Raw genomic sequence first — 57671 nt, 5'->3', positions numbered from 1 at the left:
GGTGTCCTGTTGCAGGGTTAATGGCACATGTTTGGGCACTAAAAAGAGAGTGACTGGCCCCATCTTTCCCTGGATCACCATGTGCAAGGCCGGTCCCTGATAAAACGAGCAGTGATTGACATAGGTCACCTTGAGTCCATCCATCCCGCTTAAGGTGGCGCCATACTTCTCCATCTTGGCATTGATGCTATGCAGATTGACCTGCTCATCGACACCTTCAATAAAGGGTTCTTCACCATAGACATGAGCCATCGCCACCTGTGCGAGGGAGAGGGCCGCAGGAGCCGTTTCTGGCAGCGTGATCCAGCGGGTGCTCATTCCCAGCAGGAAGGCGACCGATGCAGCCAGGGCGATCTGGCGCCAGGATGTCGATGTCCGGATCTTGACCGGTGCCGTGCCAAGGGGGCGGGATGGCGGCATATCATCTGGCGCGTCACTGTCTTGCAGCATGGCTTGCCTGAGCAGGATCCGCTCGGCCAGCCCGGCGGGAACCTCTACCTGCATGGTGCGCTTGAGGCTTCTGTCGAACTGCTTCATCTCGTCGAGGTAGTTCCGATTGGCCTGGCTTGCTTCAGCAGTTTTGAGAAAGTCCGGTTGTTGATCGTTGGGCTGGATCATGGCGTTGCGGCGAAATTCGAGTTCATCCATGTCCGTGTCCTCTTGCTTGGTTCTTCTGCTCCATCGCCTCCTTGATCTGGTTGCGGGCGCGAAACAGTCGGGTCATAACGGTGTTCTTGTTGAGGCCGAGCATCTCGGCAATCTCCTCACCACTGAATCCTCCCACGACTTGCAGCAGCAGTGGCTCCTGATACTCCTCGGGCAACCGGGCGATGTGACGGTGCAACCACTCGTTCTCCATCTCCTGTTCGCTGTGCAGCGCATCGTGCTGGGGTTGAGGGTGATCGTCGAGATCAATCAGCTCCAGCTGTTTGCGTTCAAAGCGGCGGGCGTTTTCCCGTCTGAGGATGGTGATCAGCCACCCTTTGGCTGCCTTGTCATCCTGCAGGGTGTCGATAGCCTTCCATGCACGCAGAAAGGTCTCTTGCACCAGATCTTCCGCTACGTTGGGATCCCGGGTCAGCCAGTAGGCATACCGGTAGAGATCGCCGTGCAGCGCATGAACCAGTGCTTCAAATTTGGTTTGTTTGTCAGCCATGGGATCAGAGACCGGCGAAATGGCCGGATCATTTCCACCAATATGCTGCTGAGCACGTTTTTTTCTAAAAAACAGCTGTGCCATAGAGCAATCCTTGTCAGGGGGCGTGGCGGCGGGAGCGGGAAATCCCGTGCGCCAGCAGGTAAATCAGGTGCGCAATACCGGCAGCTTCATCTGCCCTGAGGGTACGCGCCAGAGCGCGCCACTCGATGGGGGGGCCAGAAGAGGGTCGTGAAAAACAGGCTCGCTCGAGTGCGGCTAGCGCGTTGCCGAGCCGATTATGCCCAGCGTCAGGCAACTGGCCTAATTGATAATAGGAGACCTGCCAGCGCAAGGTCGCCCACCGGATCAGCGTCTTGCGACTGGCATCCGGCTGGTGTCGGGCAAGGGCTCGTTGCAGTTGATAGAAGGCGCGCCAGCGGGGCCAGTGGCGCCATAGCGCACGCAGCGTTATGGCCAGCACGACCCACCAAAGGCTCTCTCGCAGTGCCATCTGCGATGTCTGCTGATCAGGTTGCCGATTTGTCGTTGCCTGAAACGTCAGCGTGATGGCAGGTAGGCTGGCCTGCTCAATCCGGCCACTTTGGGTATTAAACCAGGGCAGATCAATGGGGGGCAGCTGGTAGTCGCCGCTCTGCTCCGCGACCAGAGTCTGGCGCCACTGTCGCTTAAACAGCAGCTTGCCATCTCGGTAACGCTCCTGCTGTTGCTCGCCATCGGGATGTGCCTGTATGCCGCTTGGCAGTTGATGGGCCATCAGGGGGGCAAGCTGTATCTGGGCACTGTCACCATTTTCCATGGTCAGGGTGAGGATCCGGATCAGCGGTTCACCCACTTCCCCCGTGGTGGCCGGTTCAAGTCGTTGACTCAGGGTCAGCCGGGTGGCCACCGGCGTGGCGGGGGCCTTGTCGACCCTTACCTCGAGCGGTGCCGCGCGGGCCGAGAGTTTTTGGGGCTTGCCCCCTTTCTGCGTGAGCTGCCCCTGCAAGCGGGGCGAGTCGAGGTGCCAGAGCCCAGGCGCTTTTGCCTGAACGAGCCAGCTGCGGGTGAGCCTGCCGGGCAGACCAGCCTGAGCGGGGGCGATCCACTCGTCGCGACCGAGGCGACGGATAGTGAAGTGGGCAGAGCTGAGTTCGCTCAGGGCCGGGTTTTGCATACTGGTGGGCAGCCATAGTGTCAGCCGGTAGATCACAGGCTGGCCGGGATAGAGCGGGCCCTGATGATCAAGGCTGGCCTGCATCTCGAGGGGCGAGGGGGCTGCGGGTTGCGGCAGCGCCGCTGTTTTCACCTCTCTCAATGGCAGGGTGAGCGAGGGAGTGAACTCATTTCCCAGCTTGAGCGGGGCAATCACCACCTTTGTATTAGCGGGTGAGTCGCTCTGGTGCAGCGGGATCTGCCAGCGAGTCAGTTGTTGTACCGGGGTGGTGACCCGGCTCATGGTCACTCTGCCCACTGCAAACTGGCGCAGTAGGGGGGTGATCTCCAGTTCGCTGCTCTGGCGCTCGCCATCCGCTTCGATGATCAGCAGCCAATCGCTGGAGTCGGCCCCCGGCAGCAGCTCTGCCCGTGGGGGCTGGGCCCAGCAAAGTGGACTCGCCAGTGCGAGCAACAGCCCCCATCCTGCCCGCGTCACCAGGGTTCCTCCACCTTGATCAGATCCCGGCGCAGCGCCTCTTTGCGCAGTCGCTGCTCCAGCAGCAACACCGGGGGAGAGGGGGGCAGGGGCATTGCCGTCGCCTGCTGAGTTGCCGATGGTTCGGGTTGCTTGCTGTTGCTGGTATCGGGAGCTGCGGTCGCTCCACCCTGTAACAGAGAGAGGTTATAGAGCGCATCTTCATGGCCGGGTTCAAGCGCCAGAGCGGCCAGATAGGCCTCTTTGGCTGCGGCAAACTCCCCCAGTTGCAGCAGGGCATTGCCGCGGTTGTAGTGGGCAGTGGCGCTCGCCGCTTCCTGATAGGCTGAGATGGCTTGCCGGTAGGCACCAGCTCGATACCAGGCGTTGCCGCGCCAGACTGGATCGTTGAAGGTGCGGGCTGCCCGCTGAAAATCCCCCTCTTGATAAGCCTGCATCGCTTGCAGGTCTCCCCTCTCTGCCGCTTGCAGGTCTTGTGGCGCAAGCAGCTGAGCACCCACCATCAGCGCCATCATCAACCGGGCGCCGACTCTGGCCAGCAAGGCCAGTGGTAACAAGGGGATCAGCAGCCAGGGGCCAAGATCCAGTGGTGCCGGGGTGAGGGCCGAGGTCGTGGTGGGGAGGGAAGCAAAGCGGGGTGTGTTGCTGCCAAGCCACTGCAGCTCACCGCCGAGGCGATTGGCCAGTGCGGCAATGGCCTGACTATCGGGGGCGGGCAACTGCGCGGGCATGCGGGCGGCAAACCCCAACTCATTGGCCGGAATGGCGGGCATGGGGGCCGGTTGACCACTGCTGGCAAGCAGAATATCGAGGCGTGCCGACTGGGTATCGCGGCAAAGAAGGCGTTGCTGGCAGGGCCACAGGGCGGCGATTTGGGTCATCTGATTCCGGGTGAGGTCGTCGGTGATCAGCAGCAGACGCGCTTGTTCTCCAGGGGCCAGCTGCTTCATGGCAAGTTCCACCGCCCGTGCCGGGTTGCTGCCCTGCAGCGGCATGATATCGGGGCGCAAGTCGGGCAGCAGCAGCGAAAGGGCTTGATGATCCCGGGTGGGCGGCATGGCGAGGTAGGCATCGCCTGCGTAGAGGATCAGCGCGATGCGCTCGCCCTGAGCACGGCTCAGCAGTTGCTGCAACAGCCACCTGACCCGGGTCGCCCGATCCGGTTTGAGGTCGGTGGCGGTCATCGAGCGTGACAAGTCGAGCAGCCAGATATCGAGCGGCGCTGCAGGCTGCTGTTGCAGCTCGCCGCGCAGTGCCGGTCCGCTCAGAGCCAAAATGACGGGCAGTGTCGCCAACCAAAGCCAGGGGCGTTGAGGGTGGGATGCTGGCAGCAGATAAGCCTGCATCGCAGGTGCGAGCAGCGTGGGCTTGCGACGACGGCGCCACCCTTGCCAGAGCCAGGGGATGAGTGCGATCAGCCACAGGGGGCGGAGCAAGATCAACTCCATCTGCGTGCGCCTCGTGTCAGCCAGCTACGCACCATGCGAAACTCCAGCCTGCCGTGCCCTGACGGCAGAAGCAACAAGCCACAAAGCAGTGCCAACGGCCAGGGGTAGAGCTCGATCACCGGCTGGTACTGGGCAATCGGCATGGGGGCAGGTTCAAGGGCATTGATGGTCACGTTGATGGCATCGAGATCGCTCTGGGTGCGTGCCCGAAAGTAACGCCCCTGGCCTGTCTGTGCCAGCTCTTTCAGGAGCGGCTCGTCCAGTTCGCTGCTGGGATCGGCCTGACCGCTGCCCGCCTCATCGTAGGGTTGAATAAAGTTATCGGGATCGGCCCCGACCCCCAGCGTGTAGATCCGTATTCCCTGCGCTGCGGCGAGTTTTGCCTCCTGCAGCGGGTCGGCATTGCCTGCGGTATTGCGGCCATCAGTGACCAGCAGCAGGGCGGTGGGGCGACCCGGATCTCCATGCTGACGTGCCAGCTGGATGGCTTCGCCAAGGGCGGTGGTTCGGCCGACAAGATCAAAATCGAGCTCGTCGCTCAAGGTCAACAGCGCCGGGATCTCCTGAGTGAGGGGAGAGAGCAGGTAGGCGTGATCGGCAAAGACAATGAGGCCCACCCTGTCTCCGGCCCGTTTGGCGATCAGCGTCTTGATCTGCTGGCGCACCGCCGTTAGCCGTGCTTGCTGCTCGCTGTTATCGAGCATATCAGGGGTGCGCATGCTGTCTGACAGATCCACCGCCAGCAGCAGATCCCGACTCCCTTCATATTGAATAACCGGTTCTCCCCACCACTGGGGGCGGCAGAGGGCGAGGATAAGGGCGCACCAGAGCAGCATGGCGCGCCAGAGCGGTAATCCGGCCTGAGGACGCAGCAGCGCAAACCCGGGGTGAGCCAGATAGCCGCGGCGCAGGGGCGGCAAGCCGAAGCGCACCAGCAAGGGCAGTACCAGCGCCAGCGCAAACCAGGGCCAGGCCAGGATCATGAATGCCTCCGTGAGGTTTTACGCCCCGAGCGGGGAGAGCGTTGCAAGAAGAGGGTCTGACCCCAGCGGCGATAATGTTGCCGCAGTTGTTCGCTCTGCTCGCGAGTCGGGTTCTGGCTGCCATAGAGCCAACTGCTCCAGTGAGACGAAAACTGGCTAAAATTGCTGCCGCCGTGACGATCGACGAAGACGAGCCACGCCTCTCCCTGCAATTGGCGCGCCTCGGGCCAGCGTTGCAGTGCTTCATGACGCAGGGCCTCCTGTATGCGTGCCACCAGCAGCGCCGGATCTCCCTCCAGCTGATGACACCAGCGGCGGTAACGTATCACTCTCCGGGCAATCAAGACGATCAGCAGCAGCAATAACGCTGTGATCAATAGCCACAGTAGCGCCTGCACTCTGGGATCAAGACTCTGTTCAATCAGATCCGGCCCAGGGTGGATGTCGCGCATCAGGGCGGCCAATGGCGGAGTGATGGCCTCGGAGGCGGGACTGGCGCTGTCGAGCTCGGCGGGGGAGATCATCCCTGATGACATAACCCCTCCTGCCACTGCTGTTGCAGCGTCTGGCCGTTATCGAGCAGGTAGAGGCGCTGTACCAGCGGCAGCAACTGCTGCTTGCCGTGGGTCAGTTGCTGTTCGGCAGCTTGCTGGTAGCGGCGGGAGAAACCGGCATGGCCCCCATCCAGCCAGCCCTGATAGTGTTGTCCTGGCCGATCGATAGCCACTGGCAGCTGGCCGTCAGGGGGAAGGGCTGCCTCGAGGGGGTCACGGATCTGCCAATAGTGAATATCGTGGCGGCGGGAGAGCAGTTGCAATTGCTGACAGAGCGCCGACTCGCAGGATCTGTGATCGGTGATGATCGTCAGCTTGGCACCGTGAGGCAGCTTCACGCCGGACAAGGTGTCGCCCAGCGAGTGAGAAAGCGCCCGGCGGGCCAGCCCTTGCTGATAGTGATGGCAGAGGGATTCGAGCAGGGGCAGCACGCTGCCGCGCTGGCTCTGGTGATTTGGGATAAGCCCGTGGCAAATCAGGGTGTTGTGCAGCTTCTCCCCTTGCCAGATCAGGGCTGCAGCCAGCTCGCACCCCAGTCGCGCCTTGAGCTGCAGTGTGGAGCCGAAATACATGGCGGGAGAGAGATCGAGCAGCAGCCAGTGCGCCTGATCCAGCTCCTCGCTATAGAGGCGGGTATAGGGACGACCGAGGCGTGCGGTCACTCGCCAGTCGATATGGCGTACCTCGTCACCAGCCTGATAGGCGCGCAGCTCCCGAAACGTGAGTCCGGGAGAGCGGCCCGGTTTGCCGCGTTCGCTGCTGCTTCTGCCTGCGTGAGGTGGCTTCCTGGCCTTGGCCCATAGCCGGATATTGAGCAGCCGTGGCAGCGACAGGGCGATATCGGGATGCAGACCGGGTTCTAGGGGCATGGCACCTGATCCAGCAGTTGAGCGATCAGGATATCGTTATCCAGATTGTCGGCCAGTGCCTGATAGCTGGGAATAAGGCGGTGGCGCAGCACCGGATAGGCTTGCAGCTGGATATCTTCCGGTAGCACATAATCTCGTCCGGCAAGCCAGGCTCGGGCGCGGGCGGAGCGAGCCAGCCCCAGCGTAGCCCGAGGGCTGGCCCCCACGGCAATCAATGGCTCAAGGGCAGGGCAAAGGCCGCTGCCCGGGCGAGTGGCGCAGACCAGCTCCACCAGATAGTGCTCCAGTCGGCTTTGCATGGTTACCGCCAGCACTTCGCTGCGGGCACGCTGCAAGCTGGTCTGACTCAGGGTCACTGGTGCCGCGCCAAGCTGTTCGCCGCTGGCGTTGAGCTGCAAGATGGCGAGCTCCATGGTGGGGCTTGGGTAATCCACCATCAACTTGAGCAGAAAGCGGTCGAGCTGCGCCTCCGGCAGGGGATAGGTTCCCTCCTGCTCGATGGGGTTCTGGGTGGCGGCGACCATAAAGAGAGGTGGCAGCCGCCAGCTCTTTTTGCCCACGGTGATCTGGTGTTCGGCCATGGCTTCCAGCAGCGCTGATTGTACCTTGGCTGGCGCCCGGTTGATCTCGTCTGCCAGCACCAGATGGTTGAAGAGGGGGCCTGGCTGGAAAACAAAACTGGCATCCTGCGGGTGAAACACCTCGCTGCCGGTGAGATCGGCAGGAAGCAGGTCGGGGGTAAACTGGATACGGGCAAAGCGCCCTTCGACGGCGCCAGCGAGCGCCTTGACGGCGCGGGTTTTAGCAAGGCCGGGGGCCCCTTCGATTAACACATGTCCTTCACATAACAGGGCAATCAGGAGCCCTTCTATTAGCTCCTCCTGCCCCAGGATCTGACTGCCAAGATAGTCCCTAAGTGCTCTGAACTCGGCCGCTGCCATGCGATAAACCCGTTGTTTTTATGGAAGTTGATCTTTTTATACTCCAGTTGCTCCCCAAGGGCGAGCAAAGGGGCCTTGCCGTGCTTAATTTAGTTTCAATCAGCTGTATGAAACTTGTGATTGGATTGTTAAGATGTGGCGCAATGAGGTCAGACCTCTGCCTTTTAAACCAAGGAGCCAGGATGAAACAGCCATTGAAACTGACGACTCGCCAGGGCGAACGGATTGCCGTCGTGGCGGGGCTGCGTACCCCCTTTGCCAAGCAGGCCACCGCCTTTCATGGCGTGCCTGCAGTCGATCTCGGCAAACTGGTGGTGAGCGAGATGCTCGCCCGTACCAATCTCGATCCCAAGCTTATCGACCAGCTGGTGTTTGGTCAGGTGGTTCAGATGCCGGAAGCCCCCAACATTGCCCGTGAAATCGTGCTTGGCACCGGCATGAGCGTCAATACCGATGCCTATAGCGTCTCCCGCGCCTGCGCCACCAGTTTTCAGGCGGTGGCCAACGTCACCGAATCCATCATGGCGGGCACTGTGGATATCGCCATCGCTGGCGGTGCGGACTCCTCCTCCGTGCTCCCTATCGGAGTGAGCAAGAAGCTGGCCCGTGCCCTGGTGGATCTCAACAAGGCGCGCAATCTGCAGCAGCGCTTCAATATTCTACGTCAGCTGCGGGTCAAGGATCTGCTGCCGGTGCCGCCTGCCGTGGCGGAATACTCTACTGGCCTCTCCATGGGACAGACCGCCGAGCAGATGGCCAAGAGTCACCAGATCAGCCGCGAGGCGCAAGATGCGTTAGCTCATCGCTCCCACACTCTGGCCGCGCAGGCTTGGGCCGATGGCAAGCTCAGTGGCGAGGTGTTTACCGCCCATGTACCGCCCTACAAGTCGCCGCTGGAGCGGGACAACAATATCCGTGAAAGCTCGGATCTCGCGAGCTACGCCAAGCTCAAGCCGGTGTTTGATCGGGTTCATGGCACAGTGACGGCTGCCAACGCCACGCCGCTGACAGATGGCGCTGCCGCCGTGCTGCTGATGCGCGAAGGGCGGGCGAAAGAGCTGGGCCTCAAACCGCTGGGCTATATCCGCAGCTTCGCTTTCTCGGCCATCGATGTGTGGCAAGACATGCTGATGGGGCCCTCCTACGCCACGCCGCTGGCGCTGGACAGAGCCGGCATCACGCTCAGCGATTTGACTCTGATCGACATGCACGAAGCCTTTGCCGCCCAGACTCTGGCCAACCTCAAGATGTTTGCCAGCCACGAGTTTGCCCGTGACAAGCTGGGCCGCGATCAGGCCATCGGCGAGGTGGACATGGAGAAGTTCAACGTCCTCGGCGGTTCGCTGGCCTATGGCCACCCCTTTGCCGCGACCGGTGCGCGGATGATCACCCAGACCCTGCACGAGCTGCGTCGTCGCGGTGGGGGATTGGGGCTCAACACCGCCTGTGCGGCGGGTGGATTGGGCGTGGCTATGGTGTTGGAGGTTGAATGATGAGCGCTAAGACTTTTTCCCTGGATGTTCGCAAAGATGGCATCGGCATCCTCACCATGGATGTGCCGGGCGAGAGCATGAATACCCTGAAAGCCGCCTTTGTCGAGGAGATCCGCTCCGTACTGGACGAGGTAAAACGCAACAAGGATTTGATCGGGCTGGTGATCACCTCCGGCAAGAAGGACTCCTTCATCGCCGGCGCTGACATTACCATGCTGGCCGCCTGCACCAGTGCCAAGGATGCCGAGACCCTGTCACGAGAAGGGCAGGAGATCTTTGCCGAGATCGAGGGGCTGACCATTCCGGTGATCGCCGCCATTCATGGCCCCTGCCTCGGTGGCGGGTTGGAGCTGGCGCTGGCCTGCCATGGTCGGGTGGTGACCGAGCACGGTAAAACCGTGCTGGGATTGCCGGAAGTGCAGCTCGGTCTGCTGCCGGGCTCTGGCGGTACCCAGCGTCTGCCGCGCCTTATCGGGGTGGCCAAGGCGCTGGATCTGATGCTGACCGGCAAGCAGGTGCGGGCCAAACAAGCCAAGAAATTGGGGCTGGTGGACGATGTGGTGCCGCCGTCAATCTTGCTGGATGCTGCCATCAAGCTGGCCAAGAAGGGCAAACCGCGCCATCAGTTGAAACGGGATCTGCAGGGCAAGGTGCTGGAGACCAACAAGCTGGGTCGCAAGGTGCTGTTCGATCAGGCCAGCAAGGGGGTGAAAGCCAAGACCCGCGGCAACTATCCGGCGCCGGAGCGGATCCTGGACGTGGTACGCATCGGCGTGGAGGAGGGGATGAAGGCCGGTCTGGCCGCTGAATCCCGCCACTTTGGCGAGCTGGTGATGACTGCCGAGTCTGCCGCCCTGCGTTCCATCTTCTTTGCCACCACGGAGATGAAGAAAGAGGTCACCTATCAGGGAGCCGAGCCGCGCAAGGTGGGCCATGCCGCCGTGCTGGGCGGTGGTCTGATGGGGGGCGGCATCGCGTTCGTCACCGCTACCAAGGCGGGCGTGCCGGTGCGGATCAAGGATGTGGCAAGCGCCGGGATCGGCAATGCCATGCGCTACAGCTATGACATTCTGGCCAAGAAGCTCAAGCGCCGTCATATCCTGCGCAGCGAGCTGGAAAAGCAGATGAGCCTGTTGACCGGTACCCTCGACTACTCCGGTTTCCACCGGGTGGACATGGTGGTGGAGGCGGTGTTTGAAGATCTCAATCTCAAACACCAGATGGTGAAGGACGTGGAGCGTGAGTGCGGTGAGCACACAGTGTTTGCCTCCAACACCTCTTCCTTGCCCATCAACCAGATTGCGGCAGAGGCGGCGCACCCAGAGCGAGTCGTGGGGCTGCACTACTTCAGCCCGGTGGACAAGATGCCGCTGGCGGAGATCATCCCCCACGCTGGCACCAGTGCCGAGACGGTCGCTACCACCCTGGCTTTTGCCCGCGCCCAGGGCAAAACGCCCATCGTGGTGAAGGACGAAGCCGGTTTCTACGTCAACCGCATCCTGGCGCCCTACATGAATGAGGCGGCAAGACTGGTGCTGGAAGGGGAGCCGGTAGAGGTGCTGGATAGCGCGCTGCTGGACTTTGGCTTCCCGGTTGGCCCCATCACCTTGCTCGATGAGGTGGGGATCGATGTGGGCGCCAAGATCTCCCCCATCCTTGAGAAAGAGCTGGGCGGCGAGCAGTTCCAGGCGCCCAAGGCGTTCGACAAGCTGCTGCAAAATGATCGCAAGGGACGCAAGAACGGCAAGGGCTTCTATCTCTATGGCAAGGCGGCACCGCGCAACAAGCTGACTGGCAAAGAGGGCAAGAAGACGGTGGACGAGAGCGTCTATGGCGTGCTCGGCATCAAGCCGTCTGCCAAGCTGGCCCGTCAGGAGATCGCCGAGCGCTGCGTGCTGCTGATGCTCAACGAAGCGGCCATGGCGCTGGATAGCGGTGTGGTGGCGTCGGCCCGTGATGGTGATATCGGTGCCATCTTCGGCATCGGTTTCCCGCCTTTCCTTGGCGGCCCGTTCCGCTACATGGACACGCTTGGGATTGATCATCTGGTTGGCCGTCTGGAGTATTACCAGAAGCGCCATGGCGACCGGTTTGCCCCTTGTGCCCGCCTCAAGGCAATGGCCGCAGAGCAGCAGACCTTCTACTGATAACTGCTGCAGATTGACCGCAAGACAACGAGGCCCGCACCCATGCGGGCCTCTTTCTATGCTGTGGTTTGTTCGGGTTATTCAGGTGGTGCTGCGATGATGCAGGCAGAGGCGAAGGCCGAAAAAATGGCCCACCGAAGTGGGCCATTTGCGAGGTGGTAAGCTTAGATACCCGGCTTACGCTCCGGGCAGCGGCCGATAATATCGGGTGGCAGTTCACCGTTGTCCTGCTCCAGCACCACGTCGAATCCCCACAGTTGATGGAGGTGCTTGAGCACCTCATGGCGAGAGTCGCCAAGGGGGATGCGGTTGTGGGGCACATAGCGCAGGGTGAGGGAGCGATCCCCCTTCACGGCGACGTTGTACACCTGAATATTGGGTTCCAGATTGCTGAGGTTGTACTGGGCCGACAGAGTATTGCGCACCTGACGGTACCCCTCGTCATTGTGGATAGCGGAGACCTTCAGATAGTTCTTCAGATCGTCGTCATCAATGGCGAACAACTTCATATCCCGCATCACTTTCGGGCTTAAGAACTGGCTGATAAAGCTCTCGTCCTTGAAGTTCTGCATGGCAAAGTGGAGGGTGTCGACCCAGTTGCTGCCGGCATAGTCGGGGAACCAGTATCTATCCTCCTCGGTCGGGTTCTCGCAGATGCGGCGCAGGTCGGTAAACATGGCAAACCCCAGCGCATAAGGGTTGATCCCCGAGTAGTAGCGACTGTTGTAAGCAGGTTGATAGACCACATTGGTGTGGCTGTGCAGCACCTCCATCATGAAGCGATCGCTCAGCTTGCCCTCGTCATAGAGGTGATTGAGGATGGTGTAGTGCCAGAAGGTGGCCCACCCCTCGTTCATCACCTGAGTCTGCTTTTGTGGATAGAAATACTGACTTATCTTGCGCACGATGCGCACCACTTCCCGCTGCCAAGGCTCCAGCAAGGGGGCATTCTTCTCGATGAAGTAGAGGATGTTCTCCTGGGGCTCTGCGGGGTAGCGCCTGTCCTCCACCCCTGCCGCTTTATGCTGCTTGGGCAGGGTACGCCACAGCTCATTGACCTGAGTTTGCAGATAATCTTCCCGCGCCTTCTGGCGCCGCTTCTCCTCGGCCATGGAGATCTTCTGGGGACGCTTGTAGCGATCCACCCCGAAGTTCATCAGGGCATGGCAGGAATCGAGCAGCTGTTCCACCGCCTCGATGCCATGCTTCTCTTCGCACTGGGTGATGTAGTTCTTGGCGAACAGCAGGTAGTCGATGATGGAGGAGGCATCGGTCCAGGCCTTGAACAGGTAGTTGTTCTTGAAGAAGGAGTTATGACCGTAGCAGGCGTGCGCCATCACCAGCGCCTGCATCGGCATGGTGTTCTCCTCCATCAGGTAGGCGATGCAGGGATCGGAATTGATGACGATCTCGTAGGCCAGTCCCATCTGGCCGCGCTTGTAGTTGCGCTCGGTATGGATAAAGCGCTTGCCGAACGACCAGTGCTGATAGCCGATGGGCATGCCGACGCTGGAGTAGGCATCCATCATCTGCTCGGCGGTGATCACCTCGATCTGGTTGGGGTAGGTGTCCAGCTTGTAGAAACGGGCGACCCGGGCGATCTCCTGGTGATAGGTCTCCAGCAGATCGAAGTTCCAGTCTGGTCCGTCATCCAGTGGCGCTACACGTTTTTCTGTTTCGATCATGTGACCTCCTCACGCCGCTTGTTTCTTGAACAGCTCGCGGAACACCGGATAGATATCCTCGACCTTGCGAATGTGCTCCATCGCAAAGTGGGGGAACTGGCTGGCTACCGACTCATATTCGTGCCAAAGGGTCTGGTGGGCACGGGTGGTGATCTCGATGTAGGAGTAGTACCGCACCCTTGGCATGATGTCCCGCGCCAGAATTTCACGGCACTGCGGTGAGTCATCGGCCCAGTTGTCACCATCCGACGCCTGCGCCGCATAGATGTTCCACTGGTTGGCCGGGTAACGCTCGTTGATGATGTCATTCATCATCTTGAGGGCGCTGGAGACGATGGTGCCGCCTGTCTCCTGGGAGTAGAAGAACTCGTGTTCATCCACCTCCTTGGCCTGGGTATGGTGGCGGATATAGACCACTTCTACGTTCTTGTAAGTCCGGCTCAGGAACAGATAGAGCAGGATATAGAAACGTTTGGCCATCTCCTTGGTGGCCTGATCCATGGAGCCCGAGACGTCCATCAGACAGAACATCACCGCTTGGCTGGAGGGGACGGGCCGTTTGACGAAGTTGTTGAACTTGAGATCGAAGGTGTCAATAAACGGTACCGCATCGATCCGTCGTTTCAGCTCCCTGATCTCCTTCTCGAGCAGGGCGATCTCGGCAAAGTGTTCGTTGGGATCGGTGGCCAGCAGGGCCAGCCGATCTTCCAGTTCATGCAGTTGGCGCTTCTTGCCCGCTTGCAGCGCCATGCGCCGCGCCAGTGAATTTTGCAGGGAACGCACCACGTTGATATTGGCGGGCACCCCGTTGGAGGTGTAGCCCGCCCGATAGGTTTTCACCTCCATCAGCTGGTTGAGCTGGGTTTTCTGCAGCCTGGGCAGCTCCAGATCTTCAAACAGCAGATCGAGATACTCATCCTTGGAGATCTGGAACACGAAATCATCGGCCCCTTCTCCCTGATTGGATGCTTGTCCCTCGCCTGAACCCTGTCCGCCGCCCCCTCCTTTGGGACGGTCAATCTTGTCGCCGGAGACGAACTGATCATTGCCGGGATGCACCATCTCCCGTTTACCGCCGTGCCCCTGATGAAAATGGGGCTCGCCAATATCCTTGGTCGGGATGCTTATGCTCTCGCCCTTGTCAACGTCCTGAATGCTGCGCTTGGAGACAGCATCCGAGACCGCTTGTTTTATCTGCTTCTTGTAGCGGCGGATGAAGCGCTGCCGATTGACAGCGCTTTTGTTTTTGCCGTTGAGCCTGCGGTCGATAAAATGCGCCATAACTCCCCCTTGAACAGTCAGGGTCAGGATGACTTGCGTACCCTGAGATACCATTCGGAGAGCAGTCGCACCTGTTTGCGGGTGTAGCCTTTCTCCATCATCCGTTCGACAAAGTTATCGTGCTTCTTCTGCTCCTCGGCCGAGGTTTTGCTGTTGAAGGAGATAACCGGCAGCAGCTCTTCCGTGTTGGAGAACATCTTCTTCTCGATCACGGTGCGCAGCTTTTCGTAACTGGTCCAGTTGGGGTTACGGCCTGCATTGTTGGCCCGGGCACGCAGCACGAAGTTGACGATTTCGTTACGGAAATCTTTCGGGTTGCTGATCCCGGCGGGTTTTTCAATTTTCTCCAGCTCGCTGTTGAGAGACGCTCTGTCAAACAGCTGGCCGGTTTCGGGGTCACGGTACTCCTGATCCTGGATCCAGAAGTCGGCGTAGGTGACGTAGCGATCGAAGATGTTCTGACCGTACTCGGAGTAGGACTCGAGATAGGCGGTCTGGATCTCCTTGCCGATGAACTCCACATAGCGCGGGGTCAGATAGCCCTTGATGAACTCAAGGTAGCGATCGTGCAGCTCTTGCGGGAACTGTTCGCGCTCGATCTGCTGCTCCAGCACATAGAAGAGGTGCACCGGGTTGGCGGCCACTTCCGCGTGGTCGAAGTTGAAGACGCGGGAGAGGATCTTGAACGCAAAGCGGGTAGAGAGACCATTCATCCCTTCGTCTACACCTGCGTAGTCGCGATACTCCTGATAGCTCTTCGCCTTCGGATCTGTGTCCTTCAGACTTTCGCCATCATAGACCCGCATCTTGGAGTAGATGCTGGAGTTTTCGGGTTCTTTCAGCCGTGACAACACCGAGAACTGACCCAGCAGTTCGAGGGTGCCCGGGGCGCATTTGGCCTCGGTCAGTTCACTGTTGACCAGCAGCTTCTCGTAGATCTTCACCTCTTCCGAGACGCGCAGGCAGTAAGGCACCTTGACGATGTAAACGCGGTCGAGGAAAGCTTCGTTGTTCTTGTTGTTGCGGAACTGCTGCCACTCGGATTCGTTGGAGTGAGCCAGCAGAATGCCGTCAAAGGGGAGGGCGGAGAGCCCTTCGGTACCGTTGTAGTTACCCTCCTGGGTTGCTGTCAGCAGCGGGTGCAGCACCTTGATGGGGGCCTTGAACATCTCCACAAATTCCATCACTCCCTGGTTCGCTTTACACAGCGCACCTGAGTAGGAGTAGGCATCGGCGTCATCCTGGGCGAAGTGCTCCAGCATGCGGATGTCGACCTTGCCGACCAGTGAGGAGATATCCTGGTTGTTGTCATCACCGGGTTCCGTTTTGGCTATGGCAATTTGATCGAGAATGGAGGGGTTGACCTTCTCCACCTTGAACTTGGTGATGTCGCCGCCAAACTCGTGCAGGCGTTTGGCCACCCAGGGGGACATGATGGGACGCAGGTAACGGCGCGGGATACCGTACTCTTTTTCCAGGATCTCCCCATCCTCTTCGATGTCGAACAGGCAGAAGGGGTGATCGTTGACCGGTGAGCCCTTGATGCGATAGATGGGCACCTTCTGCATCAGGGATTTGAGTTTCTCTGCCAGCGAGGATTTACCGCCGCCAACGGGGCCCAGCAGATAGAGGATCTGTTTCTTCTCTTCCAACCCCTGGGCGGAGTGTTTGAGGTAGGAGACGATCTGTTCGATGGCCTCTTCCATCCCGTAGAAATCCTTGAAGGCGGGATAGCGTGCCACGACGCGGTTGGAGAAGAGTCGGCTCAGTCTGGGGTTGGCTGAGGTGTCTACCATCTCCGGCTCACCAATGGCGGTCAGCAGACGTTCGGCTGCGGAGGCGTAGCAGGCTTTGTCCTGCTTACACATATCCAGGAACTCCTGGATGGTATATTCCTCTTCTCTCGCTTTTTCATATCGCTGTTGGTAATGCTCGAATATGCCCATAACTTTGCCCTCGTTATAGTCGCTTACCCTGAAAAATGTGGATGACTGCTTTTGTGTTGTGCGCTTTTAAAGCCTAGTCAACAGACTCCAGTAATCCATCACGGTTGATAGGTTAAATTCTGAAGAAACCTGCCCGATCCTTGTGCGGGGAGGGTCAGTCAACAACACCGCTATGTTACTGACTGTTAAATTATTTTTGCCACGATAGCGAGGTAAATGTCAAAGACATAAAAAATAAATGTTTATGGGAAACAGGGAACTTATTGCGAAAAGATTAAGGGGTTTGACGAAAGGCAATGGGGCTGCGGGTTGGCGGGGTTATGGATGAGAATGTCATTACGTGAACGTCAACGTAAATCACTTTGTTTGGAGTTTTGGCTCTAATTTTTACATTGACGCTACATTTTGAGTGCCCTAGATTGGCGATGTGTGAGCAGCAAGATGCTTTAGCAAGAGAGTTGACTGTTGCCTCACCAAGCTCTGTTTAAGCACGTTTCCGTTGGCTTGACCCTCGCAACCGCGAGGGTCTTCTTTTTCTGCGTCTGTAAACGCTTGTTACTGCTGGTGGCTATTGACGCAGCCAGCACTCACCTAGCAAGGGTAGGCTTGTTGCACGGCCGCCAGGACGCGGGCAAACGGGTGGGCGGCCAACTGGCCTGCGCCCGCCAGCGATTTGGCCTTGACCCGGCTGGTCAGCGGTGTGGCGATACCGCACAGGAAACGGGCCAGAACACGCGCATCCACGGAACCGGTCTTGGCAATCAGCGGATCGCACCAGGCGCGGATCCCCGCCTCGTTTGGCATGGTCAGTGAGGGCAGGGGCGGGAGATGCGCCACATCGCCGCGACAAACCGAACAGTGGCCACAATGAACCGGCGCCACCTCATCGGCAAAATAGCGGGCGAGGCGGTGGCTCAGGCACTCATTCGAAGTGAAAAAGTCGAGCATGGCTTGCAGTCTGGCCAACTCACTCTGCTCTTTTTGCAAGAAGAGCGCATGGAGCGCGTTAGCCTCCTGCTCGTTGTCCCACCCCTGACGGGTGATCCGGTAGACCTCGGTCATCTGTTTGCTTTCAAGCTCGATCCAGCCTTGCTGCTGCAGGTAGTCGAGCGCCGCAACCGCCCGCTGTCGCTCCCCCTGATAGCCCTGCCAGAGGGCGTCAAAGTCCATGGTGCACCAGCTGCGGGCTTGCGGGGCGCAGGCGAACAGTTGCTCCAGAAACTGGCGACGATCCGGATTGAAGCGGCTCACTATCTCGCCTTTATCCAGCACAAACTTGAAGCGGTAGTCGGCGTAGTAGCTGTAGGCCGGTGTGATGATGCCTGCCATCTCCAGATAGACCAGCAGGGTTTTAAGGGGCAACTGGCGGATATTGGTGTCGTTGGAGAGACGCAGCAGGGTGAATTCCCACTCGCTCCCGCTCTGCTTGATGATGGCAAGGAGCTGGAGGATGGCACTCAAATCCGGCGTATCGCCGTAGACGAAGTTCTCCAGCACCGGCAGCTGGCTCTGGTTGGCCAGCACGATACAGCGCGATGGTTGGCCATCCCTTCCGGCGCGGCCAATCTCCTGGCTGTAGTTTTCGATGGATTTGGGCAGATCGTAGTGAATGACCCGCCGGATATCCGCTTTGTCGATCCCCATCCCAAAGGCGATGGTGGCGACGATGCAATCCACCTTGCCCGCCATGAAGTCGTGCTGGATCTGACTGCGCAGCACCGAGTCGAGTCCGGCATGATAGGCGCGGGCGTTGATCCCTTCTCTAATGAGTTGCTCGGCACAGGCTTCTGCGGTGTGTTGCAAAGTGACGTAGACGATGGTGGGGGCCGCCGGATCGTTGGCCAACTCCTGCGCGAGCCAGCTATCCCGCGCGTCGGGCGACAGGGGAATGACCGCCAGATCAAGATTGGGGCGGTAGAAACCGGTGACCACGACCCCCTCCGGCGCGATGCCGAATTTGGTCTGCATATCCTGAATCACCGCCGGTGTGGCGGTGGCGGTGAGCAGCAATACCTGCGGGATCTTCAGATCATGGCGATAGCTCGGCAGCTTGAGGTAGTCGGGGCGAAAGTTGTGGCCCCACTCCGAGATACAGTGCGCCTCATCGACGACCAGCAGCGAGAGCGGCACTTGCTGGATAAAGCGGCGAAAGCGCTCGTTCTTGAGTCGCTCCACCGAGATCATCAGGATCTTGAGCTGGCCATCCAGCGCCTGCTGCATCACTCGTCGGCTCTCCTCCGGGCTCTGGCTTGAGTCGAGGGTAGCGGCGCTTATTCCCTTGCTTTTAAGGAAGGCGAGCTGATCGTGCATCAGCGCCAGTAGCGGCGAGATAACCAGGGTCAGGTGAGGCAGGGCGAGGGCCGGCAGTTGATAACAGAGGGACTTGCCGGAGCCGGTGGGAAAGATGGCGGCGGCACTCTGACCTGCCAGCACCCGGCTGATCACCGCTTCCTGACCTGGCCTGAGTGCGGAGAAACCAAAATATTGGTTGAGCAGGGATGGGATCATGGCAAGGCTCCGCGGCAAATGGGGGATGATAGCACAGCGATGCCGGTCACGGGTGACACAGGAATGGTCGTGAGGGTAAGGGCAGAGAGTGTCGATAAAACGTACAAAAATGGGTGGTTGCGCTGTGGTTAAGGTTTTGTTGCGGTTTTTTGTGATGGAAACGGGATATTTTTTGGTGAGTCTCTGGAAAAAAAAGATGGCGAATGGGATATTCCGTCATGCAATCCGGTGACTGGCGGATCGGCCCGGCAGAAGGCTGGCCACAGACACCACATTCGGGCGACAGGGGTCTCCCGATGAGTGGTTGCAGACAGGACTCATGATTCATGCACTACGGTGCTTAGGGACTTTTTTGATGACACAACAACACCCCCTCCTTCGGCTGGTCAATAGCACCAGCCTGGTCAGCCAGATCCTGGTTGGTCTGGTATTCGGTATCTTGCTGGCACTGTTTGCGCCCGAGTGGGCGAAAACGGCAGGTCTGCTTGGCAGTCTGTTCGTTGGTGCACTGAAAGCGGTAGCTCCGCTGCTGGTATTCGTACTGGTGATGGCGGCCATCATTGGTCACAAGCAGGGTCAGAAGACCAATATTCGCCCGCTGCTGGCGCTCTACCTGTTTGGTACCTTCTCTGCGGCCGTGGTCGCGGTGATTGCCAGCTTCCTGTTCCCCTCCAACCTCCATCTGGTGGCCAATACTGCCGAGATCACCCCGCCCGGCGGGATCACCGAGGTACTGCAGACCCTGCTGTTCAACGTGGTGACCAACCCGGTCAAGGCGTTGATGGATGCCAACTATATCGGGATCCTGGCGTGGGCCATCGGTCTGGGTATCGCCATGCGCCATGCCAACGAGAGCACCAAGGCGCTGATCACTGACCTGTCTCACGGTGTATCCGCCATCGTGAAAGCGGTGATCCGCTGTGCTCCGCTCGGGATCCTGGGTCTGGTTGCCTCCACTCTGGCAGAGACCGGCTTTGACGCCCTGTTTGGCTATGCCCAACTGCTGGTGGTGCTGATCGGCTGCATGCTGTTTATCGCCTTTGTGGTCAACCCGTTGATCGTCTTCTGGAAGATCAAGCGCAACCCCTATCCGCTGGTGCTGACTTGCCTCAAAGAGAGCGGCGTGACCGCCTTCTTTACCCGCAGCTCTGCCGCCAACATTCCGGTCAACATGGCGCTGTGTGAAAAACTGCGCCTGCCCAAAGATACCTACGCGGTCTCCATCCCGCTGGGTGCCACCATCAACATGGCGGGTGCGGCCATCACCATCACTGTGCTCGCCATGGCGGCGGTACATACCCTGGGGATGGAAGTGGACATGGCAACGGCCGTGCTGCTCTCTGTGGTTGCCACCGTCAGTGCCTGTGGCGCGTCCGGTGTCGCCGGTGGCTCTTTGCTGCTGATCCCGCTGGCGTGCAGTCTGTTTGGCATCAGTAACGACATCGCCATGCAGGTGGTTGCTGTCGGCTTTATCATCGGTGTGTTGCAGGATTCTGCCGAGACAGCGCTGAACAGCTCCACCGACGTGCTGTTCACCGCCGCAGCGTGCATGGCCGAGGATGAAACCCTGTTGGATGTGGCTCCGGTACCGAGCCGCGAAGCCTGATCTCGCAACGGTCAGTTTCGCAACACACTTGCGCCCTCTTCGGAGGGCGCTTTTTATTGCCGGATTTGCTCTCTTTTCCTCTTTAAGCAGGCTCTTTGGCTGATGTGCCAGACATTCTGTCGCCCTTGTCCAGGGCGCTGCCTTATCTTTATCCCTTGGAGTTGTGCTTCCTCCTTCTGTTGTGCGTTACACATTTTTGTCTGTTCTGCTAACAGCCGATTGCTATGGCTTACCCCAGATCTTCAAGACAATCACATCATCACATCATCACATCATCACAGAAGAATGGAGGTGGCTGGCTGCGGCAGATGAACCCAACCCGTCCTATCAGACACGCCATCATGGTTTGGTGAGGGGGAGTAAACGTGTTGGCGATATTGAGCTGCGGGCAGGGGGGCGTCATGTTGATATCCGAAGTGCTCTGCCATGGCGCTGGTGAGCATGCAGATATCCAACAAGGTGAGGAGAGTAATAAGGAGAGAGCAGGGCAATCGCGGATGCACAGATTGCAGAGATAAAAAAGCCAGCCGAGTGTTCGGCTGGCTTTTTGCTATCAGCGGCAGGTAGGGGATTAACCGACCAGCTGATAGAGGATGGCGGAGATGGCGATCATCCCCATCACAGCGACAAATACGTTGCTGATATGACCCTGATACTTCGCCATGGCCGGTACGCGCTTGATGGCGTACATCGGCATGATGAACAGGATGGTGGCGATGATCGGGCCGCCCAAGGATTCAATCATGCCCAGGATGGAGGGGTTGGCAATGGCAGTGCCCCACAGGGTCAGGATGAAGAAGGCGATGATGAACATCTCGACTTTCTTGGCGTTCGGCTCTTTGCCTGACTTGCGCATGTTCTGCACGATCATCCCTTTCAGACCTTCACGGGCCCCCAGATAGTGGCCGAAGAAGGAGGAGACGATGGCGACGAACGCAACCAGCGGACCGAAGTAGGAGATGATGGGGCTGGCATGCTGGTTGGCCAGATAGGAGAGCACGGCGATGTTCTGAGCCTTGGCTTCTGCCAGCTGGGCCGGTGTCAGGCTCATGACGCAAGAAAAGACGAAGAACATCACGAAGCCCAGCAGCACCATGGCGGTACGCTTGAGGATGGCATCGGCTTTCTCGACCGCCTGATCACCGTGGTCGCGGCGCTGGGCCAGAGAGAAGCTGGAGATAGCCGGGCTGTGGTTGAAGGAGAAGACCAGTACCGGGATGGTCAGCCACAGGGTAGTGGCGAAATCCTTGGCAGAGGGCACTTGCTCCAGCGCGGCACCGGTCCAGTCCGGGATCAGGTACAAAGAGATACCGGCCAGAATGGCGATCAGCGGATAAACCAGCAGCTCGGTCACTTTCAGCATCAGCTTTTCACCGGCCAGCATCACCGACATCATGCCCATGATCAGCACGATGGAGAGGATCCAGCGCGGCGGGGCACTCATCTGCAGCTGGTTGACCATGAAGCTTTCCACGGTGTTGGTGATGCCCACGCCGTAGATCAGCACGATGGGGTAGATGGCGAAGAAGTAGAGCAGGGTGATTAATTTACCGGCACCCACGCCAAAGTGCTCTTCCACCACTTCGGTGATGTCTGCATTTGGCTTTTTGGAGGAGAGCACGAAGCGGGCCAGACCACGGTGGGCCAGATAGGTCATGGGACCTACCAGCAGCGCCATGACGACCAGCGGCCAGAAACCGCCCATACCCGCGTTGATCGGCAGGAACAGGATCCCCGCGCCAACCGCGGTCCCGAACAGACTGATGACCCAGGTAGAGTCGCGTTTTTCCCAACGAGTGGTTTGAGTAGAGCTGATCCCTTGCTCTGTTGACGCCGCAACTCCCTGCGTGCCAGTGACTGTGTTTGACATCTATCTCACCCCGAATGTGTGGTTCTTATTAAGTCGGCGCAAGGATACGGTTTTTCTAATCAAAAATGTTGATCAAATTCATCTTTACGGCACGAAAAACCGCACTTTCTTATGGAAATGTGATCAAAACAAGAAAAATTCAATTATTGTTTATCAATTGGCACGTTATTTTAGTGTTAATGATTAAATCTTGCTCGGCCAAATGTAGGTAAATTGTTATTTTGCGAGATGCTGGGCTAGTTGGTTGATCATGCTGGCGGTAGCCCCCCAGATAAAGTGCTGTTGCCAGGGGATCCAGTAGATGGTGTGCGCTTTCCCCCCTCTGGAAAGGGTCAGGGGGATGTGGTTGCGCCGATCCAGCAGATGGGTCAGCGGCACTTCAAAGGCGTGATCCACCTCATCCGGACTCAGAATGAGGGGATAGTTGCCATCGAGCAGCCCCAGCACAGGCAGCACCTCGAATCGTGACACCGTATTGAGCGGGTTGAGGGTGCCGATCACTTCAATCAGCCGGGCCGGAATGCCGAGCTCCTCTTCGGTCTCCCGCAGCGCTGTGGCAATGAGGTTTTCGTCGCCGGGATCCTGTCGCCCGCCGGGGAAGCTGATCTGCCCCCCATGATGACGCAGCCGTGGACTGCGCCGGGTCAATAACACGCTGAGCCCCTCATCGCGCATCACCACTGGGATCAACACTGCCGCCGGACTGAGCCCGCCGATGGCGAGGCGATGGGCCGGGGCGGGTCGCTGCAACTGGAAGCGGGTCAGCAGTTCGTGGCGATCCATGGCGGGGAGCTCTCCTGTGTGTTGGCCTGACAGTGGGGAGGGTTACAGCGCCGACAGCGGCGGCAGGATGCGGGCGACCTTATCATAGGTCTCCTGATATTCGCTGTCGGCGTCGGAGTCGGCGATGATGCCGCCACCGGCCCAGCAGTGCAGACGACCCGCTTCGGCGATCAAAGTGCGAATGCAGATGCTGGTATCCATCCGGCCATGCTGGCTGAGATAGCCTATGCTGCCGCAATAGGCATTGCGGCGCTGGGGCTCCAGCTCTTCGATGATCTCCATGGCGCGGATCTTGGGGGCGCCGGTGATGGAGCCACCCGGGAAACAGGCCCGCAGCAGATCGACTCCTTGCCAGCGTGCATCCAGCTCACCGTGGATGGTGGAGACCAGATGATGTACCGCCGGAAACGACTCCACCGCAAAGAGATGAGGCACGCTGACCGAGCCCGGCCAGCTGACCCGACCGATGTCGTTGCGCAGCAGATCAACGATCATCAGATTCTCTGATCTGTCCTTGTCCGCCTGTGCCAGCTCCAGCGCGACTTGCCGATCGGTGGCCGGATCAGGGTGGCGAGGGCGAGTGCCTTTGATGGGTTTGGTTTCGATATGGCGACCATCAAGCAGCAGGAACCGCTCGGGAGAGAGGCTCAGCAGCGCACTATCCGGCAGGCGGATAAAAGCTGAGAAGGGGGCCTTGTTGGCGGTTGCCAGCAGGCAATAGGCCTGCCACTCATCCCCCTGATAGGGGGCGCTGAAACGTTGGGTCAGGTTGATCTGGTAGCAATCCCCCGCGGCGAGATATTCCTGAATGCGGGCAAACTTCTCGCCATACTCGGCGCGGCTCATATTGCTCTGCCACGCCCCCTGCAAGGCAAAAGCGGGGGCCGGTTTGGCCTGCTGCTGTTCAAGCCAGGCCAGCCGGTTGGCAAGGCCCGCTTTATCCCCCCAGTGCACCAGCTGCCAGTCGCCAGTTGCCACATTGCGCAGCAGCGCCCAGTCGTAGATGCCTACAGCCATGTCCGGCACCGCGATATCGGCGGCGGCCTGCACTGGCAGTCGCTCGAAGCGGCGGCCGAGATCATAGCCAAACAGGCCGAGGGCACCGCCGATAAAGGGTAGGTGAGTGGCACACAGATCCAGCTCCCCCAGCAGCTGTCGCTGGGTATGGGCCAGCAGGGCGAGGGGATCTTCGCTGTGTTCGCTGCTCTTACCATGCCAGGTGAGAGTGGTCACCTCGCAACGGGTTTCGAGGGTCGCCAGCGGATCGGCAGTGATGATATCAAAGCCGTTATCGGCACCGAGTGGTCCCGCCGATTCCAGCAACATGGCCCACGGCTGATGTTGCAGGCGGGCAAAAAGCTGATGGAGTTCAGCACTATGGTCTAGATGATGGATATGAAGTGTTGGCGTCATTTTATGTTACACAGGCAACAGTTTGGTTCCCGAACCCTAGTCGGTGCTGGTGGGCAAGCGTATCATAGGTGTCGGTGACTTAAGAAAAAACTGCCGTGTCGTTCGTTTTTTGCTGGTTGATAGTTTTTAGCCAGCACGTCAGCACGGCCCATCATATGGAAGCCCTTGCCCTGCTCCGTGGCAGAGACAAGGACCAGTGAGGATGATATGAGCATTATAAAAAAACAGGATTTCATCGATTCTATCGCAGATGCCCTCCAGTACATCTCCTATTACCACCCGTTGGATTTTGTTCAGGCTGCCAAAGCGGCGTATGACCGTGAAGCCAACCCGGCCGCCAAGGATGCGCTGGCCCAGATCCTGATCAACTCCCGCATGTCCGCCGAAGGTCATCGTCCGCTCTGCCAGGACACCGGCATCGTGACCTGTTTCGTCAAAATTGGCATGCAAGTCCAGTGGGACAGCGACATGACAGTGCAGGAGATGGTGGACGAAGGGACACGTCGTGCCTACACCAATCCTGACAACCCGCTGCGCGCCTCCGTGCTGGCCGATCCGGCCGGCAGTCGCAAAAACACCAAAGACAACGCCCCTGCCGTGGTGCATATCGACATGATCCCCGGCAACAAGGTGGAAGTGAGCATCGCGGCCAAAGGCGGCGGCTCCGAGAACAAATCCAAGATGGTGATGCTCAACCCCTCTGACGATATCGTCGAGTGGGTGCTGAAAACCGTGCCGACCATGGGCGCAGGCTGGTGCCCGCCCGGCATGCTGGGCATCGGCATCGGCGGTACCGCCGAGAAAGCGGCGGTACTGGCCAAAGAGGCCTTGATGGAGCATATCGACATTCAGGAGCTGATTGCCCGTGGCCCGCAAACCACAGAAGAGAAGCTGCGGGTCGAGCTCTACGACAAGGTCAACAAGCTGGGGATCGGTGCCCAGGGTCTGGGCGGTCTCACTACCGTGCTGGATGTGAAGGTGAAATCTGCGCCGACTCATGCTGCCTCCAAGCCGGTGGTGATGATCCCCAACTGCGCCGCGACCCGTCACGTTCACTTCGAGCTGGATGGTTCAGGCCCCGCCGAACTGACTCCGCCGAAACTGAGCGACTGGCCGGAGATCACCCGTGAAGCGGGTGGCAACGTGCGCCGCGTCAACGTCGATGGCATCACCAAGGCCGAACTGGCCAGCTGGAAGAGCGGTGATACCGTGCTGCTATCGGGCAAAATCCTTACCGGTCGCGATGCAGCCCACAAGCGTATCGCCGACATGCTGGCCCGTGGTGAAGGGCTGCCGGAAGGGGTCGATTTCACCAACCGCTTTATCTATTACGTTGGCCCGGTTGATGCGGTGCGTGACGAAGTAGTTGGCCCGGCTGGCCCCACCACCTCCACCCGGATGGACAAGTTCACCGACATGATGCTGGGTGAAACTGGCCTTATCGGCATGATCGGCAAATCCGAGCGTGGCCCGAAAACCGTCGAGAGCATCAAGCAGCACAAGGCTGTCTATCTGATGGCGGTCGGCGGCGCCGCCTATCTGGTGGCCAAGGCCATCAAGAAGGCCCGCGTGGTGGCCTTTGCCGATCTCGGCATGGAAGCGATCTACGAGTTTGAAGTGGAAGATATGCCGGTGACCGTTGCGGTCGATTCCGAAGGCAACAACATCCACGAAACCGGCCCTGCCTACTGGTCGGCCAAGATTGCCGAGCTGGATGGCAAACTCTCCTCCTGAGTGACCGTTTCCGCTGCCGGTTAATGGCATCGGCTTGTAAAGAAGGCGCGTCCATCCGGATGCGCCTTTTTGCTTTGGCTGGCCTGTTATGGGCTCAAGTTGGCTGTTTGCGGCAAGCGGGCATAAAAAAGGATGGCGTGACGCCATCCTTATCGTTGTGCTTGTGCTCTGGCAGCAGACAGTAGAGCAATCGCCCTTGGCTTTAGGCCTTTTTCAGGTAGGCGGCCACCAGTACGATCTGCACGCCGTTGACCTTGCCTTCGATATGGAGCGGGTTGTTGGTCAGACGGATGCCCTTGACCAGGGTGCCGCGCTTGGCGGTGAAACCGGCGCCTTTCACGTCCAGATCCTTGATCAGGGTGACGGAGTCGCCCTCTTGCAGCACGGCGCCGTTGGAGTCAACAGTCGGTACGCTGTCGTCATCTTCGTCAGCAATACCAGCTTCAGCCCAGGCCTTGGCTTCGTCTTCCATGTACATCATGTCCAGCAGATCCTGAGCCCATACTTCACCCTTGCCGGAGAGAGCTTTGAGCTGGCGCCATGCCATCACCTGCACCGCAGGCACCTGGCTCCACATGCTGTCGCTCAGGCAACGCCAGTGGTTGACCACCAGGGTATCCGGTTGTTCCAGCTGACCACGGCAGGTGTCACAGATAGCAACGCTGTGATCATCGTCGCTGGCGGGGGAGTGAGGCACCACGAAGGCGGTCAGCGCCTGCTCGGCGCTGCACAGTTCACACTTGGCGCCCGCGCGCGCTTGCAGAATGGCGTTGATGGTCATGTTGTTGGTCCCATAGCTAGTGTAAAGCGTCCCGCGTTGGGCGGGGCGCGTGAAAGAGGGGGCGGAATATAGCATAAAACCCCGTACTTTGTCAGGTCTGCCCTGGGTCGCAGGGTCGGCTGTGGTGTTGCGCGGTGCTGATCGTCAGGTATTGAGAGTGCAATTTGAAGCGGGATCGCTAGAATGAGCCTCCTTTTTGACTGCAAGGCAGGGGCATTCGTGCTGGCTCAACGTTTTCAACAACTGGATCGACTGCTCACCCGCTACCGACGCTGGTGGCAATATCAGCCATATCATCATTTGACCATAGCCTTTGCCGATGAGGCGCCCGAACTGGCGGCGTTGCTCAATGGGCTGACGCTCGTCCAGTTGGCAGAGCTCGATGCGGATATGGATGCCCTCAGCAGTCTGCTTGCCCCCTGGATTGCCGAGGGAGCCGAGCTGCAGCAACTCAGTCAGCTTGCCCCGTTTACCCCTGAGCCAATCATTTGCAGCAAGGAGATGGCGCTGCATATGCCGGGGCGCAAGCAGGCCCAGATCGAGTCGTTCACCGCCTGTCTGCCTGCCCATCAGGGCCCCTATCTGGAGTGGTGTGCTGGCAAGGGACATCTTGGGCGGCTGGTGTCACTTCATCGACAGGCTCCTATCCTCAGTCTGGAGTTGCAAGGACAGCTTTGTGACGAAGGTCGGCTGCTGGCCGAGCGGGATGGCGCCAATATGACCTTTACCTGCGCCGATGCCTTTGCCCCTGAATCGGCGGCGCTGATCGCCCCCGAACATCACGCCATGGCACTCCATGCCTGCGGCGAGCTCCACACCCATCTGCTGGAGCGGGTGGCCGAGCGCGGTGCCCGCGGAGTGACCATCTCTCCCTGTTGTTACCACCTGATCCGTACCAGCCACTATCGCCCGCTGTCGGCCGCGGCCAGCGCCAGCGAGCTGGTGTTGAGCAAAGCGGATCTCAAGTTGCCGCTACAGGAGACGGTCACCGGCGGTGCGCGGATCGCCCGCCTGCGCGAGCAGGAAGTGGTGTGGCGGCTCGGGTTTGACTGCCTGCAGCGTCAGGTGCGCGGGGTGGATGAGTATCTGCCGGTGCCCAATATGCAAAAGAGCCTGCTGACCGGCACCTTCGAGGCATTCTGCGTTTGGGCTGCTGAACGCAAAGGGATTGTGCTGCCCGCCGGGCTCGACTATCCCGCCTGGTTGGAGCACGGGGAGCGTCGCTTTGGTGATGTCGCCCGCATGGAGCTGGTGCGTCATCTGTTTCGCCGTCCTCTCGAGATCTGGCTGGCGCTGGATCGCGCGCTCTTTTTGCAAGAGCAGGGTTATCGGGTCGAAGTGGGGGAGTTCTGTGCCAAACCCATGACCCCGCGCAATATCCTGATCCGTGCCGTGCGCGCCTGACAGCGAGCTCTTTGTGAGCGTTATTTGAACATTGTTGATGGCTGACTGGTGAAGCGGGTCAGCCATTTTTTTTTGCCACGAATAATTAATTGGTGACAGATCATCTGATCGTCTTTCGCCTCCCCATACGGGTGGCAAAACAGGCCAAAATGGTCATCGTTTGAGTTCTTTTATGTCGTTTTAGCTGCGTTGAGTAGCACAAGGTGAAATGGTTCACAAATTACGCGCATTTCTTAATTTTCATCGTGAATTTAGTTGTTGGAACACCTACTCTTGGAGCGCATTAATTCAAACAAGGACGATAAACATGTTCAAACCCAAGCGTTGTGCCTGGCTGATCGCTGCCGCTTGCGTATTGCCCAGCTATGCCGTAATAAGTGCAACCATGAATATTCAACCCGATCCACAAAATGCGGGAGGATATGTGATTGCGGCCCCGGATCTGGCCGCGGTGGAAAAGGCCAAGACGGCCAACCCCATGTATACAATATGGGCCAAGGCACTGGCCACCCGGTCAAATAAAATAGTCGATGCCATTGAACCGGGTCTGGCAAGCAATCCTGACAACGTAAAACGGGTTGAACGGGTATTTCCCCAATCTGAATGGGAATATTTAACCCAGATGGCCGCGCCGGAATATACCTATGTCCGCTTCTTGCGGGCCATCGGTAAATTTCCTGCGTTCTGCGGCGAATATAACGACGGGCGCGATTCTGATGCGATCTGTAAAAAATCCATTGTGACGGCCTTTGCCCACTTCTCTCAGGAGACCGGCGGCCATATTGCCAAGGAGAACGTCTCCGATAACCCGCTGGGGCTGGAGGAGTGGCAACAGGCGCTGGTGCATGTGCGGGAGATGGGCTGGTCAGAGGGACAGACCGGTTATACCACCGGCTGTGGCCAGAACGACTGGCAGAACAAGAAGTGGCCCTGCAGTACCGGACAAGGTTACTTTGGCCGCGGCGCCAAGCAGCTTTCTTACCACTTCAACTACGGGGCCTTCTCCGAGGCGATGTTTGATGGCGATGCCTCAGTGCTGCTCAACAACCCGGGGCTGGTGGCGGACTCCTGGCTCAACCTCGCTTCTGCCATCTGGTTCTTCCTCACCCCGCAGGCCCCGAAACCGGCCATGCTGCACGTGATTGATCGCACCTGGGTACCCTCCAAACGGGAAGCTGACGCCGGTATCGGCTATGGCTTCGGTACCACCATCAACGTCATCAACGGCGGTATCGAGTGTGGTGAACAGAACAAGGACAAAGGGCAGCCGGTCAATCGCATCCGCTACTGGGAAGGGCTGGCCAACCACTACCAGATCCCGGTCAAGGCGGATGAGAAGAACACCTGCTGGCAGCAGACTCCCTATGGCAGCCTCAATCTCAACGGCGCTACCGACGTGCTCTACACCAACTGGGATGGCAACTGGAAGTACTATCCTGATCGCCCGGGCGGTTACTCCTTCGAGTGTGAGCTGGTGGGCTTCCAGACCGCTTATTCTGCGCTGGTGCCGGGTGATTACGAGAAGTGCGTGACCAACTTCTACGGTTCCCACGCCAACTGGCCGAAAGTGCGGATCGTCGCCAAGCTCGATCCTGCCCCGGTCGATCCGGTTGACCCGCCCATTGATGGCCAGCCTGCCTGGGAGGCCAGCAAGGTCTATACCGCGGGCAACAAGGTGAGCTACAAGGGCGCCGTCTATCAGGCCAAATGGTGGACGCAAGGGGATGATCCCGCCAAAGGTGGCCCCTGGGCTGTGGTGGTGACCAAATAAGGTTGCCGTTGGGATCATGGTCAATCACCATGATCTATCGGTAGTGGAAACAAGCAGGCAGCAGGGAGGAGATATCTCCCTGCTTTTTACCCGTTATCGGCCTGTTGTCGCCCCATCAGGCGGGATCAGAAACGGTAGTTGAGACCGACACTGACCCCTTTGACATCGAGTCGAGGCATGGGGATATATTGGTACTCCGCATTGAGTCCGATACCCGAATCAAAGCGATATTGCCAACCCGCAGCGCCATAAAAACCGACCCCGGAGTTGCTCTGATCTTCCTTGTTGATCGTGTATTCGACTCTGTGGGCGTTGGCACCCAGTTTGGCATAAAAGCTGTTGCCGGAAGAGACCGGGAATTGTGCATACAAGGCAGAGCGGATCCCTTTGTAATGGATATCTTTTACGTCATTGAGGGTTGCATCGAAGAGGGCGCTGACTACGCCACCGGTACCAAACAATATTCCTGAATCGATACCGATATAATCGTTGAACATATAACGGTAATAGAGATCGGCAGTCATATTGTCACCGCCATCGGCCTGATCCCCATTTTGTGCTTTGAATGACTGGGTGCCATAGCCAAGGGTGGCGCCGACGATATGGGGAGAGGGGGTTGCTATCGCCACGGAAGAGAAGATCGCCGTGGCAACCACCAGGGGAGTGAATAACTTCATCATGCAGGTTCCAATTAAATAGCGTGGAATATGGCTGCGACGAACAGATTTATATGGGCTCGGGTGAGCTTGTCTTATATTCGCAGGCCAGTAGTGAGTGGCAATATCTCATATTGTCAGCGGGATGAATAATCAGAGCCCCCATAACCGTTATGATGGGAGGTGAGAGTGGTTATCTTCTGTCTGAACAATGGTGAACTGTGTCAATACTATCTGAAACGGGCGCTGATAAATCGCAAATTTCATTGGTTTTCTGCACTAATCAACTTAGTGTAACGGGATGTTAGGCTGGCAATATATGCCTTCAAACGTGGACTGGATGGTAAACAAGATGGTGATTTCTCGTAACGGGATATTAGAGGGGGGTTGCCATTGTGGTGCAATCCGCTACAAGGTGCTAGCTGCTCCCTTTGCTACCGATTTTTGCCACTGCCGGGATTGTCAGCGCACGACCGGCGCTCCGGTCGGCGCCTGGATGGATTTTCGGGTGAAACAGGTGCAATGGCTATGCGGCGTATTGACTGAGTACGCCTCGTCGGAGGCGATTCGACGCGGCTTTTGTGCAACCTGTGGCGCCACCCTCAGCTATCGCAGCATTCAATACCCCGAGTACCTGACGCTGGCTATTGTCCCACTTGATAACCCCGAAACGGTCGCACCAACCTATCACATCCATACCGTCAGCCAGCTCTCCTGGTTGCCGATCCAGGACGATCATCCCCGTTATCCGAAAGGGAAGTAGTTTTGTGATATTCCACGTAGAAAGAGGAGTACACCATGGAGCTGATAGTGATCCGCCATGGAGAGACCCAAGCCAACGCCGAGGGGCGCTATCAAGGGGCGTTGGATATCGGGCTCAACCAAGATGGCGCGCGGCATATATGCTGGCTGGCCAATGAGATAGCGACCACACTGGCCCCGTTCGATCGGTTGCTGGCGTCGCCCCTGCTGCGAACAAGAGAGAGCGCCGCGATCTTCTCACGCCAGTTGGGGTTGCCTGTGGAGCTTGCTCCGGCCTTTCGTGAGCGGCATGTCGGTCTGTTTGAGGAGAGGCCAAGGCGCGTTATCCCGAGTTGTGGGTGCGCAACATCACCCGGCGCTGGGCGGAGGCTCCGCTTGGCGGTGAGACGCTGGATGAGGTGATTGCCCGAGTCTCGCAGGGACTAACGGCACTGGCCTCGACCATGCAGGGGGAGCGGGTATTGCTGGTGGCGCACGGTGTGGTCGCCAAGGTGATCCGCGCCCTAACGACCGCCGGATTTGATGACTTATTCGCGTGGCAGTTGCCCAACGGCGGCATGCTGGTGGTCAATCTTGACTCCTCTATATCACCATTGCGATTCAATCGACCGGTTGGGCAGAGTTAGTTTGTGCGCTGCTTTTTCTACTCTTCGATATCCAGCAACACCAGAATGGCGCTGTCGCCACCCCATTCGCGGGGAGCCTGATGGAAGGCGCGCACATTGGGGTGCTGGGCCAGCCAGCAGGGAATGCGCTGTTTGAGAATATGTTTGCCGATGCCGTGCATCACCGAGGCGACGTGAATGTTCTCTTTCTGGCAGAGGGTGAGCAGGGCGGCCAGCTCCTGTTTTGCCTGCTGCTGGTTCATGCCGTGCAGATCCAGGTAGATCTCCGGCGGATAAATGCCCCGCTTGAGCTTTTTCAGCTCAAATTTTGACACATCTTCCCGCACGTAACGGGTCGGCCCATCATCGTCGAGATGGGGCTGATACTCATCGCTGAAATAGTGGTCAACCCCAAGCTTTTCGCGGGTTTCGCGCAATTCGCGTTTCTGCTTGACCGGGCGTAACTCGGCCCTTATGGTATCTTGCTTGATTTTCCGGGTACCTTTTATCGCATCGCGGAACAGCAGGGTTTCCTCGTCTGTCGGTGAGGGCGTTTTTTTCATCAGATGCTCATGTATTAGGTATGCGTCTTGCCCGCAACGTAAACGGGGCTCGGGCCGGATATTACTCGACTTGGAGGTGGATTTGGACAAGATATTTATCGATGAGGTGGTTGCCGAGATGCACACCATCCAGGACATGTTGCGTTGGGCCATGAGTCGTTTCAACGACGCCGGGATTTTTTACGGTCATGGAACCGACAACGCCTGGGATGAAGCTGTGCAGCTGGTACTGCCCGCGTTACATCTGCCACCGGATGTAGACCCGGCCATGCGCCACTCCCGTCTCACCAGCAGCGAGCGTCACCGTATCGCCGAACTGATTATCCGCCGCGTACAGGAGCGGGTACCCGCCGCCTACCTGACCAACAAGGCCTGGTATGCCGGTTGGGAGTTCTACGTGGACGAGCGGGTGCTCATTCCCCGTTCCCCCATTGCCGAGATGGTCGCCAACCGTTTCGCGCCCTTCCTCAAACATGAACCGACCCGGATCATGGACTTGTGCACCGGCTCCGGCTGTATCGCCATCATCATGGCCCACGAGTTCCCGGAAGCGGAAGTGGATGCCATCGACATCAGCATCGATGCACTGAACGTGGCCGAGCGCAACATCAACGATCACGGGCTGGAGCAGCAGGTCATACCGATCCGCTCCGATCTGTTCCGCGATCTGCCGGCGGGCGACAAATACGATCTCATCGTCTCCAACCCGCCCTATGTGGACTCCGAAGACATGTCGGATCTGCCGGAAGAGTTCCGTCACGAGCCCGAGCTGGCGCTGGCGTCCGGCTCCGATGGTCTCAAGCTGACCAAGCGTCTGCTGGCCCATGCCGCCGATTTCCTCAAGGATAACGGTGTGCTGGTGGTTGAAGTAGGCAACAGCATGATCCATCTGGAAGCCCAGTTCCCCGAGATCCCCTTTACCTGGGTTGAATTCGAAAACGGCGGTCACGGCGTCTTTGTGATGACCCGTGAAGAGCTGGTGCAGTATCAGGATCATTTCGCCATCTACAAGAACTAAGCAGGAGCGCGCATGGCAGGGAACAGTTTTGGTCAACTCTTTCGGGTCACCACCTTTGGCGAGAGCCACGGCCTGGCGCTGGGCGCCGTGGTCGATGGTTGCCCGCCTGGGCTGGAGATCAGCGAAGCGGATCTGCAGGGGGATCTGGATCGGCGCAAGCCCGGCACTTCCCGCTACACCACGCCGCGCCGCGAGCCGGACGAGGTGAAGATCCTCTCCGGGGTGTTCGAGGGCAAGACCACCGGCACCTCCATCGGGCTGCTCATCGAGAATACCGATCAGCGCTCCAAGGATTACTCCGATATCAAGGATCTGTTCCGGCCGGGTCATGCTGACTACACCTACCACCAGAAGTATGGTCAGCGGGACTATCGTGGCGGTGGTCGCTCATCTGCCCGCGAGACCGCGATGCGAGTGGCGGCGGGGGCGATTGCCAAGAAGTACCTGAAACAGGTACATGGCATCGAGATCACCGGTTTTCTCTCCCAGCTCGGCCCCATCAAGGCTGAGGCGTTTGACGCGGCGCAGATTGAGCAGAATCCCTTCTTCTTCCCCGATGCGGGCAAGCTGGAAGCGCTCGATCAATATATGCGCGACCTGAAAAAAGAGGGCAACAGTATCGGTGCCAAGGTGCAGGTCATTGCGCGCAATGTGCCGGTGGGCCTGGGTGAGCCGGTGTTTGATCGTCTCGACGCCGACATTGCCCATGCCATGATGGGCATCAATGCGGTGAAAGGGGTGGAGATCGGTGATGGCTTTGCGGTGGTGGAGCAAAAAGGCTCCGAGCATCGCGACGAGATGACCCCGGCGGGCTTTGCCAGCAACCATGCGGGTGGCATTCTGGGCGGCATCTCGTCGGGTCAGGATATTGTGGTGAGCATGGCGCTCAAACCGACTTCCAGCATCACTGTGCCGGGCAAGACCATCAATACCGAAGGTGAGGCCATCGAGATGATCACCAAGGGGCGTCACGATCCCTGTGTCGGCATTCGCGCCGTGCCCATCGCCGAAGCCATGCTGGCGCTGGTGTTGATGGATCACCTGCTGCGCCATCGTGCCCAGAATCAGGGGGTGTTGACCCATACCCCACAGCTGCGTTGATCGCTATTGCTGCACATCGACTGATCGCACCCTGTTCAGGGTGCTGGTTCGTCAACCAAATCAAAGGCGACCTTCGGGTCGCCTTTGTTCTTATGCTCTGCGGTACTTCTATCACTCGTCGGTTATCAAGAGTGATCAGCGTCCTGCGGATCGGCATCGAGACGGCAGTTGGGGGGAGAGAACTTCCCATGGTGTTTGGGCATAGCGTGAATGGCCTCGTTGACCTTGAGGAGCTGCTCTTCGCTCATGCTGTTTTTGGCAAACATCAGGCTGACCGGCTGATGGTGCAGCAACAGCTGACAACTGATAAACCCCTCGGCGCCCAATTGGGAGAGCCGATAGCGTGCATATTGCCACTCCATAATGATGCCATCGAGACGGCGGGCCAGCAGCAGTTCGATTAGTCGATCATCGGCATTGTACTCGGTCGCCCCCTTGAGGGCAGGACACTCGTCCATTTGATGAATGGGGCGAGTACCGCGCAGTTTGCCAATTTTGAGATCCTTGTTGTGGCACAGTTTGGACAAGGTATCGAGCTTTCCCCAGCGATCCTGATGGCCTGGAATCGGGTTATTACTCAACAGCACATAGGCGCTCTGGCGATAGGGTGCAGAGAAGCGGGCATACTTCTGCCGCTCCGGTAGTGGTAGTGCGGCCATCGCCACATCCAGCTGATCGTGCTCCACCAGATGGAGTGCCCGCGCCCAGGGGATCTCACGAAATTTGGGGGCAAAGCCCGCCTGGGTGAGGATCTGGCGAGTCAGGCTGACATCCAGCCCGTCCAGCTCACCCCGGTTGTTGATTTGACTGAAGGGGGGCCAGTGGCTCCAGGCCACGGTCAGGGTCTGACTGGCCTGCAGGGAAGGGGTCAGCAAAAGCAGCAGCAGGCAGAGCTTGGCCTGCCAGTTGCCGTGGGGACGATATTGCGTGCTCATAGCTTAACCTCGTTATTCTGCTTTTTGTTCTCTGCTATCCCGTGCGCCTGCGACCCGCGCATCACGATGGCGGGACAGGTAATAAGTTGTCAGTTAATAGTGTGGTTCGTGCTTCACTGGTCAACGGGATTATTCGGTGGAGAGCAGAGGGCTTTTCTGTGCGTGCTGGGAGGAGCATCACATTTTTCTCGTTTATCCGGCACAACTCCGTTAGACTGCGCCCCTATTCTTTCCCCTTTGCTCTGCTCCCCGGGGAAATCGTTGTGTTCTCAACAGGCCCGAGTCTGGCGAGATGGCATCGGCTCAGCAGAGGAGCCCCATCCCGGATTGTCGGCGCCCCTATCCCTAGCAGGTAATTATGAGTTTTACTTCCCTCGGTCTGGCCGAACCCTTGTTGCGTGCCGTTGCCGAACAAGGCTACGACACCCCGTCTCCCATTCAGCAGCAAGCGATCCCCGCCGTTCTGGCTGGCCGCGATCTGATGGCGGCGGCCCAAACAGGGACCGGCAAGACCGCAGGCTTTACCCTGCCGATGCTGCAACGTCTGATGGAGAGCAAGCGCAAGGTCTCTCCGAACCGCGTCCGTGCGCTGGTACTGACCCCGACGCGCGAGCTGGCCGCCCAGGTGGGCGAGAGCGTGCGCAACTATGGCAAGCATCTGCCCCTGCGCAGCCACGTGGTATTCGGTGGCGTGAGCATCAACCCGCAGATGATGGCGACTCGCCGTGGTCTGGACGTGCTGGTGGCCTGTCCGGGCCGTCTGATCGATCTCTACAACCAGAATGCCGTCAAGTTTGACGAGGTGGAGATCCTGGTACTGGACGAAGCGGATCGCATGCTCGACATGGGCTTTATCCGCGACATCCGCCGCATCCTGACCCTGCTGCCGAAGAAGCGCCAGAACCTGCTCTTCTCCGCCACCTTCGCCGATGAAATTCGCGAGCTGGCCACTGGCCTGCTGGACAACCCGGCTGTCATTGAAGTTGCCCCCCGCAACAGTACCGCCGAGCGTATCGAGCAGCTGGTGCACCCGTGCGACAAGGCCAACAAGATTGCCCTGCTGAGCCACCTGATCTCCAGCAACAACTGGCAGCAGGTGCTGGTCTTTACCCGTACCAAGCACATCGCCAACCGCGTTGCCGAGAAGCTTGAAAAAGACGGCATCAGTGCTGCCGCCATTCACGGCAACAAGAGCCAGGGTGCCCGTACCCGCGCGCTGGCCGGTTTCAAGGATGGTAGCGTCAAGGTGCTGGTGGCGACCGATATCGCCGCCCGTGGTCTTGACATCGACAAGCTGCCGCAAGTGGTCAACTTCGAGTTGCCCAACGTGGCGGAAGATTACGTGCACCGTATCGGTCGTACCGGTCGTGCCGGCGCGGCCGGTCACGCCATCTCCCTGGTTGCGGCCGATGAAGGCAAACTGATCAAAGCCATCGAGCGTCTGACCAAGCAGAACATCCCCTGCGAGCAGGTGCCCGGCTTCGAAGCGTCCCGCGAGACCCTCGACAACATCGCCCGTGGTATCGGCGCGCCGCTGCGCAAAGAGCCCCGTGATCCGAGCGAGCAGCGCCGTGCGCCGCGTCCGCAAGGTCAAGGCCAGCGTCAAGGTGCCGGTCGCTCCGGCAATGGCGCCGGTGCTAACGGTGGTGGCAATCGCACTGGCAACGGCGGCAAGCCCAAGCCGCAAGGTGGTCAGCGTCCGGCTGAGGGCGCTGGCAAACCGGCTCAGGCCCGTCGTCCCCGTCGCGCCAGCCATAACCAGTAAGGGCAAGGAGAGCCACTCTCCACCCTGATCGGTTAAACGAAAAGCCCTGCCATATCGGCAGGGCTTTTCTATTTCTGCTTCTGCAGATCCGCGTTTGGCTGACCTGCTCTGGTCAGGAGAGCAGGGCGGTGATCAGGAGACAGGCCGCACTCAGCAAAATGACGGTGAAAGTCAGCCCCATTCCCACCACCCGATAGCGGAAATGCTCCGGTGTGCGGCTCATGCCGAAGGCGTGACAGAGGCGACCAAGCAGCAGGGCACTCCCTAGCAGATGAACCAGCCAGGGGGCATGGCTGCCGGTTTCGACGAAATAGATGAGCAGCAGGGCGAGGGGGACATACTCGGCAAAGTTGGCGTGCACCCGCATGGCCCGCAGCATGGCGGGATCATCGCCATGGCCGAGCGCCACTTTCTGGCGGTGACGGGTGCGAATGGTGCGTACGCTGAGCAGGACAAAGAGCAGGGCAAGCAGGGCTGCATAGATGGGCAGTATGGTCATGGCGTAGGGCTCCCGAGGTGATGGATAAGCATGGATCTGTTGCGCGCTCAATGGCTTGCCCTTGAGGGTAGCAGTAAAGGGGGCTCGGCCATGGCGCCCAAAGCACCCTTGCCGGATAAAAAAGCCCCGCCAGTCTGGCAGGGCTTGTTGTCTGGTTTTAGGTGGCGTGCTCTGTCAGCTGCACTTCGCCAGTCAGGCGCCGTAGGGGAGAGAGGAGTGGTGCAGCACGATGCGCACCTTGCCATCATCCCCCTTCTTGAAACCCCAGCTCTTGTCGACCGTGGTCTCCTTGTTGTCGCGATCCACCAGATGCACCTTGCCCATGGTCAGCGCCATGTTGCCGTTGATATAGACGGCGGCATTGTCATAGCGGTAGCTCTGCCAGTTTTTCAGGGCAAAGCCGCTATCTGCCGGATAGGCGCTGTTGTTGCCGACAAAATAGGCCAGCGCCCCCTCGCGGGTGGTGCGAAAGGTCTGCTCACCACCGGCGAGGGTGGGTTTGAACAGTACCGGCCCCTGCTGGTAGCCATAAGCGCTGTCGAGTACCGCCTCGGCGGTGGCTTTGGCGCGCTCAATGCCGCCGGCCCGATAGTCATCGCTGATCTTGATGAGCGCCGCGCCCCAGGCATCCTGCGCCGCCTTGATGTCGGCCTCGGTGATATTGTTGTTGGTGATTTCGGCCGCGCTGAGGGCGCCGCTGGCTGCCAGCAGAGCAAGGGCAAGGGCAAGGGAACTCTTCGTGAGATGCAACATCATTGTTTTCAGGCTCCTGAAAGCGATAAACGAGGGGGCAGTGTAGCGAGCGGGCATGAACGGGTTTTGAACTGTCCGTTCAGGCTTCGGTGGCAAAAAAGATTGTATAAAACACGGTTCTTGGCGGTTTGTTCTGTGGTGCCCCGATCAGCGGATGGGGGTCAGCAGGGCCGAGAAGTAGCGCTCCTGCATCTGCTGCCAGCGGCCGCTCGCTATCAGCTGCTGCTGGGATTGGACAAGGGCGGCGATATCGGCCTGGCGGCTCTTGTTGAGGTAGAGATAAACCTCGATATCGGAGACCCGTTTCCATGGTGCGGCAAGGGGGGATTGATTGGTGGGCAGTAGCCGGATCACCCAGTCGGTTCTGCCGCGCTGGAACAGGGCGAGACCCTGCTTCTCATCGTTGAACCAGACGATGCGTCGACTGTCGAGATAGCGGCTGCACCACTGAATGCCGCGCAGGCAGCCAACCCGCTCCTGACTGGCGGGTGGCCAGCTGGCGTCCTGCTTGCTCTGGGCATAGATGGTCACTTCGCCAATCGCCGTGCCGACCGGGATCATATGCGGATGGGTCTGCTCAAAGCCCTTGATCCGGGCGATATCGCCAGCGATGGTGCTATCGGAATCAAGCAGCTTTTTGCAGCGGGCGCTGGTACAGGGGATAAAGGTAAAATCGACCCTGGCCTTGCCAAACCACTCCTCATAGAAGGGGCGCAGCAGGGGGATATATTCCACGGGCGCCGCCAGAGTCAGGGGCGCGCCCTGGGCAATCGAGTTCAGGCAAAACAGCAGCCACCAGCCAGCCCACTTCATACCTTGCTCCCCACTCCATTGCATATGGAAAAAGCGTAGCTGAAACGTCCTTTATCCCTCTTGTGCGAGGAGGGAATGGGCAGAATCATGGCAGCGTTGATAGCACAAAGCCCCGCCAAGTTAATTGGCGGGGCTTTGCTTTCAGTATCGGGGATTACAGCGCGGGCAGCAGCCCCATGCTGACGCTGATCTGGACGCCAACAATCAGCACGCCCATGGCGGCGGCCACTCCCAGCGCCACTACGCCACCCGGGGCGCGGTAGTGGTGGGCAGGCGCCTGCTTGCGGCTCTGCCATACCAGCGCCACCGGCAGCAGTACCGCGAGGATCGCCAGCGCAATGGCAGCGTAGCCGAGGGCCATGATAAAGCCCTGCGGGAAGTAGAGGGCAAACAGCAATGGCGGCACAAAGGTGATGAGGCCAGTCTGAGTGCGGCCCTGCCAGTTGTCCTTGCGGAGGGTTGCCTTGGCCATAAAGTCGAACAGCCCCAGCGTTACCCCGAGGAAGGAGGTGGCGAGTGCCAGATCTGCAAACAGGTGCATCGCCTGATTAAACGCAGGCCAGCTCACCAGCTTGCCGACGTTGGCCAGCAGGCTGTCCAGCGCGCCGCCGGTTTGCAGCAGGGCTTGCTGGCCGAGCAGACCGAGGATCGCCACCTGCCACAACACGTAGAGGATCAGCGGCAGGGCTGAGCCCCAGACAAAGACCCGACGCAACTGCTTGGGGCAGTCACCGAGGTAGAGCATCACGCTCGGAATGGAGCCGTGAAAGCCGAACGAGGTGAAGATGACCGGCAGGCCCGCCAGCAACAGGCCCTGACCCAGCGGCATCGAGAGCAGATGCTGCCCTTCAGTGCGGGGCAGCAGCAACGCAAGCACCACCACCATGATCACCAGTTTGACGGTGAACATCAGCCGGTTGAGGTAATCCACCGAGCGGGTGCCGACACAGACCATGCCGCCAAACAGCAGGGTAAAGGCCCAGGCGGCCTGCTCCTGGGTGAGGGTCATGCCCGCATCGGCCAGCGCCTGTGCCAACAGGCTGCTGCCACCGCTGATGTAGGCGGAGGCCAGCGAGTAGAACAGCATCAGGATACAGAAGGAGGCGATGCGCTTGCCCCAGGGGCCGAGCAGATGGTCCGCCAGCTGGTGCAGGTACCATTTGCCGGTGTTGAGGCTTGCCTCTACTTGCAGCATGGCGGTGAAGGCCATCAGGGCCCAGAGGCCGACCATCAACATCAGGGTGGCGGGGCCGCCGAGGGACGAGGAGGCCAGCGGCAGGGCCAGCATGCCGGCACCTATGGTGGTGCCGGCAATCAACAGGGTACAACCCAGGGTTTTGGTATTCATGTTATCCATCCGAACGTAGCGGTGTCAGTGCAAACAGGCGATGCCAGCAGTGACGTCAACAAGAGGGGGCTAATTGGCGTTATCAGAAGGTGCCTCCGGTGATAGGGCCGGAGGCTAGCAATATCGGAACGGGAACATCTGTACCTAAAACCTGTCAGTTGTAAAAGATGGTTGCCAAGTTAGCGGATCAAAATAGCGGAAACAACCTCTTTTATACGGATCTTGTGCTGGCTTGTGGTAATAAGTGGAAATAAATGATGACAGCGGTAGCTAATTGAAGAAAAAAGCACCAAAAAAATGACTGGCAGGGGCTCATTGATACAGGTCAGCCAAGTGGTTGCAGCACGGATGGGGAGTGCCTTGTCGTGGTGTTGGCGTTTAGTTGCGGGGTGAAAGGAGTGTGGAGGCCGGTTGTTTAGTCGGCCAGACGGTAGAGAAAGCAGAGCGTGCGGGTAGGGTTGTGGAGAAAAACAATAAGGCTGCCAATGCTGGCAGCCTTATTGTCATCTGTTCGCTTTACCCACCCATTGACAGCAAATCGAGTCTGCTGCGGTCAGGTTAGCGACGGCGCTTGAGGGTGCGGCTCACATAGTGCAGCCCGCTCTGGTAGTCGCCGTTCACCGCCTTGAGCGCCAGCTCCAGCGCCTGGCACGCTAGGGCGTCGTGCTGTTGGGGCAGGGAGTTGATGCCAAAGGGGAGGAAGTCAAGCAGCCGATCGTCCCCGAAGGTGGCCATGGCGAGCTGGCTCATGTCGATCTCTTGCTCCAACAGGTAGTCGAGTACCCCCTCCATCAGGATATAGGAGGTAGTGATCAGCGCCTCGGGCAGCTGGCCCAGCTGCTGGTGCAGATGTTTGATCAGGCGATACCCCTCGGTGCGCGAGAAGTGGGCCCCTTCACAGAGGTGGCAGGTCGCACTGTGGCTCGCGATGGCCTGCTCGAAGCCTGCTTTTCGCTCCAGACTGATCGTGAGTGCCGGCAGTGCGGTGATCAAGGCGATATGGCGAATGGCCGGGGTGAGCAGGGAGGCGGTGAGGTCATGGCTCGCCTTCTCGTTTTCACTGGCGACGGTGACAAACTTGTCGGCGGCCATCGCCCGGTCGATGGCGAGGATCTGGCTGCCTTGCGCCTGCAATTTACCGTAGAAGGGGTCGTCCGGCGGCAGGCAACTGGCCACCAGCAGGGCGTCCACATGGCGGCTCACCAGCATCTGGGCCAGCTCTTTTTCTGTGGCGGGCTCATCTTCCGAGCAGACGATGAGCAGCTGATATCCCTGTGCCCGGGCCCCCTGTTCCAGCCGTTTGGCCAGTTTGGCGTAACTGGCGTTCTCAAGGTCGGGCAGGATAAAGCCGAGGGTCTTGGTTTGGCCGCCGCGCAGGGAGGCGGCGCGGCTGTCCGGCTGATAGTTGTGGGCGGTGACAACGGCCATCACCTTGTCGCGGGTGGCCTGACTGATGCGGTATTGGTCGGCCTTGCCATTGATCACATAGCTTGCCGTGGTGCGCGAGACACCGGCGAGGGCGGCGATTTCATCCAGTTTCATCATATTGGCTCTGTTTGAGTTGCAAGGCCCACGGTCACTGCCGGGTGAGGGCACCGAAAAGTGTGCGCGGGATCATATCATTGAAAAGCACTCTTTGTGGGTACTTGATCAATTCGCTGAAACGATTCAGTCTGAGTGTAAGTGAAACGATTCAGCCTGTCAGCAACGAAGAGACCCAGTGGCCTGAAAATCAGGCTCCGATCACAGTCAACCGTGTTCGGGTCTATTGTCAGCTGGCGAGTTACCCGAATGTTCAATTGTGACGTACCGGCGCGGCCGGAACCTGATGGAGAATCTCTATGTTGAAGTTGGCGCGAGAGCAGATCTTGCTGGGGCAGTCGGTGGCGACCAAGTCGGACGCCATTGCCCTGCTGGCAGGCAAACTGACCGAAGCCGGTCTGGTGGAAGCGGGCTATGTGGATGGGATGCTGGCCCGTGAAGCGCAGCATGCCACCTATCTTGGCAGTGGCATCGCCATTCCCCACGGCACCACCGATACCCGTCATCTGGTGAAGAGCACAGGCGTCATGGTGGCCCAGTTCCCCAATGGTATCGAGTGGGATGAGGGGCAGATCGCCTATGTCGCCATCGGCATCGCCGCCAAGTCCGACGAGCATCTGGGCATTTTGCGCCAGCTCACCCATGTGCTGGGTGACGAGCAGGCGGCAGCTCAGCTCAAAGAGGCCACCGATGCCGACACCATCATCAACATCCTGACTGGCGCCACTGCCGCCAAAGAGGTGCAATACCTGACCCTGGCTGACTTCCCGGCCGATGATCGCGATCAACTGCTGCTGGGAGCAGCCGCCCGCGCCAAATCGGCGGGCTGGGGCGATGCCGCCATGGTGAGCGCGCTGCTGGCAAGCGATCCTGCCTATCTGGGCGAGGGCATCTGGCTGGCCCGGGCGCAAGCGGCCCAGACTGGCTGGGTGTTGGCAACGCCCAGCAGCGAACTTCGCGCAGGGGAGCTGCCGGTCAGCGCCATGCTACTGCTGTGCGCCGCAGATAGCGGCCATCTGCCGCAGCTGGAGAATCTGGCCAAACTGGCGGCTGCTGGTCAGCTGGCGACGCTGGCGGGCGGCGAGGGACTGGCCATGCTGCAAGCAGGCCCCGCGAGCGGTCTTTCCGAAACCTTCACCATCATCAATCCCCACGGCTTGCACGCTCGTCCCGGCGCCATGCTGGTCAAGGTGGCCAAAGAGTTTGAATCCGACATCCGGGTGGCCAATCTGGATGGCAGCGGCGAAGCGGTTTCCGCCAAGAGCCTGATGAAAGTGATCGGTCTTGGGGTCAAATGCGGGCACCGTCTGGCGTTTCGCGCCGAAGGGGCTGATGCCGAAGCGGCTCTCAAGGGGATCGGTGAGGCCATCGCCGCTGGTCTCGGCGAGGGGGCGCATTAATGAAGATTGTTACCATCACCCTCAATCCGGCCCTTGATCTCACTACTCGCCTCGAGGCGATGAGCCTCGGTGAGGTCAATCTGGTGAGCGAGGCCAACCTGCGTGCCGCAGGCAAGGGGATCAACGTCGCCATGGTGCTCAAGGACTTGGGCCGCGAGGTGGGCGTCACCGGCTGGCTGGGCGCAGACAATGAGCAGAGCTTTGTCTCCCTGTTTGCAGAGCGTGCGCTGGATGATCACTTTGTCCGTGTCGCGGGCAGCACCCGCATCAACGTCAAGATTTCCGAGCAGTCCGGTCGGGTCACCGATCTCAACTTGCCGGGGCTCACCATCCAGCAAGGGGAAGTGTGCGCGCTGGAGCAGGCCATCGACAAATTGGCACCTCACGCCGAGTGGTTCGTGCTGGCGGGCAGCCTGCCCAAAGGGGTGGCCCCCGATTACTGCGCCCATCTGATCCGCCTGCTCAAGGCCAAGGGCAAGCAGGTGATCTTCGATTGCAGCGGTGCGGCGTTAAGCGAAGGGATCAAGGCGGCGCCGACCCTGGTCAAACCCAATCTGGAGGAGCTGAGCCAATGGGCTGGTCGCCCCATCAAGACCCTGAGCGAGCAGGCCGAGTGTGCCCGCGCGCTGCAGGCGAGCGGGATCCCCAACGTGGTGATCTCCAACGGCGCCGATGGCCTCATCTGGTTTGCCCCAGATGCCGTTTGGCAAGCCATTCCGCCGCGGATGCAGGTGGTCAGCACGGTTGGTGCTGGCGATTCTCTGGTGGCAGGTCTCGCCCATGGTCTGAGCCTTGGCTGGGCGCCGGAGCAGACCCTGCGGCTGGCCACCGCCGTCTCGGCATTGGCGGTCAGTCAGGTGGCGGTCGGCTTTGACGATATCAATGTGCTCAACCCTTTACTTGAACAGGTGCGCGTAGAGCGTCTGGATGCGCTGGCACCGGTTCAGTGCAATACCCCCTCAATGGAAAACTCAGGAGATGCCCAATGAAAGCAATCTTGGTTACGGCTTGCCCGGCGGGCATTGCCACCAGCTTTCTCGCTGCAAAACGGATAGAACAGCAGGCCAAACTGGCTGGCTGGGAACTCACCCTCGACGTCGGCTCCAGCGTGCAGCCCCGCCAAGTACCGAGCAAGGAGCAGATTGCCGCCGCCGATCTGGTGCTGGTTGTCGCCAGTGCCCCGGTGGATCTCGCCGCCTATGATGGCAAGCGAGTCTATCAGGGCAGCATGGATCTCGCCCTGCAGGATCCGGCTGCCTTGCTGGAAGCAGCCACCAGCGGTGCCAGCGTCTATCGTCATCAAGCCGCGCCTGCTGCCGCCAAATCGGTCGCCGCTGGGAAGCGCATCGTGGCAGTGACAGCGTGCCCGACTGGCGTTGCCCACACCTTTATGTCGGCAGAAGCGCTGGAGACCATGGCCAAACAGCTGGGTTATCAGATCCGCGTCGAGACCCAAGGCTCGGTCGGTGCCCAGAACGCCCTGACCGCCGAGGAGATTGCATCCGCTGATCTGGTGTTCCTCGCCACCGATATCGAGGTGGACATGGCTCGTTTCGACGGCAAGCTGGTCTATCGCACCAGTACCGGTGCGGCACTGAAGAAAACCCGTGCCGAGTTGGGCAAGGCGTGGACCGAGGCGAAAACCTATCGTCACAGCGGTGCCAGCCAGCCCAAGAAAGAGGAAAAAGCTGGCCCCTACAAGCATCTGCTGACCGGTGTCTCCTTTATGTTGCCGATGGTGGTGGCGGGCGGCCTGATTATCGCGCTCTCGTTCGTGTTCGGGATTGAGGCGTTCAAGGTGGAAGGCACTCTGGCCGCCGCTCTGATGAAGATCGGTGGCGGCTCTGCCTTTGCCCTGATGATCCCGGTGCTGGCCGGTTACATTGCCTACTCCATCGCTGACCGCCCGGGTCTCGCTCCCGGCATGATCGGCGGCATGCTGGCAAGCTCGCTGGGCGCCGGTTTCCTTGGCGGCATCGTCGCCGGTTTTCTGGCCGGTTACAGTGCCAAATACCTGAGTGACAAGGTGCGCCTGCCGACTACCCTGGAAGCGCTCAAGCCGATCCTGATTATTCCGCTGTTTGCCAGCCTGTTTACCGGCCTGGTGATGATCTACGTCGTCGGTGGCCCTGTGGCCGGTATCATGAATGCCATGACCGAGTTCCTCAACAACATGGGCTCTGCCAACGCTGTGCTGCTGGGTGTCATCATCGGTGCCATGATGTGCTTCGACATGGGTGGCCCGGTCAACAAGGCAGCCTACGCCTTCGGGGTCGGCCTGCTGGCCTCCAAAACCTACGCCCCCATGGCTGCCGTGATGGCCGCCGGCATGGTGCCGGCGCTGGGGATGGGGATCGCCACCTTCCTGGCCCGCGCCAAGTTCATCAAGGCGGAACAGGAAGCGGGCAAGGCCTCCTTCGTGCTGGGTCTGTGCTTTATCTCCGAGGGGGCCATCCCGTTTGCCGCCAAGGATCCGATGCGGGTCATCCCGGCCTGCATGGTCGGCGGCGCCCTGACCGGTGCGCTCTCCATGCTGTTCGGTTGCGAGCTGATGGCTCCCCACGGCGGTCTGTTCGTGCTGTTCATCCCGCACGCCATCAGCAATGTCATGATGTATATCGTGGCCATTGCAGCAGGCTCGCTGCTGACCGGTGTCTCCTACGCCATGCTCAAGCGCGGCGAAGAGCAGGCCAAGCTGGCCACGGCATAAGCCTCGCCACCCGGCAAGACGTCATAACCAAGAGCGGCCTGTGGGCCGCTTTTTGTTTTGTCGGGAGGATAGGTAACCTGTGAGGGGAAGATAGGGAGTGGTTAAAACTCCCAGCCTTGTTGTTCTGGCAACTGGGGTTGCGCTCCTTCCAGCGCTTTGCGCCTCGCAGCCTCAACCCGCGCCTTGCGGGCGCGACACAGACGCATTACATCCTGTTGCTGGGCCGGGCTCATTTTCTGCCAGTTGAAACGCTCCTCGCGATTGCGCAGGCATCCTTTGCAATAGCCCTTGTTGTTCACCTCGCAGACCCCGATACAGGGGCTCTGCAACGGGAATATTTCGAGCTGTTCCATCCATTACCTCGCATATCCTGTCACCTTGTTATAACCCAGCATCCTCCCTTTGGAGAAATCTCTCTTCAAGTGATTGATGTCGTTTGCTTTCCCCCTGCAAATTTGGCATCTTGCCGCCGAGCAGGACTCTTGGTGTTAAATGAGGACATATGAACAAACACGGATTCTGGCTGACCGCGATAGTGCTGGGGTTGGCCGGGTGTGCGGGTAACTCTGACAAAGCAGAGGTGCCAAAAAAACAGACTGATGACAGATGTTTTCTCAACTGCGAGGTGCCGGAAAATCTGGGCAAGCAGTATCTGGACGGTACCTTGCCGGGGGATCTGGTGCGGGTCGAGCGGGTCAACAGTCGTGCCAGTGCCGATTACAGCAAGTTTGGCCCCCAGAGTCGCATTGTCATGCAGCGTTCAGGGCGGATGGCGAGCCGTTATGGCGAGCTCTATCACCAGCTCTCCCGCTGGGTGGCGGGCGGCGGCAATCCTGCCGACATCACCCGTTACGGCATCAGCCTGGCTCAGCTGGGCGGCGCCGATCGCATGGGTAACGTGCTCTTTACCGGCTACTACTCGCCGGTGCTGGAGGTGCGTCACCGCCCGGATGCCGAGTATAAGTACCCCATCTATGCCATGCCCAACTGCGGCAGCCGTTGTCCGACCCGGGCACAGATCCACCAGGGCGCCCTTGCCAACCGCGGGTTGGAGCTGGGTTACAGCAAATCCCTTATCGACAACTTCCTGATGGACGTGCAGGGATCGGGCTTTGTTCACTACGGTGACGACGATAGGCTGCAATATCTGGGTTACAGCGGCAAGAACGGCCACGGCTATGTGAGCATTGGCCGGGTGCTGATTGACCGCGGTGAAGTGCCCAAGGAGCAGATGTCGATGAAGGCCATCAAGGAGTGGGCCAACCAGCAACCTGAGCACAGGGTCAAGGAGCTGGTAGAGCAGAACCCCTCCTATGTCTTCTTCGAGCGTCGCCCGACTAATGATGTGATCGGTGCCGCCGGTATCCCGCTGCTGCCGCTGGCGGCCGTCGCTGCCGACAAGACCCTGCTGCCGATGGGTACCCCGATCCTGGCCGAAGTTCCTTTGCTCGATAAAGAGGGCAACTGGACCGGCAAGCACCAGCTGCGCTTGTTGATTGCGCTGGATGTGGGCGGAGCGGTGAAGAAGGGACACCTCGATCTCTACCACGGTATGGGTGAGAAGGCTGGTGTCGCAGCCGGTCACTACAAACACTTCGGCCGGGTCTGGAAGCTTGGCCTGCACCACGGGCCGACTGCCGCCCCCTGGTTGTAATCCTCTGAGGCTTTGGGCGTCTGTCATCGGGCGCCCGAGCAATGTGAAGAGACAAAGAAAGCCGCCGGATTGCTCCGGCGGCTTTCTATTTTGTGAGAGTGGCAGCTGGTGGCTGCGTCAGCTCTTCCGGATATCCAGCCGGATGGCGCCGACCGGTTTGCAGCAGCAGGGGAGGCACTCCCCTTGGGCGACAAATGCCAGCGGCACCGAAGGATAGTGCACCTTGCCAGCCATCAGCGGAGTGCGGCAGGCGCCGCAATAGCCGCTTCGACACTGGAACTCCACATGATGACCATGGCGCTCCAGGGTCTCCAACACGCTTTCGCCGGGATGGGCGTGCAGCACGGCACCATCCCGGGTATGTACCCGTGGTGCCACGACCGCATGCTGTTCGGCAGGTGCGTGCGGGGCAGGGGTCAGCGTGTTGGTGGCGTCACTCACAGCTCGAAATCACCCAGGTCGTCGGCATTGACTTCGCTGTCGATTTGGCCGACCAGATAGGAGCTGACCTCTACCTCTTGCGGGGCGACCTGCACGTTGTCGGAAGAGAGCCAGGTGTTGATCCAGGGGATCGGGTTTTGCTTGGTACCTGCAAAGGCTGGCTGCAGGCCGACTGCGCTCATGCGCAGGTTGGTGATGTACTCCACATACTGGCAGAGGATGTCCTTGTTCAGGCCGATCATGGAGCCGTCCTGGAACAGGTACTCGGCCCACTCTTTCTCCTGAATGGCCGCTTCCTTGAAGATCTCGAAGCAGGCCTGTTCGCACTCGGCGGCGATCTCGGCCATCTCCGGGTCATCCTGGCCGGTGCGCATCAGGTTCAGCATGTGCTGGGTGCCGGTGAGGTGCAGCGCTTCGTCGCGGGCGATCATCTTGATGATCTTGGCGTTGCCTTCCATCAGTTCACGCTCGGCGAAGGCAAAGGAGCAGGCGAAGCTGACGTAGAAGCGGATCGCTTCCAGCGCGTTGACACTCATCAGGCACAGATAGAGCTTCTTCTTGAGCTCGCGCAAGGTGATGGTCACTTCGCGGCCCGCGACGGTGTGGGTCCCTTCACCATGCAGGTTGTAGAGGGCGGTCGCTTCGATCAGGTCGTCGTAGAAGTGGCTGATGGAGCCGGCGCGCTTCAAGATCTGCTCGTTGGTCACGATGTCGTCGAACACCTGGGCGGGGGTGTTGACGATATTGCGGATTATGTGGGTGTAGGAGCGAGAGTGGATGGTCTCCGAGAAGGCCCAGGTCTCAATCCAGGTTTCCAGCTCCGGAATGGAGACCAGCGGCAGCAGCGCCACGTTGGGGCTGCGGCCCTGAATGGAGTCCAGCAGGGTCTGGTACTTCAGGTTGGAGATGAAGATGTGCTGCTCGTGGGGCGGCAGGGCCTGATAGTCGATGCGATCACGGGAGACATCCACCTCTTCCGGGCGCCAGAAGAAGGAGAGTTGCTTTTCGATCAGCCGCTCGAACACTTCGTGCTTTTGTTGATCATAACGGGCTACGTTGACCGATTGGCCAAAAAACATCGGCTCTTTGAGCTGGTCGTTTTGGGTTTGGCAGAAAGTTGAATAGGCCATGGTTACCAGAATGTCTGTATGGAGAAAACAGGAGAGCGGGAGCTTGTCGCTCCCGCCCGGTTATCAGATCTTGCCGTGACTTAGATTTTGCAAGCCCCGCCAGCACAACCGTCATCTTGCAGATCGGTCTGTGCATCGTCCGCACCATCACGGGTGTTGTGATAGTACAGGGTCTTGAGGCCGTATTTGTAGGCGGTCAGCAAGTCCTTCAGCAGCTGCTTCATCGGCACCTTGTTGCCTTCGAAACGGGCCGGGTCGTAGTTGGTGTTGGCGGAGATCGCCTGATCCACAAACTTCTGCATGATACCGACCAGCTGCAGGTAGCCGTCGACGCTCGGTTGCTTCCAGAGCAGTTCGTATTGATCTTTCAGGCGATCATACTCGGGCACCACCTGTTTGAGAATGCCGTCTTTGGAGGCCTTGACCGACACCAGACCGCGCGGCGGCTCGATACCGTTGGTGGCGTTGGAGATCTGGCTGGAGGTCTCGCTCGGCATCAGGGCGGTCAGGGTGGAGTTGCGCAGCCCCACGGATTTGATCTCTTCACGCAGGCTTTCCCAATCCAGATGCAGCGGCTCGTTGCACAGCGCATCCAGATCCTTCTTGTAGGTGTCGATCGGCAGAATGCCCTGGGCATAGGTGGTCTCGCCAAACAGCGGGCAGGGGCCGAACTCGCGGGCCAGCTGCACGGAGGCTTTCAGCAGATAGTACTGAATGGCCTCGAAGGTGCGGTGAGTCAGTGCCAGACCGGAGCCATCAGAGTAGCGGGCACCGTTTTTAGCCAGGTAGTAGGCGTAGTTGATGACGCCGATCCCCAGGGTGCGACGACCCATGCTGCCCTTCTTGGCGGCGGCAATCGGGTAGTCCTGATAGTCGAGCAGGGCATCGAGGGCGCGCACGGCCAGATCCGCCATCTCTTCCAGATCTTCCAGTTTGTCGATGGCACCCAGGTTGAAGGCAGAGAGGGTGCACAGAGCGATCTCGCCGTTCTCGTCGTCGATGTTGTTGAGCGGCTTGGTCGGCAGCGCAATCTCGAGGCAGAGGTTGGACTGGCGTACCGGCGCCACGCTCGGGTCGAACGGGCTGTGGGTGTTGCAGTGATCCACGTTCTGGATGTAGATGCGACCGGTACCGGCACGCTCTTGCATCATCAAGGAGAAGAGGTCTACCGCTTTCAGGGTCTTCTTGCGAATGGCCGGATCCTGCTCGTACTTGACGTAGAGCTCTTCGAACTTGTCCTGATCGGCGAAGAAGGCGTCGTACAGACCCGGCGCATCGGACGGGGAGAACAGTGTGATGTCACCGCCCTTGATGAGGCGCTGGTACATCAGCTTGTTGATCTGCACGCCGTAGTCCATGTGACGAACACGGTTCTCTTCCACGCCGCGGTTGTTCTTCAGCACCAGCAGGCTTTCCACTTCGGTGTGCCACAGCGGGTAGAACAGGGTGGCCGCACCGCCGCGCACGCCGCCCTGGGAGCAGCACTTCACGGCAGTCTGGAAGTATTTGTAGAAGGGGATGCAACCGGTGTGGAACGCTTCGCCACCACGGATGGGGCTGCCAAGACCGCGGATGCGACCGGCGTTGATGCCGATACCGGCGCGCTGGGAAACGTAACGCACGATGGAGCTGGCGGTGGCGTTGATGGAGTCCAGGCTGTCGTCGCACTCGATCAGTACGCAGGAGCTGAACTGACGGGTCGGGGTGCGCACGCCGCTCATGATCGGGGTCGGCAGCGAGATCTTGAAGGTCGAGACCGCATCATAGAAGCGCTTGATGTAGTCCAGACGGGTATCCTTCGGATACTTGGAGAAGAGGCAGGCCGCTACCAGAATGTAGAGGAACTGCGGGCTCTCGTAGATCTCGCCGGTGACGCGGTTTTGTACCAGATACTTGCCTTCCAGCTGCTTGACCGCCGCGTAGGAGAAGTTCATGTCGCGCCAGTGATCCATGTGCGCGTTCAGCTCTTCGAATTCAGCCTGGGTGTAGTCTTCCAGCAGGTGTTTGTCGTACTTGCCCATGTCGACCAGACGAGCCACGTGCTGGTAGAGGTGGGGCGGTTCGAACTGGCCGTAGGCCTTCTTGCGCAGGTGGAAGATGGCCAGACGGGCGGCCATGTACTGGTAGTCAGGGGTCTGCTCGGAGATGAGGTCAGCCGTCGCCTTGATGATGGTTTCGTGAATGTCGGCGGTACGGATACCGTCATAGAACTGGATGTGGGACTTGAGCTCTACCTGGGAGACCGACACGTTGTCGAGCCCTTCGGCGGCCCAGTCCAGCACGCGGTGAATTTTATCCAGATCGATGGGTTCTTTGTGTCCGTTACGCTTCGTCACAAACAAGTTCATTGGCTGATGACCTTCAGTTGATTCCCGAAAAACCATCGCACAATGACACCACCCCTGGCCCCGGCGATGTGCAGGTATTGGGTAGAGATTGTGCGATGAATCACAAGATGTAGTGTTATTTTAAGTTCGAGCTACAAGATAGTGAGGTCAGCCCGCCATTGCAATGTGTGGATAAGTGACGAGCTGTGGATAAATTGTGAGTCTTGCCCCATCAGTTAGTGACCGCTCACAGTGAGCGGGTTTTCATTCGTCCGCTCCGCTAAAAGCAAGTCTCCCGATCGAAGATGGAAAATTTAAATAACTTTTTTTGCTTGCGAAACGGGGGGCTTTTTACTAGCAAACGGCGGCTGATTATCCCTTATGCAACAAGGGTCAAAAGCTGTCCAGTTGTCGCAGCCGCGGGCTCAGCGTGGCAAGGGCTTTGCATCAGATGACGGTGGTTTGTGGCCGCTTTGTGACGGTTGTGTGCGTGTCAAATGGGTATCCAATAGACTGTAAGCTGCCTTTATTATCCATGAATAGACGAGTGATGGTGGCGCAGGACGCAGGAGCGTAAAGGAAGAGATGCAAGGGGCGGAGAGTCTCTTCGCCCCGTTATCGCATATCAGCCGGTAAGGCTGTGCGTTACACCTTGGCCGTCAACTCATAGCGCAGCCAGTGGTGCAGGGCTTGCACGGTATCGAATTGCAGGTCGGCGCCCCACTGGGCGGGATCTTCCTCATCATTGAGATAGCCCCAGCCAGCGACCGCGGTGCGCATGCCAGCATTGCGGCCCGCTTCGATATCCCGCACATGATCCCCCACATAGAGGCAGTGAGCCGCCTCGACCCCCAGCTTCTCACAGGCAAAGAACATAGGGGCGGGGTCGGGCTTGCGTACCGGCAGGGTGTCGGCGCTGACGGTGACGCCGCAGCTGGCAAGCTGTGGCAGGGCCGCCAGCAGCGGCTCGGTGAGAAAGCCCGGCTTGTTGGTGACTATGCCCCAGGGGAGCTGTTTCTCGTCGAGCCACTCGATAAGATCCACCATTCCCTCATAGGGACGGGTCCCGACACAGAGGTTGGCCGCGTAGTAGTCGAGCAGGGCATTGCGCAGGCGTGTGGCCCCCAGCTCTTCAAGCAGTTCGTCGCCGAGGCCCGCTTTCAGCAGCCCGAGCGCTCCGTGGGAGGTGGTCTGACGAATGATGTCGTCAGAGAGCGGCGCAAAGCCTTCGCTCACCAGCACATGGTTGACGGCGGCCCCCAGATCCGGGGCTGTGTCGAGCAGGGTGCCATCCAGATCGAACAGCACGCAACGAAGAGGCAGCAGGTGAGAGGAGCTCATCAACCGTGCTCCGGGCGGACAAACTCCACCATATAGTTGACGTCGACATTTTTGCCGAGCTTGAAACTGTTGGAGAGCGGTGCATAGTGCACCCCGCTCATATCCCGCACCAGCAGGCCAGCTGCTTCACCCATGCGACACAGTTCGGCCGGGGTGATGAATTTTTTGTGATCGTGGGTACCCTTGGGCACCATCTTCATCAGGTATTCGGCCCCGATGATCATCATCAGATAGGATTTGGGGTTGCGGTTGATGGTGGAGACAAACACCCGGCCGCCCGGGCGCACCAAGGTGGCGATGGCGCGCAACACGGAGGCGGGGTCCGGTACATGCTCCAGCATCTCCATGCAGGTGACCACGTCATATTGGCCTGGCACTTCAGCGGCATGGGCTTCGGCAGTGATCTGGCGATATTCGAGCTCAACACCCTGCTCAAGGGCGTGCAGGCGGGCGACGCCGAGGGGTTCCTTACCCATGTCGATGCCGGTGACCCTGGCACCACGGCGGGCCATGCTCTCGGAGAGGATGCCGCCACCACATCCGATATCGAGCATGCGCTTGCCAAACAGACCGCCACTTTTGTCGGTGATCCAGTCAAGGCGTACCGGATTGATTTGATGCAGGGGTTTGAATTCACCTTCCATGTCCCACCAGCGGGAGGCGATGGCTTCAAACTTGGCGATTTCTGTCAGATCGACATTGGCATCACTGTTCATTTTTCGAAGATCCTGTGGCAGGGCGCCCGCTTCTGAGTCATGGGCGCAATCTATTGTCCTGGCGGGCATTATAACGGACGGACTTTGTCACACCAGCCCGATCTGATACCCGATTTGTGGCTTAAGGTATTTGGCTCAGTGTGTTACCATGTCGCGCTGTTTAAGCCAAAGAACAACTAATTAGGGATAAGGCTTTCTATGAGCGATCTGGCCAGAGAGATCACGCCGGTCAACATCGAAGAAGAGCTCAAGAGTTCCTATCTTGATTACGCCATGAGCGTGATCGTAGGACGAGCTCTGCCGGATGTGCGTGATGGCTTGAAACCGGTTCACCGCCGCGTTCTGTTTGCTATGAACGAGTTGGGGAACGACTGGAACAAGCCCTATAAAAAATCGGCCCGTGTGGTCGGTGACGTAATCGGTAAATATCACCCGCACGGCGATAGCGCTGTGTATGACACCATTGTCCGGATGGCGCAGGATTTCTCCATGCGTTACATGCTGGTCGATGGTCAGGGCAACTTCGGTTCAGTCGACGGCGACAGCGCCGCGGCGATGCGTTATACCGAAGTGCGGATGGCCCGCATCTCCCACGAGCTGCTGGCTGATCTGGACAAAGAGACCGTGGACTGGGTGCCGAACTATGACGGCACCGAGATGATCCCGGCGGTCATGCCTACCAAGGTTCCCAACCTGCTGGTCAACGGCTCCTCCGGTATCGCGGTGGGTATGGCGACCAACATTCCGCCTCACAACCTCACCGAGATTGTCAACGGCTGCCTGGCGCTGATCGAAAACGGCGACCTCACCATTGACGAGCTGATGACCTACATCACCGGCCCGGATTTCCCCACCGGCGGCATTATCAACGGTCGTTCCGGCATCGTGCAGGCGTACCGTACCGGTCGTGGCTCCATCTATGTGCGGGCCAAGGCTGAAGTGGAAGTGGACGAGAAGACCAGTCGCGAGACCATCATCGTTCACGAGATCCCCTATCAGGTGAACAAGGCTCGACTGATCGAGAAGATCGCCGAGCTGGTCAAAGAGAAGAAGATCGAGGGCATCAGTGCCCTGCGCGATGAGTCTGACAAAGACGGCATGCGCATCGTTATCGAGATCAAGCGCGGCGAGTCCGGCGAGATTGTGCTGAACAATCTCTACAAGCACACCCAGATGCAGACCACGTTCGGCATCAACATGGTGGCGCTCGATAACAACCAGCCCAAGGTGATGAACCTTAAAGAGATCCTGGATGCGTTCCTGCTGCACCGCCGTGAAGTGGTAACTCGCCGGACCGTGTTTGAACTGCGCAAGGCGCGGGATCGGGCGCACATTTTGGAAGGTCTGGCGGTTGCGCTGGCCAACATCGATCCCATCATCGAGCTGATCCGCCACAGCGCGACCCCGGCCGACGCGAAAGCGGGCCTGGTTGCCAAGGGCTGGGAACTCGGCAACGTGGCCGCCATGCTTGAAAAAGCGGGCGACGACGCGGCACGGCCCGAGTGGCTGGAGCCCGAGTTCGGTATCCGTGAAGGCCAATACTTCCTGACCGAACAGCAAGCCCAGGCCATCCTTGACCTGCGTCTGCACAAGCTGACTGGCCTCGAGCACGAGAAGATCCTGGAAGAGTACCAATCTCTGCTGGATCTGATTGCCGAGTTGCTGCATATCCTGGCGAGCCCGGCTCGTCTGATGGAAGTGATCCGCGATGAACTGCTGGCCGTGCGTGAGCAGTATGGCGACGAGCGTCGCACCGAGATCAGCATGTCCAGTGCCGAGATCAACATCGAAGATCTGATCACCCCGGAAGACGTGGTGGTTACCCTGTCTCACCAGGGCTATGTGAAGTATCAGCCGCTCTCCGACTACGAGGCCCAGCGCCGCGGTGGTCGTGGCAAGTCGGCCACCCGGATCAAGGAAGAGGACTTTGTGGAGCGTCTGCTGGTGGCCAACACCCACGACACCATTTTGTGCTTCTCCACCCGTGGCAAGGTCTACTGGCTCAAGGTCTATCAGCTGCCGGAAGCGTCCCGTGGCGCCCGTGGTCGTCCGATCATCAACCTGCTGCCGCTGGAAGAGGGTGAGCGTATCACCGCTATCCTGCCGGTGAAGGAGTATGATGCCGAGAAGTATGTGTTCTTTGCCACCGCCAACGGTACCGTGAAGAAGACCAGCCTCTCTGACTTCAGCCGTCCGCTCTCCTCCGGTATTCGTGCCATCAACCTTAAAGAGGGTGATGAGCTGATCGGGGTGGATATCACCGATGGTAGCAACGAGATCATGCTCTTCTCCGACGCGGGCAAAGTCGTTCGCTTCGCCGAAGGCAGCGGTCGCGCCGATGCCGATGTCAGCGATGACGTTGAAACCGACGACGATGCCAGCAATGACGATGATGGCAGCGACAACGGCGAAGGCACCGAAAGCAAGGGTACCTTCAAGGGCGTGCGTCCGATGGGTCGTACCGCCGCCGGTGTGCGCGGCATCAAGCTGGGCGCCGGTGACAAGGTGGTTTCCCTCATCGTTCCGCGCGGCGAAGGTGCCATCCTCACCGCCACCGAGAACGGTTACGGCAAGCGGACTGCGTTGGCCGAGTACCCGACCAAGAGCCGTGGTACCCAGGGCGTTATCTCCATCAAGGTGGATGAGCGTAATGGCAAGGTGATCGATGCAATCCAGGTCGAAGATACCGACCAGATCATGCTGATCACCAACGGCGGTACCCTGGTGCGTACCCGTGTTGCCGAGGTGAGCGTCATTGGCCGTAACACCGGCGGTGTCCGTCTGATCCGTACCGGTGAAGACGAGACCGTGGTTGGCCTGCAGCGCATCGCCGAGAGCGACGAAGACGAGAACGACGCTCTGGCCGTTGACGGTGAGGTATCTGAAGGTACCGATACCGCGACCGGCACTGATGCGGTCGATGCAGGGGAAGCGGGCGACGAGTAATCGTCACCAGTACCCGAGCAACGTCTCTGAGCAAAAAGAGCGACCCTGGTGGTCGCTCTTTTTATTTGTCTGCTTTTTATGACTGCCAGCTTCCTGCGCGACAGGGGGCTGGCGGATTACTCCTGCAACCACATTCTGGCGCTGCGGGCGGGAATGGCGACCCGTACCCACTGGCTCTGCACGTTGACCACGGCGCCTTGGTCGAGCGCGTCACGATAGTTGCGATACCAGTTCATCTCGAATTTGGCGGTATCGAGCCAATACTCCTGCTCATAGTCGCACTTGTTGATGCCGACCAGCCCCTGTTTGCCCCGTTTGAATAGCACGAAGCAGTCACCGCTGCCGATCAACTGCATGGGTTGACCCTGCACCGCATTGTGGAAGCGGATCATCCCCTTGAGATCGGCGCGCTGGTAGTAATCCTGCCAGCGCAGTCCATCCTTGGCCTGGGTCTCGCCGTGATCGGAGTAGACCAGCGGCGAGCCACCATCGCGCCCAAGCAGGTAGGCATAGGCCAGCTTCTCGTCAGTCTGGCTTAAGATCTGATAGCGGAAGCCGTCGTTGGTGGGGATGTCGTGGGTCACGGCAAAGGTGACGGCGCGGCTACCCGGCAGCGCCTGACCATAAGCTCCCGGATCTG

Annotated in this window: 46 protein-coding genes and 1 pseudogene (2 of these 47 only partly in view); 16 read left to right on the top strand and 31 right to left on the bottom strand. The window is 59.2% G+C overall.

Annotated elements, in window-relative coordinates; all coding sequences use genetic code 11:
* The 8 genes in view from G5287_RS04150 to G5287_RS04115 are tightly spaced (at most 20 nt apart) and all read right to left on the bottom strand, a layout consistent with a single transcriptional unit that may run on beyond the window.
* Positions 1–648, bottom strand: partial view of a DUF3379 domain-containing protein gene (locus tag G5287_RS04150; RefSeq protein ID WP_227342808.1) — the 5' portion only. Its footprint begins 132 nt before the window's first position; 648 of the gene's 780 nt are visible here — the first part of the coding sequence; the start codon lies at positions 646–648; the stop codon falls past the left edge of the window.
* Positions 641–1240: a sigma-70 family RNA polymerase sigma factor gene (locus G5287_RS04145; protein ID WP_421230895.1), complete on the bottom strand. Its 600-nt coding sequence runs from the start codon at positions 1238–1240 to the stop codon at positions 641–643. Before G5287_RS04145 ends, G5287_RS04150 begins: the two co-directional genes overlap by 8 nt.
* A gap of 13 nt (positions 1241–1253) precedes the next feature.
* Complete coding sequence (locus G5287_RS04140) at positions 1254–2765, bottom strand: hypothetical protein (RefSeq protein ID WP_421230909.1); 1512 nt, start codon at positions 2763–2765, stop codon at positions 1254–1256.
* 20 nt (positions 2766–2785) lie between these two features.
* Positions 2786–4237 carry a VWA domain-containing protein gene (locus G5287_RS04135; protein WP_421230894.1) on the bottom strand — a complete coding sequence of 484 codons (1452 nt, stop codon included), beginning with the start codon at positions 4235–4237 and terminating at the stop codon, positions 2786–2788.
* The gene (locus G5287_RS04130) at positions 4228–5220 is read right to left on the bottom strand and encodes a VWA domain-containing protein (protein WP_421230893.1); all 993 of its coding nucleotides are present in this window, start codon (positions 5218–5220) and stop codon (positions 4228–4230) included. The genes G5287_RS04135 and G5287_RS04130 overlap by 10 nt, the downstream gene beginning before the upstream one ends.
* Positions 5217–5756 carry a DUF4381 family protein gene (locus G5287_RS04125; protein ID WP_421230892.1) on the bottom strand — a complete coding sequence of 180 codons (540 nt, stop codon included), beginning with the start codon at positions 5754–5756 and terminating at the stop codon, positions 5217–5219. Before G5287_RS04125 ends, G5287_RS04130 begins: the two co-directional genes overlap by 4 nt.
* A complete protein-coding gene (locus G5287_RS04120; RefSeq protein ID WP_421230891.1) occupies positions 5741–6643 on the bottom strand; it encodes a DUF58 domain-containing protein in 903 nt (300 codons plus the stop codon). The genes G5287_RS04125 and G5287_RS04120 overlap by 16 nt, the downstream gene beginning before the upstream one ends.
* The gene (locus tag G5287_RS04115) at positions 6634–7584 is read right to left on the bottom strand and encodes an AAA family ATPase (protein WP_064341237.1); all 951 of its coding nucleotides are present in this window, start codon (positions 7582–7584) and stop codon (positions 6634–6636) included. Before G5287_RS04115 ends, G5287_RS04120 begins: the two co-directional genes overlap by 10 nt.
* A gap of 182 nt (positions 7585–7766) precedes the next feature.
* On the opposite strand from G5287_RS04115, the gene fadI reads away from it, so the two are divergent.
* Both fadI and fadJ read left to right on the top strand, forming a co-directional pair.
* Positions 7767–9077 carry an acetyl-CoA C-acyltransferase FadI gene (gene fadI, locus G5287_RS04110; protein ID WP_227342818.1) on the top strand — a complete coding sequence of 437 codons (1311 nt, stop codon included), beginning with the start codon at positions 7767–7769 and terminating at the stop codon, positions 9075–9077.
* Complete coding sequence (gene fadJ / locus G5287_RS04105; protein ID WP_227343047.1) at positions 9077–11224, top strand: fatty acid oxidation complex subunit alpha FadJ; 2148 nt, start codon at positions 9077–9079, stop codon at positions 11222–11224. The genes fadI and fadJ overlap by 1 nt, the downstream gene beginning before the upstream one ends.
* A gap of 164 nt (positions 11225–11388) precedes the next feature.
* Here fadJ and G5287_RS04100 read toward each other — a convergent pair whose 3' ends face one another.
* From G5287_RS04100 to G5287_RS04085, 4 genes are all read right to left on the bottom strand, one after another.
* Complete coding sequence (locus G5287_RS04100) at positions 11389–12909, bottom strand: SpoVR family protein (RefSeq protein WP_040065652.1); 1521 nt, start codon at positions 12907–12909, stop codon at positions 11389–11391.
* 9 nt (positions 12910–12918) lie between these two features.
* Positions 12919–14190: a YeaH/YhbH family protein gene (locus G5287_RS04095; RefSeq protein ID WP_005360363.1), complete on the bottom strand. Its 1272-nt coding sequence runs from the start codon at positions 14188–14190 to the stop codon at positions 12919–12921.
* Between the two features lie 23 nt (positions 14191–14213).
* Positions 14214–16136 carry a PrkA family serine protein kinase gene (locus G5287_RS04090; RefSeq protein WP_033113275.1) on the bottom strand — a complete coding sequence of 641 codons (1923 nt, stop codon included), beginning with the start codon at positions 16134–16136 and terminating at the stop codon, positions 14214–14216.
* A 591-nt stretch (positions 16137–16727) separates the two neighbouring features.
* Positions 16728–18644 (bottom strand): RecQ family ATP-dependent DNA helicase, encoded by a 1917-nt coding sequence (locus tag G5287_RS04085; RefSeq protein ID WP_421230890.1) that lies wholly within the window; start codon positions 18642–18644, stop codon positions 16728–16730.
* 355 nt (positions 18645–18999) lie between these two features.
* Here G5287_RS04085 and sstT point away from each other — a divergent pair, with 355 nt between their 5' ends.
* Complete coding sequence (gene sstT, locus G5287_RS04080) at positions 19000–20250, top strand: serine/threonine transporter SstT (protein ID WP_005345324.1); 1251 nt, start codon at positions 19000–19002, stop codon at positions 20248–20250.
* Positions 20251–20821: 571 nt separating this feature from the next.
* Here the strand turns inward: sstT and G5287_RS04075 are convergent.
* The 3 genes from G5287_RS04075 to pabB all read right to left on the bottom strand — a co-directional run bounded on the left by G5287_RS04075 (position 20822) and on the right by pabB (position 24229).
* Positions 20822–22120, bottom strand: a complete 1299-nt coding sequence (locus G5287_RS04075; protein ID WP_005345325.1) for a serine/threonine transporter — start codon at positions 22118–22120, stop codon at positions 20822–20824.
* A gap of 216 nt (positions 22121–22336) precedes the next feature.
* Entirely contained in the window at positions 22337–22903 is a 567-nt protein-coding gene (locus G5287_RS04070; RefSeq protein ID WP_005351753.1) for a CoA pyrophosphatase, read from the bottom strand.
* Between the two features lie 42 nt (positions 22904–22945).
* Entirely contained in the window at positions 22946–24229 is a 1284-nt protein-coding gene (pabB, locus tag G5287_RS04065; RefSeq protein WP_421230908.1) for an aminodeoxychorismate synthase component I, read from the bottom strand.
* A gap of 294 nt (positions 24230–24523) precedes the next feature.
* Here pabB and G5287_RS04060 point away from each other — a divergent pair, with 294 nt between their 5' ends.
* A complete protein-coding gene (locus G5287_RS04060; RefSeq protein ID WP_005345328.1) occupies positions 24524–26050 on the top strand; it encodes a fumarate hydratase in 1527 nt (508 codons plus the stop codon).
* Positions 26051–26252: 202 nt separating this feature from the next.
* Here the strand turns inward: G5287_RS04060 and G5287_RS04055 are convergent, their stop codons facing one another.
* Entirely contained in the window at positions 26253–26831 is a 579-nt protein-coding gene (locus tag G5287_RS04055) for a PhnA domain-containing protein (protein ID WP_005333203.1), read from the bottom strand.
* Between the two features lie 183 nt (positions 26832–27014).
* On the opposite strand from G5287_RS04055, the gene G5287_RS04050 reads away from it, so the two are divergent.
* Both G5287_RS04050 and G5287_RS04045 read left to right on the top strand, forming a co-directional pair.
* Positions 27015–28235 carry a methyltransferase gene (locus tag G5287_RS04050; protein ID WP_227342827.1) on the top strand — a complete coding sequence of 407 codons (1221 nt, stop codon included), beginning with the start codon at positions 27015–27017 and terminating at the stop codon, positions 28233–28235.
* 307 nt (positions 28236–28542) lie between these two features.
* Positions 28543–30006, top strand: coding sequence for a chitinase (locus G5287_RS04045; RefSeq protein WP_227342829.1), 1464 nt, complete (start codon positions 28543–28545; stop codon positions 30004–30006).
* Between the two features lie 125 nt (positions 30007–30131).
* Here the strand turns inward: G5287_RS04045 and G5287_RS04040 are convergent, their stop codons facing one another.
* Positions 30132–30686: a porin family protein gene (locus G5287_RS04040; protein WP_227342831.1), complete on the bottom strand. Its 555-nt coding sequence runs from the start codon at positions 30684–30686 to the stop codon at positions 30132–30134.
* A gap of 328 nt (positions 30687–31014) precedes the next feature.
* Here G5287_RS04040 and G5287_RS04035 point away from each other — a divergent pair, with 328 nt between their 5' ends.
* A complete protein-coding gene (locus G5287_RS04035) occupies positions 31015–31425 on the top strand; it encodes a GFA family protein (RefSeq protein WP_227342833.1) in 411 nt (136 codons plus the stop codon).
* Positions 31426–31460: 35 nt separating this feature from the next.
* Positions 31461–32050: pseudogene (locus G5287_RS04030) on the top strand (histidine phosphatase family protein).
* Positions 32051–32067: 17 nt separating this feature from the next.
* Here the strand turns inward: G5287_RS04030 and smrB are convergent.
* The gene (gene smrB, locus G5287_RS04025; protein ID WP_201951174.1) at positions 32068–32592 is read right to left on the bottom strand and encodes an endonuclease SmrB; all 525 of its coding nucleotides are present in this window, start codon (positions 32590–32592) and stop codon (positions 32068–32070) included.
* Positions 32593–32674: 82 nt separating this feature from the next.
* Between smrB and prmB the strand changes: the two genes are divergently transcribed.
* Together prmB and aroC are read left to right on the top strand one after the other, a co-directional pair.
* Entirely contained in the window at positions 32675–33610 is a 936-nt protein-coding gene (prmB, locus tag G5287_RS04020) for a 50S ribosomal protein L3 N(5)-glutamine methyltransferase (protein ID WP_139462539.1), read from the top strand.
* A 12-nt stretch (positions 33611–33622) separates the two neighbouring features.
* On the top strand, positions 33623–34711 hold the full coding sequence (gene aroC / locus G5287_RS04015; protein WP_201951171.1) for a chorismate synthase: 1089 nt from the start codon (positions 33623–33625) through the stop codon (positions 34709–34711).
* A gap of 125 nt (positions 34712–34836) precedes the next feature.
* Here aroC and G5287_RS04010 read toward each other — a convergent pair whose 3' ends face one another.
* Positions 34837–35646 (bottom strand): substrate-binding periplasmic protein, encoded by an 810-nt coding sequence (locus G5287_RS04010; RefSeq protein ID WP_106843347.1) that lies wholly within the window; start codon positions 35644–35646, stop codon positions 34837–34839.
* Positions 35647–36004: 358 nt separating this feature from the next.
* On the opposite strand from G5287_RS04010, the gene G5287_RS04005 reads away from it, so the two are divergent.
* Complete coding sequence (locus tag G5287_RS04005; protein ID WP_227342835.1) at positions 36005–37411, top strand: DEAD/DEAH box helicase; 1407 nt, start codon at positions 36005–36007, stop codon at positions 37409–37411.
* A gap of 112 nt (positions 37412–37523) precedes the next feature.
* On the opposite strand, the gene G5287_RS04000 is transcribed toward G5287_RS04005, so the two are convergent.
* The 5 genes from G5287_RS04000 to cra all read right to left on the bottom strand — a co-directional run bounded on the left by G5287_RS04000 (position 37524) and on the right by cra (position 42369).
* Positions 37524–37910 (bottom strand): MAPEG family protein, encoded by a 387-nt coding sequence (locus G5287_RS04000; RefSeq protein ID WP_227342837.1) that lies wholly within the window; start codon positions 37908–37910, stop codon positions 37524–37526.
* A gap of 192 nt (positions 37911–38102) precedes the next feature.
* On the bottom strand, positions 38103–38666 hold the full coding sequence (locus G5287_RS03995) for a hypothetical protein (RefSeq protein ID WP_216953543.1): 564 nt from the start codon (positions 38664–38666) through the stop codon (positions 38103–38105).
* Between the two features lie 144 nt (positions 38667–38810).
* Positions 38811–39476, bottom strand: coding sequence for a hypothetical protein (locus tag G5287_RS03990; RefSeq protein WP_227342840.1), 666 nt, complete (start codon positions 39474–39476; stop codon positions 38811–38813).
* Positions 39477–39630: 154 nt separating this feature from the next.
* Positions 39631–40824: an aromatic amino acid transport family protein gene (locus G5287_RS03985; RefSeq protein ID WP_421230889.1), complete on the bottom strand. Its 1194-nt coding sequence runs from the start codon at positions 40822–40824 to the stop codon at positions 39631–39633.
* 558 nt (positions 40825–41382) lie between these two features.
* Entirely contained in the window at positions 41383–42369 is a 987-nt protein-coding gene (cra, locus tag G5287_RS03980; protein WP_421230888.1) for a catabolite repressor/activator, read from the bottom strand.
* A 296-nt stretch (positions 42370–42665) separates the two neighbouring features.
* Here cra and fruB point away from each other — a divergent pair, with 296 nt between their 5' ends.
* From fruB to fruA, 3 genes are read left to right on the top strand one after another with little or no spacing between them, the layout of a single operon-like run.
* Positions 42666–43766 carry a fused PTS fructose transporter subunit IIA/HPr protein gene (gene fruB, locus G5287_RS03975; RefSeq protein WP_167567260.1) on the top strand — a complete coding sequence of 367 codons (1101 nt, stop codon included), beginning with the start codon at positions 42666–42668 and terminating at the stop codon, positions 43764–43766.
* The gene (pfkB, locus tag G5287_RS03970) at positions 43766–44755 is read left to right on the top strand and encodes a 1-phosphofructokinase (protein WP_139402241.1); all 990 of its coding nucleotides are present in this window, start codon (positions 43766–43768) and stop codon (positions 44753–44755) included. Before fruB ends, pfkB begins: the two co-directional genes overlap by 1 nt.
* Complete coding sequence (gene fruA, locus G5287_RS03965) at positions 44752–46476, top strand: PTS fructose transporter subunit IIBC (RefSeq protein WP_216953547.1); 1725 nt, start codon at positions 44752–44754, stop codon at positions 46474–46476. The genes pfkB and fruA overlap by 4 nt, the downstream gene beginning before the upstream one ends.
* A gap of 101 nt (positions 46477–46577) precedes the next feature.
* Here the strand turns inward: fruA and G5287_RS03960 are convergent, their stop codons facing one another.
* Positions 46578–46829, bottom strand: coding sequence for a DUF1289 domain-containing protein (locus G5287_RS03960; RefSeq protein ID WP_216953548.1), 252 nt, complete (start codon positions 46827–46829; stop codon positions 46578–46580).
* A gap of 149 nt (positions 46830–46978) precedes the next feature.
* On the opposite strand from G5287_RS03960, the gene mltA reads away from it, so the two are divergent.
* The gene (gene mltA, locus G5287_RS03955) at positions 46979–48130 is read left to right on the top strand and encodes a murein transglycosylase A (RefSeq protein WP_421173214.1); all 1152 of its coding nucleotides are present in this window, start codon (positions 46979–46981) and stop codon (positions 48128–48130) included.
* A gap of 117 nt (positions 48131–48247) precedes the next feature.
* On the opposite strand, the gene yfaE is transcribed toward mltA, so the two are convergent.
* The 5 genes from yfaE to ubiG all read right to left on the bottom strand — a co-directional run bounded on the left by yfaE (position 48248) and on the right by ubiG (position 54085).
* Positions 48248–48571: a class I ribonucleotide reductase maintenance protein YfaE gene (gene yfaE, locus G5287_RS03950; protein ID WP_421230887.1), complete on the bottom strand. Its 324-nt coding sequence runs from the start codon at positions 48569–48571 to the stop codon at positions 48248–48250.
* Positions 48568–49701 carry a class Ia ribonucleoside-diphosphate reductase subunit beta gene (gene nrdB / locus G5287_RS03945; RefSeq protein ID WP_005336708.1) on the bottom strand — a complete coding sequence of 378 codons (1134 nt, stop codon included), beginning with the start codon at positions 49699–49701 and terminating at the stop codon, positions 48568–48570. Before nrdB ends, yfaE begins: the two co-directional genes overlap by 4 nt.
* 80 nt (positions 49702–49781) lie before the next feature.
* Complete coding sequence (nrdA, locus tag G5287_RS03940; RefSeq protein WP_421230886.1) at positions 49782–52049, bottom strand: class 1a ribonucleoside-diphosphate reductase subunit alpha; 2268 nt, start codon at positions 52047–52049, stop codon at positions 49782–49784.
* A 624-nt stretch (positions 52050–52673) separates the two neighbouring features.
* The gene (locus tag G5287_RS03935; RefSeq protein ID WP_421230885.1) at positions 52674–53369 is read right to left on the bottom strand and encodes an HAD family hydrolase; all 696 of its coding nucleotides are present in this window, start codon (positions 53367–53369) and stop codon (positions 52674–52676) included.
* Positions 53369–54085 (bottom strand): bifunctional 2-polyprenyl-6-hydroxyphenol methylase/3-demethylubiquinol 3-O-methyltransferase UbiG, encoded by a 717-nt coding sequence (gene ubiG, locus G5287_RS03930; protein ID WP_058058173.1) that lies wholly within the window; start codon positions 54083–54085, stop codon positions 53369–53371. Before ubiG ends, G5287_RS03935 begins: the two co-directional genes overlap by 1 nt.
* A 198-nt stretch (positions 54086–54283) precedes the next feature.
* Between ubiG and gyrA the strand changes: the two genes are divergently transcribed.
* Positions 54284–57031 carry a DNA topoisomerase (ATP-hydrolyzing) subunit A gene (gene gyrA / locus G5287_RS03925; protein ID WP_043820157.1) on the top strand — a complete coding sequence of 916 codons (2748 nt, stop codon included), beginning with the start codon at positions 54284–54286 and terminating at the stop codon, positions 57029–57031.
* Positions 57032–57147: 116 nt separating this feature from the next.
* Here the strand turns inward: gyrA and G5287_RS03920 are convergent, their stop codons facing one another.
* On the bottom strand, positions 57148–57671 hold the 3' portion of the coding sequence (locus G5287_RS03920) for an alpha-amylase family protein (protein WP_421230884.1). It continues 874 nt past the right edge of the window; the window shows 524 of its 1398 coding nt (coding positions 875–1398); the start codon falls outside the window, past its right edge — the gene reads right to left on this strand; its stop codon occupies positions 57148–57150.

It is taken from the genome of Aeromonas sp. 603079, assembly GCF_049172135.1.
Lineage (GTDB): Bacteria > Pseudomonadota > Gammaproteobacteria > Enterobacterales > Aeromonadaceae > Aeromonas > Aeromonas veronii.
This window is presented reverse-complemented; position numbering and strand designations above follow the sequence as displayed.

Coding starts and splice junctions, on each gene's coding strand:
- G5287_RS03995 (WP_216953543.1), bottom strand. CDS start 38,666: ATGATGTTGCATCTCACGAAGAGTTCCCTTGCCCTTGCCCTTGCTCTG.
- G5287_RS04145 (WP_421230895.1), bottom strand. CDS start 1,240: ATGGCACAGCTGTTTTTTAGAAAAAAACGTGCTCAGCAGCATATTGGT.
- nrdB (WP_005336708.1), bottom strand. CDS start 49,701: ATGGCCTATTCAACTTTCTGCCAAACCCAAAACGACCAGCTCAAAGAG.
- aroC (WP_201951171.1), top strand. CDS start 33,623: ATGGCAGGGAACAGTTTTGGTCAACTCTTTCGGGTCACCACCTTTGGC.
- gyrA (WP_043820157.1), top strand. CDS start 54,284: ATGAGCGATCTGGCCAGAGAGATCACGCCGGTCAACATCGAAGAAGAG.
- cra (WP_421230888.1), bottom strand. CDS start 42,369: ATGATGAAACTGGATGAAATCGCCGCCCTCGCCGGTGTCTCGCGCACC.
- G5287_RS03990 (WP_227342840.1), bottom strand. CDS start 39,476: ATGAAGTGGGCTGGCTGGTGGCTGCTGTTTTGCCTGAACTCGATTGCC.
- G5287_RS04075 (WP_005345325.1), bottom strand. CDS start 22,120: ATGTCAAACACAGTCACTGGCACGCAGGGAGTTGCGGCGTCAACAGAG.
- G5287_RS03985 (WP_421230889.1), bottom strand. CDS start 40,824: ATGAATACCAAAACCCTGGGTTGTACCCTGTTGATTGCCGGCACCACC.
- smrB (WP_201951174.1), bottom strand. CDS start 32,592: ATGAAAAAAACGCCCTCACCGACAGACGAGGAAACCCTGCTGTTCCGC.
- G5287_RS04090 (WP_033113275.1), bottom strand. CDS start 16,136: ATGGGCATATTCGAGCATTACCAACAGCGATATGAAAAAGCGAGAGAA.
- G5287_RS04060 (WP_005345328.1), top strand. CDS start 24,524: ATGAGCATTATAAAAAAACAGGATTTCATCGATTCTATCGCAGATGCC.
- G5287_RS04000 (WP_227342837.1), bottom strand. CDS start 37,910: ATGACCATACTGCCCATCTATGCAGCCCTGCTTGCCCTGCTCTTTGTC.
- G5287_RS04120 (WP_421230891.1), bottom strand. CDS start 6,643: ATGCCCCTAGAACCCGGTCTGCATCCCGATATCGCCCTGTCGCTGCCA.
- fadJ (WP_227343047.1), top strand. CDS start 9,077: ATGAGCGCTAAGACTTTTTCCCTGGATGTTCGCAAAGATGGCATCGGC.
- G5287_RS03935 (WP_421230885.1), bottom strand. CDS start 53,369: ATGAGCTCCTCTCACCTGCTGCCTCTTCGTTGCGTGCTGTTCGATCTG.
- G5287_RS04045 (WP_227342829.1), top strand. CDS start 28,543: ATGTTCAAACCCAAGCGTTGTGCCTGGCTGATCGCTGCCGCTTGCGTA.
- G5287_RS04085 (WP_421230890.1), bottom strand. CDS start 18,644: ATGATCCCATCCCTGCTCAACCAATATTTTGGTTTCTCCGCACTCAGG.
- G5287_RS04130 (WP_421230893.1), bottom strand. CDS start 5,220: ATGATCCTGGCCTGGCCCTGGTTTGCGCTGGCGCTGGTACTGCCCTTG.
- G5287_RS04095 (WP_005360363.1), bottom strand. CDS start 14,190: ATGGCGCATTTTATCGACCGCAGGCTCAACGGCAAAAACAAAAGCGCT.
- G5287_RS04135 (WP_421230894.1), bottom strand. CDS start 4,237: ATGGAGTTGATCTTGCTCCGCCCCCTGTGGCTGATCGCACTCATCCCC.
- G5287_RS04125 (WP_421230892.1), bottom strand. CDS start 5,756: ATGTCATCAGGGATGATCTCCCCCGCCGAGCTCGACAGCGCCAGTCCC.
- mltA (WP_421173214.1), top strand. CDS start 46,979: ATGAACAAACACGGATTCTGGCTGACCGCGATAGTGCTGGGGTTGGCC.
- G5287_RS04100 (WP_040065652.1), bottom strand. CDS start 12,909: ATGATCGAAACAGAAAAACGTGTAGCGCCACTGGATGACGGACCAGAC.
- pabB (WP_421230908.1), bottom strand. CDS start 24,229: ATGTTGCTGGAATCGGCGGGACCACTCGGTGCCGATAACGGCTTTGAT.
- G5287_RS04115 (WP_064341237.1), bottom strand. CDS start 7,584: ATGGCAGCGGCCGAGTTCAGAGCACTTAGGGACTATCTTGGCAGTCAG.
- G5287_RS04070 (WP_005351753.1), bottom strand. CDS start 22,903: ATGGATCGCCACGAACTGCTGACCCGCTTCCAGTTGCAGCGACCCGCC.
- G5287_RS04055 (WP_005333203.1), bottom strand. CDS start 26,831: ATGACCATCAACGCCATTCTGCAAGCGCGCGCGGGCGCCAAGTGTGAA.
- ubiG (WP_058058173.1), bottom strand. CDS start 54,085: ATGAACAGTGATGCCAATGTCGATCTGACAGAAATCGCCAAGTTTGAA.
- fadI (WP_227342818.1), top strand. CDS start 7,767: ATGAAACAGCCATTGAAACTGACGACTCGCCAGGGCGAACGGATTGCC.
- G5287_RS04035 (WP_227342833.1), top strand. CDS start 31,015: ATGGTGATTTCTCGTAACGGGATATTAGAGGGGGGTTGCCATTGTGGT.
- fruB (WP_167567260.1), top strand. CDS start 42,666: ATGTTGAAGTTGGCGCGAGAGCAGATCTTGCTGGGGCAGTCGGTGGCG.
- G5287_RS03960 (WP_216953548.1), bottom strand. CDS start 46,829: ATGGAACAGCTCGAAATATTCCCGTTGCAGAGCCCCTGTATCGGGGTC.
- sstT (WP_005345324.1), top strand. CDS start 19,000: ATGACACAACAACACCCCCTCCTTCGGCTGGTCAATAGCACCAGCCTG.
- G5287_RS04050 (WP_227342827.1), top strand. CDS start 27,015: ATGAGCCTCCTTTTTGACTGCAAGGCAGGGGCATTCGTGCTGGCTCAA.
- G5287_RS04005 (WP_227342835.1), top strand. CDS start 36,005: ATGAGTTTTACTTCCCTCGGTCTGGCCGAACCCTTGTTGCGTGCCGTT.
- nrdA (WP_421230886.1), bottom strand. CDS start 52,049: ATGAACTTGTTTGTGACGAAGCGTAACGGACACAAAGAACCCATCGAT.
- fruA (WP_216953547.1), top strand. CDS start 44,752: ATGAAAGCAATCTTGGTTACGGCTTGCCCGGCGGGCATTGCCACCAGC.
- pfkB (WP_139402241.1), top strand. CDS start 43,766: ATGAAGATTGTTACCATCACCCTCAATCCGGCCCTTGATCTCACTACT.
- G5287_RS04040 (WP_227342831.1), bottom strand. CDS start 30,686: ATGATGAAGTTATTCACTCCCCTGGTGGTTGCCACGGCGATCTTCTCT.
- G5287_RS04010 (WP_106843347.1), bottom strand. CDS start 35,646: ATGAGCACGCAATATCGTCCCCACGGCAACTGGCAGGCCAAGCTCTGC.